Here is a 57,671-nt window from a genome sequence, read left to right on the forward strand (position 1 = left end):
GGCCGGCACCGAGCGAGCGGGTCGCGCAGTCGGAACGGCCTGCGCGAGGACGCCGTTCTCGGTGGTCGTGCCGGTGCACCGGGTGGTGCGGGCCGACGGGTCACTCGGCGAGTACGGCGGACGCCCCGAGATGAAGCGGTTCCTCGTCGAGCTCGAGCGCGGGCGGGCGCTGGCCCCGGCGCCGGCCGGCGCCGACACGGGCGAAGACTCCGGCACCGCGCCGGCGGCACGCAACGCGTCGAAGCCGGCGCGCCGCCGGCCCCGAGAACGGGCGGCGGGCGTGTAGGCCGTCCGCACGCCGGGGGCCGTGGCGGATGCTTCGCCCGGCCCCGATCCCGTTCTGGGCGCGGTGGTAGGGTCGACGCTACGAAAGGGCGGCGAGGACGCCGTCACCCCGAAGGCAGGTAGTCGTGGGCGCGTCCCTTCCCCATCTCGCATCGACCCCGGATCGCACGCGCACGGGCATCGGCCGGGCGGGCGGAGCGAATCCCGAAGCGGCAGGCGATGCCGCGGTGCTGGATCGCGCGGTCGCCGACCTCGTGCGCCGCACGAGATTCCCGGTGGCCTTCGGCGGCCTCGCGCACGAGGATGCCATCCACGTCACCTCCATCCACGGCGCCCGCACGCGCAGCCTCGAGGGTCTGGTCGTGAAGGCGTCCCGCGGGTTGGGCGGACGGGCTCTGGTCGAGAAGCGGCCGCGACTCGCCCTGGACTACGGCGCCTCGCGCAGCATCACCCACGACTACGACAGCGCGGTCCTGGGCGAAGGGATCTCGACGCTGTTCGCCGTCCCCGTGATGGTGGCCGGACGCGCGCGAGGGGTCATCTACTGCGGTTCGTGGGCGGAGACCCCGGTCGGCGATGTCGTCGCGCGGCCCGCGTTCGCGGTCGCGGAGGAGCTCTCCAGCGAACTGCGCATCCGCGAAGAGGTGGAACGCCGCCTCGCCGTCGCACCGGCGCGCACCGAGGCGGCGCCGATGCCGGCGGATGCCCGGGAAGAGCTGCGGGAGACGTACGCCGAGCTGCGCAGCATCGCCGCCGCCGTCGACGATCCCGGGATCCGCGCCCGCCTGGCGCGCGTCGAACGACGTCTGGCCGCGCTCTCGTCCGACTCGCCGGCATCTCGGTTCAACCTCGACGTCCATCTGTCGCCGCGGGAAGTCGACGTGCTGGCGTGCGCCGCGCTGGGCGCGACGAACGCCGAGATCGCCGCGACGCTGAGGCTGCGAGAAGGCACGGTCAAGTCCTATCTGCAGTCCGCGATGGCCAAGCTCGACGCCTCGACGCGTCACGCGGCCGTGGTGACCGCTCGACGCGCCGGCCTTCTTCCCTGAGCCGCGTGCCCTCGCGCCCACGCGGAATGAACCGCCGCGCCGCCGAATTCTCGGCACAACGCTGCGCTGAATTCTGCGGCTTTGAATTCCGGGCATTCGCGAGCATTTCGGTCGCGGCGTATTTCGTGCGCGAAATCGAAGAATAGTCACGGGCTGCGAAGACGCGTATTGTTCCGGTCATGGCCCGCAGAATCGTGCACCAGCTCGTCGACGACATCGACGGCACCGTCCTGGACGTCGGAGAAGGCGAGACCGTCCTCTTCTCGCTGGATGGCGTCGCCTACGAGATCGACCTCACGACCGAGAATGCCACCGCACTCCGTGGCGCGCTCGAGCGCTACACGAAAGCCGCCAGGACTGTCTCGTCGACCCGCAGCACGCCGGCGGCATCCGGCGGACGCCGGCGCCGTCGCAGCGGGCAGCAGGACTACAGCGACGTGCGGGAATGGGCCAAGAAGAACGGCTATCAGGTGTCCGAGCGCGGCCGCGTTCCGGCATCCGTTCTCGAGGCCTACGAGGCGGCGCACTGACACACGCGGCGACCTGAATATCCCCGGGGATATTCAGGTCAGACGCGTGAGAACTGCCCGAGGATCTCTTCCACTTTCTCCTTCGCGTCGCCGAACATCATCTGCGTGTTGTCGCGCCAGAACAGCGGGTTGGGCACGCCGGCATATCCGGATGCCATCGACCGCTTGAAGACGATGACGTTCGCGGCTTCCCATACGCGCAGCACCGGCATGCCGGCGATGGGACTTCCCGGGTCCTCCGCCGCCGCGGGATTGACGGTGTCATTCGCGCCGATGACCAGCACGACATCGGTGCGGGCGAAGTCGTCGTTGATCTCGTCCATCTCGAGCACGATGTCGTAGGGCACTTTCGCCTCTGCCAGGAGCACGTTCATGTGGCCCGGCAAGCGGCCGGCCACCGGGTGGATGCCGAAGCGCACGTTCACGCCGCGCCCCCGCAGTCGTTGCACGAGGTCGGCGACCCCGTGCTGGGCCTGCGCGACGGCCATGCCGTAACCCGGGGTGATGATGACGCTCGAGGCGCCGGCGAGCAGGTCTGCGGCCGCCTCGGCGTCGATCTCGCGGTGCTCGCCCTGCTCCTCCCCCGCTCCCCGGGGCGCCTCGATGCCGAAGCCACCGGCAATGACCGAGAGGAAGGACCGGTTCATCGCCTTGCACATGATGTAGCTGAGGTACGCACCGGACGATCCCACCAGGGCGCCGGTGACGATGAGCAGGTCGTTGTTGAGCAGGAACCCGGCGGCGGCGGCCGCCCACCCGGAGTAGCTGTTGAGCATCGACACCACGACCGGCATGTCGCCACCGCCGATCGAGGCGACCAGGTGCCAGCCCAGCGCGAGCGCGAGTGCGGTGACCAGCACCAGCAGCCACAGTTCCGGTGAGATCACGTACCAGACCGTCAGGACGATGAAGGCGACCAGCGCCCCCACGTTGAGAGCGTTCTTGCCCGGCAGCATCAGCGGCTTGGAGGAGATCCGGGCTGACAGCTTCAGGTAGGCGACGATCGAGCCGGTGAAGGTGACACCGCCGATGAAGACGCCGATGAAGACCTCGGCGTGGTGGATGTCGGCGAGCGTTCCGGTCAGTCCGCTGTCGTAGAGCGCGCCGTTCCAGCCGACGAGCACCGCGGCCAGACCCACGAAGGAGTGCAGCAGGGCGATGAGCTCCGGCATCCCGGTCATCTCGACGACGCGTGCCCGCCACAGGCCGATCGCTGCGCCGATCAGCACGGCCCCGACGAGGAGGACCAGACCGAGCGTCGCTGATCCGTCGGTCGACGCGGTCGCTTCGTCCGTCGCCGCCGTCGGTCCGTCCAGTGCGCCCGCCGCCACGACCCACACGGTGGCGGCGAGCGCGATCGCCATGCCGACGATGCCGTACGTGACCCCGCGGCGGCTCGTCTCGTGCTTGCTGAGGCCCGCGAGGCTCAGGATGAACAGCAGCGCCGCGACGACGTACGCGGCACCGGCCACAGCACCCGCGACCGCGGTCATCGCGCCTGCCCCTTCTGGAACATCGCGAGCATGCGACGCGTGACGGCGAAGCCTCCGAAGATGTTGATGCTCGCCACCAGCACGGCCACGGCGGCGAGGATCTGCACGGTGAGATCGGGCACGGTGATCTGCACCATGGCGCCGACGACGATGATGCCCGAGATCGCGTTGGTGACGCTCATCAGCGGGGTGTGCAGGGCGTGCGCGACCTGACCGATCACGTAGAAGCCGACGACGACGGCGAGGGTCAGCACGAGGAAGTGCTGAGGCAGCGGGGGCGGCGCGAACGCGCAGACGGCGAACAGCGCGGCGATCCCGGCGACGGTGAAAACCGTGCGCGTCGTCCGCGACATGGTCTTCTTCGGCGCCACGGGTGTCGCAGGAGCCGCCTTCTCTTGCGCAGTCGTTGCGGCGGAGACTTGGACCGGCGGCGGTGGCCACGTGACGGTGCCGTCGCGCACCACGGTGACCGTGCGCTGCACGATGTCGTCGAAGTCGACGGAGAGCTCACCGTCCTTGGCCGGTGTCAGCAGTTTGACGAGGTTCACGAGGTTCGTTCCGAACAGCTGGGAGGCCTGCTGCGGGAGACGCCCGGGTAGGTCGGTGTACCCGAGGATGACGACGCCGTTCTCGGTGACGACCCGCTCCCCCGCCACGGACCCTTCGACATTGCCGCCCTGCGCGGCCGCCATGTCGACGACGACGCTGCCGGGGCGCATGGACGCCACATCGGCGGCGGTGATGAGCCGAGGGGCGGGGCGCCCGGGGATGAGCGCCGTCGTGATGATGATGTCGACATCGGCCGCCTGCTCGGAGTAGATCTCGGCCGCGCGCCGGTCGTACGCCTCGCTCGTCGCCTTCGCGTAGCCATCGGCGGAGACCTGCTTCGCCTCCTCCGGCACGACCACCTCGAGGTACTTGCCCCCGATGGAGGCCACCTGGTCGGCCACCTCCGGCCGCGGGTCGGTCGCCCGCACGATGGCGCCGAGGCTGGAGGCGGCGCCGATAGCCGCGAGTCCCGCCACGCCTGCTCCCGCGACGAGCACCTTCGCCGGCGGAACCTTCCCCGCGGCCGTCACCTGCCCGGTGAAGAACCGCCCGAACTCGTGGGCGGCCTCCACGACGGCCCGGTAGCCGGCGATGTTGGCCATCGAGCTCAGCACGTCCATCGACTGTGCCCGCGAGATGCGGGGTACTGCGTCGAGGGCGATCGCCGTGATCCCGCGTGTCGCAAGCGCCTCCAGGAGGTCGGGACGCAGTGCGGGACTGAGCAGCGCGATGAGCGTCGCACCGTCGGCGAGCCGCTCGATCTCCGCCGGCGTCGGCGGGTTGACCTTGAGCACGATCGGGGACGCCCACGCGGTGGGGCCGTCGACGACGGCGGCGCCGGCGGCCGTGTAGGCGGCATCCGGGAAGGAGGAGGCGTCCCCCGCCCCGTTCTCGACGACGACGTCGTAGCCGAGGGCGATCAGCTTCGGGACGGTGGTCGGTGTCGCTGCCACGCGGTTCTCTCCGGGCGGCTCGGCGACGATGCCAATGCGAGTCATGCGTTCCTCTGGATCTGGTGCGAGATCACGTCTGCCGGCACCTTCTTCGGTGCCGGTGATGACGCCTCCACCCTGTCAGACCGTCGCGCCGGGCAGCCAGGTATTGCCGCCGACACGGCGATAAGAACGGCCGAAGTTTGCGATTCCGTACACCGATGGTCCGGTGCGTGGCCTTGCGCTGCGCACGCGAGCTTTCTGGGCGCGGCTTCGGATTCGGGGCGCGAACCGAAATCGTGGGAAGCCCCTCCGAATCGGCAGCGACCGGCCTTTTGCGCTTGCATCGGGCGCCCGATCTCGGAATCGTGGCCCGTCCGGAGCCGCAAACGGAAAGGAAAAGCATGCTCACGCTGACCCAGACCGCCGCCGAGGCCGTCAAGGAGATCGTCGCCCGCGTCCCCCTCGCAGAGGACGGAGGAGTGCGCATCCGCGATGCCGGAGGCTCGTCCGGATTCGAACTGAGTGTCGCCCCCGACCCGCAGCCGCACGACACGATCGTCGTGACCGACGGGGCGCGTGTGTTCCTCGACGAGACGGCAGCCGTGGCGCTCGAGGACCGGGTGCTCGACGCCGAACTGCAGGACGACGGCGCCGTACGCTTCGCCCTCGCAGCCCAAGGCTGACAACTCTGCGAAGGCCCCGGCATCCCTCCTCGATGCCGGGGCCTTCGCCTGCCCGCTCGCTACGCTCGGGACATGAGGGGAATCGAGGTCGATGAGCGCGACATCACGTGGGAGAGCAATGACGCCCGTTATCGCGTCTTCGTGTATTCGGGCGTGGGCTCGCCGGTGAAAGCCGTCGACATCGTGGATGCCTCGCTGCCGGAGGTGCTCGATTCGATCCGGGCGCTCAGCGAGAACGACCGCAGCATATGGTCGCTGGCTCTCGTCGTCGACGAGCCGGTGGCGCAGGGCCGGGGGCTGATCTGGTTGTCGGGCATGGACTATCACGACGCGCCCTCCTCCCCCGTCGAGTGGCGCATGCGGGCCCAGATGCAGGACCGCTATCTGTCGGCGCGGAGCCTGCGCGGCGAGCCCGTCGTGCTCCCCGACGGGCGTCGGGTCATCCGGATGTTCCCGGAGTGGGCCGTGCGATGGCCGCTGTGGGAGTCGTTCACCGACAACTACCCGTTGGATGCCGCAGATCTCCCGATCTCCGGAGCTCTGGCCGCCCAGCTCGCGGCTTGGAACGACGTGTGGCAGGACCGCGGCCTCGACGACCCGGTGGCGGACGGCTGGCACGACGAGGGCTGGGCGCTGTACCGGCGTCTGCAGGCGGAGCTGGAGGGCGTCGCCGAGGTCCGCCCTGAGTTCGGCGGCTGACAGGCCGGCGGGATCGCACCCCGTAGACTGAGACAGCCAGCCTCTGTAGCTCAATGGAAGAGCAGTTCCGTCCTAAGGAAACGGTTGGGGGTTCGAGTCCCTCCAGGGGCACAGTGTCTTTTTGCCTCTGACCAGGAGTTTTTTCTGTGGTCAGACCACAGAGAAGTCGTTTTTGCCCGCTTTTTGCCCGCATTCTGAAAAATTCGGTGGGCCGAAAACGACCGTCCGCAACGGGCTGCGCGCGACGTCTGAGAGCGCCAGAATCGAGCGTTTCGGGCGAAATCTGTGTCGTCGAAAAACTGAGCAATCTGCTCTCGGCGGTCACTGAGGTCGTGCGTAGCGGGTCTGCGGTGCGGAAGGCAGCGCCACGAGCGGCATGTGGTCGTTCAGTCGCGTCGCGACGGCATCCAGATCGTCGTCGAAGAGGTCCGCGTAGGTGTCCAGCGTCATCGCCGCGGACGCGTGCCCGAGCATGCGTTGCACAGCCTTCACGTTCGCGCCGGAGCTGATCGCGAGCGAGGCGGCGGTGTGGCGGAGGTCGTGAGGGGTGAGCCGAGGGATCGATGGATCGAACTGCTGCGCACGCCGGACCGCGTTCGCGAACCATCCCTTGTTGCCCGAGTTGCGCATGTGATTGACGCCGTCGCCGAACAGCAGTCCCTCCGGTCCCTTGCCGGCGCACGCCTGCTCGATCATCGGAGCGAGACGCTCGGGGTAAGGGACCGAGCGCTTCTCATGCGTCTTCGGCGTTCCGACGTGGATCTCGTAAGCGATCATCACCGCGTTCTCTTCGATGACGAAGCGCCGGCGCAGCCGGTTCACGCTGCGCACCCGCAGCCCTGTCGCCTCGCCCCAGCGCAGGCCCGTGTACGCCAGCGTCAGGACGAGCGTCGGGTAGGCGGAGCAGGCCGCAAGCGTTGCGACCTGATCGTGCGAGAGGTAGACGCGACGCTTCCCCGGTCCGTGCCGAGGGAGGTTGCGTACGTTGCGGGCCGGGTTGCTCGCGAGGCGCCGATCGTCGATCGCGACGTCGAGGATGCCGGCGAGGACTCCCAGGGCGCGAAGGACGACGGTCCGTGACTTCTGCGTCGCGAGGTCGGACACCCAATCCTGGACTTCCGAGCGCCGGATGGACGAGATCTCCCGGTCGCCCCAGACCGGCGCGACGTGGTTCTTCCACGCGCGCTCGAGCGTCATGTAGTACGAGGGCTTCGACATCGGCGGCTGCTTCGATCGCAGCCAGCTGTCGGCGAACATCCGGACCGGAACCCGCGAGGTGGACGGGTCGATGTACTCGCCCTTCGACTTCGACATCGTGACCATGGAGAGGTAGAGCTGCGCTTCACGCATCGTCGTGAAGCCGCGCTTCTCCGCCTCGGTGCGGTCCGGCTTGCGATAGCGCACGCGGTAGCGGCGGCCCTTCGCCGATTCGTATGGCGTGATGCTGCCCATCTCGACCTCCGCTCGTGCCGGATTCAGGGTCAGTATCGGGCCAGTGTCGGACACCGCTCGCGCCTCGTCAACGCGGCTGACAGCACATGTGGTCAGATGTCGGAAGACGTCGCCAACTGGCGTTGGGATGGAAGGGCGCTCCCTCCGACGCCGAGAGTGTAGCGATCGTTCGCGCCTCCGTTCTCGCCGCTCACTCCTTGGAGACTCCGCGCTGGCGCGCGTCGCTTAGCAGCGGTTCGACGACGAGCACTGCGCCGCGCCCGAGCGCTGGGGCGGCTGAATGTCGGAGTTAGCGCGCGAGCGCGACTGGTCTTCGTTTCATTCGCCGGCAAACCTCGCGAAGAGCGTTTCGATCGACGCAGGCGAACTATTCGAATTGCCATAGCGGCGCGATGATGCGAACGAGTTCGCGTGCGCTAGGAGCTCGTCGACGTCGTCATCTCGTGCACACTGCTCGCCGGTCAGTCTGCCCCACATCAGAGGGACAGATCGGGTTACCCGTCATCGATGCAGGTTTGGGTCGCCGGTTCCCGCTGCGCTCAATTGCCGGCTAGTCTTCGGCACCTCCGTAGCCAGCGCGAAGACAATCGAGTATGATTCAAAATGAATCAACCGAGGGGAGGGTGCGATGTCCGTCATGACCGATGTTCAAGAACTCGCCTCCAGGGCACTGAGCCTGCTCGATGCCGGAGACCTCGCGGGGGCGAGGTCGCTGCTCGCCGCCGCAGCGGAGCCGAGGCCCTACTACGACCACGAAGTAGGGGCCGCAGATCTCATCCAGAGCGAGCGACTGACGCGATCCGCGGCTACTTGCGCCATGGGGGCAGATCTGTCGGGAGTGTTCGTTTTCAGCCTCGACATTGCAGATGGCCTCCTGCCGTCGGGCGGGATGGTCCCTACGCATCGGGGCGTCGGCGACCAGTCTCGACTCCAGCCCTGGTCGTGGAGTGCGTTCCTCGATACGGGTCCGCTCGCTGAGCTGAAGACGGTCTTCATCAAGCATCCCGAGCGACTCCTTCCCGCGCGCGATTGCCTGACACTCATGGCCGGTATGCCGCAACGGATCGAATCCGGTCCACCCAACGGGGCTGGACGGTTGTTCCGCTCGGTCGAAGACCCCGATTATGACGATGACCAGTCGCACACCACGCGCGATTGGTTGTCGCGGCTGCTGTCCGTCCAGATGGCGCGCCGAAAGGCGGGCGAGCGTGCAACCCGTCGCCTAATGTATTGGGCGGCGAAGGCTGGTGTACCCCAGCGAGAGGTGGCCGACTGGATGGGTAAGCCGCAGACGTATGTCTTCCGGCAGCTAAAGGCGATCGACCAAGAACCCTCGCTTATGGCGCTCACACCGCGCGAGATCTACGATCACCACGTCGCCCAAGAGATTGATCGACCGAGTCTGTTGGCGCTCCTCGCGGCCTACCCGTACGAGCCCGGCTCGTTTCCCGAGGGTGAGCCCTACTGGGGTTATGTTCCTGGGAGCGTGGACGAGCTCACACAGCTAGCTGCCGAGGGGCTCCTCTCGCCCGAGGAGCTTCAGGTCATCCTCGTCGGCATCGAGGCGATGGCGGGTCAGCATGAGTAGGGACCCGATTTCGCACGAGGTAGCGCGGGAACTGGATGCGCTCGCTGAGGGCGGGGCGCACGACGCGGGAGGACCGCATGCCACCCTTCAGCTGTACTCGATGCCCGAGCGAGTTCGCCGCGCGACAGAGGTCATCGCCACATATCTGGAACGCGATCCCAACGTCGTACGAGAGGGTCAGGCAGCGATCGTAACCGCAGGGCCGCCCGGCGCTGGCAAGACGACGGCGCTCGAGAGCGCGGGCCTACTTGCCGGATCGTTTCGGAACATCGACGCGGATGTCGTCAAAGACATCCTGCTCGAACGCGCGCTTCGAGACGGGATCTTCGACGATCTCCTCTCGCGCCGGCTCGCGGACGGGCGACCCGTGCGGCCGAGGGAGCTCGCGGGGCTCGTGCACCACGAGTCCACTTCGATCACCCACAACCTCACGCAGCTCTGCGCTCGTCGAGGCGAGAACATTCTGGTGCAGGGCACGCTCGCCTGGGAACAACAGCCTCGGGCTCTCCTCACGATGCTCGAGGAGAGCGAGTACGCCGCGCTCACCATCGTCGATGTGGAGGTGAACTTGGAGGTGGCGCTCGAGCGTGCTCTGAACCGCTGGTGGCTCGGGCGCATCGATGAGAGCGACGTCTTGGGCGGCCGATTTACGCCTTCGCACGTCATCGAGGGGCTTTACCTGCCTGACGGAAGCACCAAGTGTCACGCCAATGCAGAGTTCATGCTGGCAATGTCAGCACACATTCCCGCGACGCTTCGCGTCCTGTCGACAGACGGCGATGTTTCCACCGAGGTCGTCAAGGTGCGGGCAGGGCGGCTCGACTCCACCGAATGAATGCAGAGGTCGAGCGGAAAGGCATCAACGCCCAAGGCGCCTATGGCGATGCACATCCATTTTCCTCAGCGGTGTGGCTACGGAGTGCCTTAGGGTTTGGAGATGCCGAAGCACCTCCTAGCCGTCCTGCACAGCCCGGCCGAACGCAGCGGGCGGCAGACGCGAGCCAGAGTTGAGCTTGCGCGGCGACTCATCGGTTGTGAGTCAGCTTCCATCGTCAACATCTGGCCAACTGCGCTCAGCAGCGTCACCGACCTCAACCACATCACCGAGAGCCTGCACTGGATGACGGCGCGAAACGAGATCTCCTCCGCACTTAATGCAGGTCCAGTGACAGACATTCTCCTCGCGTACGGCGTCCAAGCGCCGAGCGGAAAGCAGCGAGCACACTACAGGGCGCAAATCGACTGGCTCAACGAACGAATTGGCGATACGGGGGCGATCGTATGGCAAGTCGCTGGCCGGCCATATCACCCGTCTCGGTGGCAGCGTGCGACCAGCCGCGCAGCTGCTGATGCACCGTTTAAGGAGTCTCTTGCGGTTGCTCTCCAGGCGCTGAGCCCCGCTGATCTCGGTCTACGAGCGCAAGCGGCCCTTCCAGCCCGTTCCTGAGGTCGTCCTCGATCAACCGAAGACCTTGATCGATCAGATGCTCCATGAGCCGAACAGGGGTGGATGTTGGAGGATAGACGACTCGGATAACTGCTTGAATCTCACCTGTTGGGTCGAACCCGCCCACAGCCCAGCGTGTCTCCACGTTCGGTGTCTGACCAGCGGCGATTCCACGGCTGATGGCGTATGCCAATGCGAATCGTCCCGCGTCCTGCCCCTCCGCGAACCACTGCAATTCCTGCGTCAGCTTTTCAACAGTCGCCTGTCCGGCGGTCGTAAGTCCGATCTGTTTGCGGTCTTCTTCACCGGCCATCAACAACGCTCACTCTCGTCGACCGACTCGATACACGCTGAAGCTCGTACTCCCGCTTCAAGGCGTGCCCCAGATACCTCCGCACGTCTGGGCGATCGATCTCGTCCTCTTGCACGAACAGGACAACCTGCTCCGCCATAGACGGCAACGTCTGCACAACGTTGGCAGTGTGTTTCGGATCGAGTCGACCGAAAGGCGTGTCCATGACAATCGGTCCACGCAGAGGCGCGTTTGCTTGGAGTGCACCCATCAGGGCTAGTGCAACTACCTGCTCCTGCCCTGCCGAACGCCCCGTCTCGACCGCACCATCAGCGTGGATGATCGACAGCCCGTAGTGGTCGTTAATCGCGAGGCGGGCGTAATCGGTGGGTTCTGTAGTCATGGTCAGGAATAGCTCCGACGCACTTGCCTCTACTCGCTCTCGGAGAGCACTCTTGTACAGTTCAACGGCCATTCTGTACACATCTCGGGCTTCCCTGACGACTGCCAGCCGAGCCTGCAGGTCACCGAACGTGGTCGCGCCGACTGCACTGAGGGCTTTGGTCAGCCCATCGATTGCAGCAACCTGCTCGTCGATTTTCTTTACCGAGGCATCGATGGCCGATTGCAGGATCGCAATCTTTTGCATTGTGGGGCCGTACGCCGCAATGGTGCCCCGTAGGTCATCCTGCGACTGACCTTCGAGCGATTGTTCCGCGTCGGTAATCCGGGAACGGGCATCGATCTCGTCGATTCGAGCGTTGTCCAGCTGATTTGTGATGAATCGGACGTCCGATCGAATATCTACCACGCGGAATCGTTCGATGTCTTCCATGTGGCCGATTGCCTGCAGCGCTGCCGCATTTGCGTCGCCTGTAAGTGCAGTCGCTGGGAGAGACATGGCCACCCGATCACGCGCGTGACCAACAAGATCCTGATCGCAAATCTCACAGTGGTGCGCTTCAACAGCCCGCGACCGCAAGGATGTCGCGAGGTTACTCAGCGCCGAGGCAACGGCCTGGCTCGACCGTGCACGAGCTGTGGCCACGGTTTCCGCGAGCGCAGTTCGCCAAGCGTCCTTCATCGCCGCCTGCAGCTCGGTACGTTTTTCACGCTGCGTCAAGCGCGCATACTCCAGATCGGTTCGAGCCTGGTCGAGTCGATCGATTGCCTTCTGATACAAGTCCTGGCTACGCAACAACGCTTCGAGCGACTCGCGCTCGAGATTCAGACGGTCTAGCTCCTCTCGCTGACCCGCGAGCTCGGCTTCATGAGCCGTTCTCATCTCAATGGCTTGTGTGAGAGCCGTACCTAGCTGTTGGGTCTGCTGGTCCTTTGAGGCTTCGATACCCACCTCACGATCTAGACGTTCAGTCAGCGCACTGAGATGCTCGCGAGCTGTCTTGAGTACAGGAACGCCCAAGATCTGCTCGATCGAAGAAGAGATCCGCCTGCCGATCTCGCTCTCATTGTCAAGCAGCTCGGCGTATTGGTTCAGCAGTTCGCCATCGAACAAGAAGAATCGGGAAATCTCCGGCGGCATCATCCTGAGGAGCAGCTCTTCACGCTCATCAGGACCAGGGATATGGCCACCTCTCCTCAGTCGGACGTCGAGTTCAAAATCTGCATCGCTAGTCGGCGTGAGGACCTGGCGCCTGAGCGACGCGGAGCGAATCAGCTCCCACTCCTCACCGTCCAAACTGACGTCGAATCGAACCTCAAAGCCGTACTGTCCCTGCGCAGCCAATTCACGGTTGCACGCTTCCAGGATCCACGGCTTGCGGATCTCCTGGCCGGAGCTGGAGCTGAGGCCGCCGAGCGGTGAGCCGAGAAGGCCGAACCTGATCGCCTTCATGAGGTGGGTCTTGCCACGGCCGTTGTCTCCGTAAAGAACTGTGACCCCACTGGGGCTGAACTCCAGCTCTGCCGTTTCGGCGTACGGACCGTAACCCCGGATCGCTACCTTGCGAAGTACGAGCACCTACGCATCCCCTTCGGCATGTCTGTCCGCTATCGACTGATCGACAATGGCAATGATTGCGCGATTCACTGCCTCCGGGTCGCGGTTTGTAACGACGGCGTCCAGAATCTGCTCCAGCACCCGAACATTCACGGACGCCTCAGTCATCTGGCGCGCACGACGAACCGCGGCAAGCATCTCTGCGTGTTCAGTCACCGTGTAGGTCCTCCGTTCCAGCGTCTGCCACCGTAGCCCAATCAAGTCCAGAGTCGATGGCGATTATGCGAAGTTGGGCGTCCGCAGAGGGATTCTCCGCCCCCGAAGCGAACTCGATGGCACGGGCTAGTTCTCCAGCGGTTACGGGATCGGGGTTGGCGGCGTCCACCCGGGCCGGGGGGACGACAATTGCGTCATAGATTCGGGCGAGATGCTTGCCCTCAGCTCGGCGGAGCACTCGCCCTCGCCGCTGCACAAACTCTCGGGGGTTCCTCGAGGACGCGAGGATGAGCGCATGAGATACAGCCGGGATGTCGACGCCTTCGTCAAGGCATCGGATTGCGACAACAACGCCACCGTAACGTTCCAGCCATCCGAGAGTTTGAGCTCGGTCACCAGTCATCGCGGAGTGATATGGCATCGTCGTTATGCCGGCTTCGTGTAACGCCGCACTCACGCTATCCAGCTGCTCAACGTCGTCGCAATAGATCAACCAACGGTCGCCGTCGGAGTAGTTGCGGGTGAGAACGTCAACCGCGAGGTCGACCTTAGCCGACGCCTGTTTGACGATTTTTGCGCGTTCGAAGTAGAGCCGCTCGAGACGCTCGGCGCCCCCGGCATGGTCGTCCCTTGGACTGTTGCGGAGACGGACGATCTGCCTTGTTATGTCCCGCCAACTCTCCGCTTCGTTCTCGCTTAGCGACACTGGACTCGGGTAATAGAAGTACTGGGTCAACACTTGATCCTGGATCGCGTTCTGCAAGCTGTATCGGGGCTCGAGGACTCGTCCGAAAAAGCCGAGAATCGCCGCGGTCCCTTCGGGATCACCAGCTCGTTCGGGAGTCGCCGACAAGCCAAGCCTCGCACCGAACCTCGACTCGTCGAGGAGAGCGCGGGCGGCACCGGCGCCAAGGTTGTGAACCTCGTCGGCCACGATAAAGCAGCTCCTGCGCGGGGAAATCCGCCCGAGAAAATCCTCGGATCGCGCAGTCTGAAGTGTGGCGAGGACGATTCGGCGCCCCGGCAACTCCGAAGTCCATGTTCCAAGAATGTCGCGCCAGGCGTTGTTGCCTGCTCCTGCGCGCAGGATCTTGGCGTTGAGGCGCGCGCCCAGATCGGAGAGCTCTTTATCCCACTGGCTAAAGAGAAGTCGGTCCGGGACCACGACCAGGACTACCTCGCCGTGCGTGACGATGGCCTCCGAGATCGCGGTCAGCGCAGTGAATGTCTTGCCTGCGCCAGTGGCAAACGCCAGTACGCCGTGGCGCTGATTCGCGCGCCAAGATTCCAGTCCAGCAAGCTGATGCGGCCGCAGTCGTCGAGTCTCGCTCGGCGATGCGTCTGGTTCGGCGTCATGGTCGTAACTGCGCTGAGAGAGCTTATCCAGCCGTGAGGTCCAGTCGGAGGGCGCGGCAGCGACCAATTCCGCTTTCGCGACGTCCGGAAAGTCGCGGACTTCCAAATCCGGATAAGCATTCCTCCACAGCTCGTCGAAGTACCGAATTTCCTCGTCGACGCGTTCGGCTTCGCGTCCGCCGTTCCAACTACAGAAGACATCAACGGACTCGAGGTTCCCGTCCTCGGATAGCCCACCCCAGGTTTCGTTCATTGATCCCTTGAAAGCGACCGTATCCCCTCGCGAATCCCGCACAAGTCCCACCTTGTCGTGGAAGATTCGGTTGTGTGCGGTCGACTCGTGTCTACGGAGTATCGCAACCTTGAGCTCAACGATGTTCGTCGCCACCAGGGCCGCGAGTATCCGCGTCGGCTCGCTGAGGCGTTCGTCTGCGAGCATGCCGGAGATCTCGTGCCTCATTTGATCCGCCAGTATTGCATCGGCACGCGCTGCGTACCCGGCGTCCAGCGCCTCGACATCGTCATGCGCAAGCACCTGAGAGCACAGGATTCGCATCCTCCCACCGCGGTCGACGAACCCCTTTAGCGCCGGCCACGCGATCACGAGCACCGAGCTTCGAAAGTAGCCGACGGCGCGATCGTATGACGTGGCCGCCTCCATAACCGGGAGGTAGAAATCTCTTGCCAGGTTGTGCCTTCCCTTGCGGTAAGACGTTCGCAGGGCGAGATCTCGAAGCGCCGTCACGGGCGCGCACCCGTGTTCGCGTGCCGATCCACCAGAGTCTCGGCCAAATGTGATGGTCGGCAAGCGAGAACGATCTCGTTGACCCCAGACTTAAGTCGTCGGAGCTGGCGCGCGGTGCCCGTGGCCGCGGCGGTGAATACCGTGTCCGGTCGGACTTGGATGTTCCCCCCATGTTTGAAGCGCTGATGGAGGGACGCGTCCCATAGAACGAAAACATCCAAGGTTGCGCTATATGCCATTAGAAGGACATACCGGCTGTCTGAAAAATCGAACGAGCCATACTCCCCCACGACCTGCCCGGGCACGCGGAGCGTTGCCTTCATATCGCGCCGACCATCGGATCTTCCTTCGACGAGCGTGTATATGTACGCTCGAACTCGAGGCGGGAGCGGCAACGTCAGGTCGACGCTTAGCGGCTTCTCGTCAAGCGCACTGTGCGCCGTAGCGTGAGGCGATAGCGCCGAAATGAATGCCGTGTTAAGTGCGACCGTGGCTGTCATGAGTTAGTCCCCACTAGCGCAGGGCTGGCCGCCACCTACTGGTCGATCTGAGGTCCAGATGACCTCATGAGACCGCATGTCCGCTCGGGTGGTTTTGGTCATCGCAAGGCTCTGGAAAGGGAGCCAGTTCGCGCCCTCCTGTTCACAGACGATGACCTGTCCGGGTCTGCTGCGAGCCCACGAGCCGAGTTCGTCGAAGTCGATCCCGTCAGCTCCGTGGTGATAATGACGACCCTGATTTTGGTAGGGCGGATCGATGAACCACGTCGCTTCGCCGGTCACGGGGAGATCCTCGTAGGAACAGTTGTGGATCTCCCAGTGCCTAATCCGATCAACCTGGCTCGCTACGGTATTTCGGACACGTTCGCCCCAGAAGGATCCAGGCCTAATACCGTCCCGCATCCACGCTGATGGTCCAGTCCGCGGTCTGGCGGCTGCGCGATTGAGCCAGAGACCGACCAGCCACCGTGCCTCCTGCGGCACATCCAGATCAGTTGTCGATTGCCCCTCCGCAAGGTCGGGTATTGCCCTGATTTCGTCTGCGGAGGCATGCAGGAGGTAGTCCCACACGGCAAAGATCACCGGGTCCTTCTCTCCCAGAATCACCCGGCGATCGTAATACCGCACGGAATACCCAGCGGATCCAGCGAACGGTTCCACAATCGTTTCGTAGGCAGGACTGGGGTAGTTCTTTACAGCATCTCTCCACTTGCCGCCGTAAAAGCTGAAGAACGGTCGCATCGCAGCACTGGTCGGCGTCGCAGTCTGGTCACTGGCCCACATGGAAGTCCCCGCGTCGTGGCCCAGCATCGAGTTCGGTGAGCATCGCCTCTTAGCGTATGTGAGGGGGCGGCCATCGTCGTGACGACGCCCAGTGTCGTTCGCGCGGCGATTCGGGTATGGCGTGGATCCGGTGGGAGCGTGCTTGCCTGCGTAGGACCATGACGGTGCTGACCTCTGTGAGCCGGAAGATGACTCCTCACCACGACTTGCCACAGAAGATCAGATCTCAAGTATGGAACGAACGGATGCATTGAGACGATCGCGACTCGATCTGCGGACTCAATTTGCGATGGTCTCAATCCGTGATGCACGCAGGCACCCACGGTGGACGCCGCCGTTTGAAGCCGCGTTGCTACAACTACCTGCAACGCAGAAAAATCCCTGGATAACCGCGAAAACCTAGCCTACTCTGGCGCCATGCGCGGAGGCCTCGAGCGATGGAAGAGAGGCGTCGAGTCCCGCGGGGTTCGGCAGGCGATCTCGTACGCGCTCGAGGGCACGTGCGACGCCCACATGCCCTACCCGACGGGCGCCGAAGCCCTCGAGGCGTATGGCGCAGCATCCGATTCAACCGTCTCTCGGTTCATCGTCGACAACGGCGTCATCACGACTGACCAACTTACGGCCGGCGGCCTGCGCGTCTGGCTCACCGGGCACGACCCGGTCACGGGGGAGGAGCGCGGCCAGCAGCGACTGAGCCCCGACGCTGACCTGCTGCTCGACGGCACGCTCAACCACGCGAAGTCGTACAGCATCGCCGCGCTCCTGCATCCCGAACTCGCAGCCGAGTTCGAAGCCCTCCAAGACCGGTTGCGGGATCGCATCCTGCTCATCTGGCAAACCGAGCTCAACGCACGCCGCGGACACGGCGGACTCATTCGCGAGGCGATCACGCGCGTCGAAGTCGTCGAGCTGCAGCACCGTCGCTCGCGAGCGCTCGATCCGCACATCCACCGGCACATGTGGCTCAACATCAAGGTTCTCGGCGCGGACGGCAAGTGGTCAAACCTCGACTCGCGTGTCGCGATGAAGCTGCACACGGTGGTCAACGCCGAGGGCGAGCTCGCCGCCCGCACCGATCCGCCCTGGATCGCCGCGCTCGCCCGGCACGGCTACACGCTCGACGACGCTGGGGAGATCGCCGAACTGGCCGCAGCCGTCCGGCCCGTCTCGCGCCGGTCGGCGCAGATCGAAGCCAACCGCGCGCGCCTGATCGCGGAGTGGTCGGCGGCGCACGGAGGATCTGCGCCGAGCGTGGAGGTGCTGCAGCAGATCGATCGCCGCGCGTGGGCGCTGTCGCGTCCGAACAAGCCGGCCGATCTCGATGAGGCGTCGTGGGAGGCGCGCGTCCGCGACGAGATCGCAGCAATCGATCCGCGTCTCCCCACCCCTCGCGCACCGAGTCCCGTTGCTGCAACAGACCTCCATACCGTCGAGCTGGATCTGCTCGCTGCCCAGGCTGTCGTCGACGCGGACGAGCGGTCCACCTCATGCGGCGGGAGATTCAGCATCTTCGACATCCGCGCGGGCGCGATACGCGCGCTCTCCCGCGCGGGCGTCGTTGCGGAGCGCGACCGGCTCGATGGCATGATCGCCGAGATCACGGAGCGTGCCACGCGTTCCGTCTATCGGCTCGTCCCGGATGATCCGCCGGCGCACGTCAAGGCGTTCATGGCGACCGAGACCGTACGCGCCAAGGTGCGTCTCGCCGGGCGATTGGACGTGCTCGCCCGACCGGGGCGCTCCCTGCTGCCGGGGGAGTTGCACCGGCTCGCACCGCACGAGGATCTGTCGGCGCTGGATGCGTCCCAACGCGTTGCCGCGTGCGCCATCGCCGGCACGGACGGGCTCGTGACGGTGACCGGCCCCGCCGGCGCGGGCAAGACGACGATGCTGCGCGCTGCGTTCGCGGCGCTCGCGTGGCGGCGGCGGATGCTCGTTGTTACTCCCACGCGAAAAGCGGCATCGGTGGCGTCTCGCGAGGTCGGGGCCGCGGCATCCAGTATTCATGCCCTGCTTTCGGACCATGGCTACCGTTGGGGCACCGACGAGGCCGGCGCGAAGGTGTGGACCAGGCTTCGAGTGGGAGAAGTCGATCCCAGCACGGGCGCCGTATACGGAGGACCAGCCCAGTACGTGTTGCGTTCTCGCGATCGGATCGTCGTCGACGAAGCCGGCATGGTCGACCTGCAGACGGCGAACGCCCTAGTGGAGCTCGCGATCGAGCAGGCTGTCGGGCTGGCGTTCGTGGGTGACACGCATCAGGCGCTGCCGGTCGGACACGCGGGCGCAATGGGTTCTGCGATCCGGCACGCGAACGCTGCGGTCGAGCTCGACACGGTGCACCGGTTCCGCGATCCCGACTACGCGGCGCTCACACTGCGGCTCCGGGATGCGGGTGATCGGGAGCGTGCGCTGGTGGTTGCGGGCGAGCTTGCCGAACGCGGTCACGTCGCTCGGGTCGATCATCACGAAGCGGCGCGTGGGCGGATGATCGACGCGTACTTCGAGTGGCACGCGCGCGGCAAGCGGGTGACGTTGGTTTCCGGTACAAATGCTGAGGCGGATGCGATCAACGACGCGATCCAGCAGCGGCGAGTCGATGGGGGCGAGCTTGACGTCCGCGTCGTCGCGTGGGGAATCGGGCAGCAGCGCATCCTCGTCGGCGACACCGTCCAAACCCGTCGCAACGACCGGCTCACGGGAGTCGAGAATCGCGCGCAGTGGATCGTGCGCGGCATCCACGACGAGTACCTGTCGCTCGTCTCCGTGAGCGACAGCGGCGAGGTGGCGCGTGTGTCCACCGAGTACGCGCGCGAGCACCTGCAGCTTGCCTACGCGTCCACTGTGCACGGCGTGCAGGGCGACACCGCCGACGCGTCGATGGTCGGGCCGGACGTGGATGCCGCGGGCCTCTACGTCGGCCTCACGCGCGGGCGGGTGCGCAACGTCGCGATCGTCGTGGCACCGACGGATGGCGCGGCCTGCGAGTGCCTCGCCGAGTCGATGCAGCGCGGGACTCCGGAGTTGACGATGCAGGATGCTGTGCGCGCGGCCCAGGCGGAGGTGCGGCGCGCGGCGAGGAACCGGGAGGCGGCGATGGCTGCGGGGCCGGTGATGGGGGCGCGGGCCACGGCAGGTGCGGGGCGTGGGACAGGTATATAGGCGTTCGACACGCGGGACGCTCAGCGCGAGAGCCTCCGGTCCGAAGTGCTGGGTTGGATGAAAGTCTCATCTCCTCAGTTACATCTCTTCGCCTGTTCTGGTGAAGGACGGCCTGTCCCGCCACCCAATCGTGGGCAGTACCCGCCCGCGCTCGACAGACTCCTACGTTTGGTGCGCCGCGACGGACCCGTCAGACGAACGGGTCCACCCCAGGCAGACCGGCGCGCTCGGGGCGTGGTCCCGTTCAGAGCATGTCGATCTCTTCATTGAACCGCGCGAGCGCCACCTTGAACTTCTCCGTGAGCATCGTGGCTCGTTCGGCGTGCGCCCTACTTTCTGAAGTGCCCAGCGTCTGGATTGCCAGGTCCGCTTCAGCGCGGGCCAGGTCCAGCAGGTCTTCCCACTCCTTCTTCGCCGCAGCGATTCGGTCGGAGCGGAACTTGCGCCATGCCTCGCGTTCCGCTGAACTCATGCGATCGTGTGCACCGTCTACAACCATGCCTCACCTTCAGGCTCCTTGTCTCCGAGAGCCTAACGGGAACCGCTCGCAGGTAGACGACTCGCGATCGAGCTGGCGCCGGCGCGTCTTAGAAGTCGAGGATTTGGTTCGGCGGCGGCTGATAGATGGCCGACCGGCGCACGCGCCAGGCGCCGCCGTACTTTCGAGACACATCCTCCACTGTGTCTCGAACCCATCCGCCCAGGCGCGGGCTAACGAGCACTTCCTCGATTAGCCGGTCCACGTCACAATCAAGGGTGGCGAACTGAGGAAGTCCGCTCGTATCTCGCTCTCCGTAGTCGGACGCCCGTGCGTCGTGGGCAATCAGCCGGAACTCGTGCTCGTGAACAAACTCGGCTCGTTTCACAAAGAAGTGGTCGGTGAACGTGCGAGGAAATGAGCTGTCATCCTCCGCCTCACCGTAGGAGACCAGTCCATAGAAGACGTCCTCGACGCAGTCAGCGGTGCCTGTCAGCGCCTGCCGCAACGATCGCCACGTCGTCCGGACCACAACCCCCTTGTCGTCCCCGTAGATACGCCAGAGTCCGGCGTTTTCACCCGGGAACGCGTTCCAGCAGGACACATAAGTCCGCTCTCTCCAGAAGAACGAGAGATGCTGCTCCCGATTGGCTGCGGCATTGCGGAGATAGGACTTCTCCCCTCGGTCCTTCGCGGCCCGCAGTGCAGCTCTCGTCGCTCCAGATCCCATCACCCCTTCGAACGGGTCCTCCATCTTGGATGCTCGCGGAAGCTTTAATGCGCGCGACCCCAACAGGTCGAGGAACTTGGGAAAGTCGAGGTAACGCCAAAGGACGAGATCGTCCGATACCTCGTGATCGGGATTCGTCGACCGAAGATTTATGTCCACGGCGGGAGCCTAGCTCGCCGCACCCTCTGGGTAGGCGCACCACGAGCGGAGCGACCAGGCGATCGTGAGACGTCGATGAAAAGGCGACTTGCTTATTCACCTGCATAGAATCCTGATTGGCTCCTCTGCAACAAGCATCCGGCGCCCGGGTTGAACACACCACGCGCGACGCGATCATTCGTTCCGCTCGACTACCTCTCGCTCGTCCGTCGCGAGGGGCGGGCTGTCGCCTTGATCGCCCGTCCTGAGGGTGCGAGCTCAAGAGGCTGCCGGGGTTGTTGCGGCCTCTAGAGGCCTTCTCTCGATTCGATGTGTTGCGCGGCCTCGTGGACGGTCGAGAGTGTTGCCACTGGCAGCTCAACCGCACGAGCAATCATCTCCAGCCAGGGCGCGACGAGTGGCGAGTCGAGCAACTCGTAGTTGAGTCCGTCCGGCTCGATGACTTCAGCTATCAGCGCGAAGGTCTCCCGCGATGCTCTATCGCGCGTTGCGCACCACGCGTACTTCCGGGATGGCATTCGAAGGCGGTCGACTTCTTCAGGATCTTTTAGGAAGTCCAACTGTTGGTCGTGCCACTCGTCGGGATTGAATTCGCGGCTCGAAAAGCTTCCAGTCTGATTGACGTGGGGAACGGCCGGATTGGTAAGGTCGATGTTCTTGAGGTCGCGAAGAACTGAGCGGTCCAACCGAATTCTCAGACGACCTGCCTGTTCGTACAACTCTGAGCCGCTTCGGCGCATCAGCCGATTCATCCAGCCAACGCCGTCCGAGTCGTACTCGATCGCGTAGACGCCGAGTCGCCAAGCGGATCCGCCACGAAATAGGACTTGCCCCAAGGCGTCGAGTATGCGCTCTGGCGAACTGCCTGCAATCAGCTCGCGCGCCTCATTGAGCTTGGCAGCTAGAGAAGAGGCCCGCTGCACTTGCTCCCTGAGCGATCGCCTCGTCAAGTAGGTCGCGATGCCGCTAGCCGCCAGAAGTACGAAGACGACTCCGAGAAGGATCAGGCGCACAGACAACGCGACTACGTCCGTGAAGAGGCCGACAACCGAAACAATGAACATTGCGATGGGTGCGCCGTAGGCTAGATAGCGCGTTACCCGCGTTCGCCGCCTCGACGGACCATCCGGAGTCGTCACGGCCATCACTAGACTTCCGATTCGAAGTCATTGACGTCGTCGGCGTCAGCGAAAGTGTCATCGGCAACGTCTTCCACTTCTCGCACCAGGTCGCCGAGAGCTTCGGCATCGAGAGGACCAGCAGCGCTCAGATCTGTCGACTGAAGGAGAACCTCGGCGCGAAGTCCTTCGTTCAACCACGGAGGAATGGCGCCGGAAGCCGTCCTAACAAGGCGTGCAACGACCGGGTCGAGCTGATTCACGAGCGAACGCACGCCTTGTAGCTCCGATCCGAGGTACACCACTAGGTCACCTTCGGTCGTCCAAGCTCCCTCCGGGATCGCCTGTAGTGCCGCTTCGAGGCGGTCCGATTCCGATGAACCTGCCAGCGAAACAGCGTAGCCAGCGCCCGAATCGTCGGCCGCCTTTGGAAAGCGGCGTAGGAGCAACTCCGCGAAATGGCGAGTCCGCGCGCGGATGTCCTGAGGGAGGAATCTGTCAAGAGCCAACAACGAGTCGTTCAGTCTCAGGCCGGCGCCGGCTAGCTGTCGCCGCCAGGTAAAGAAATTGTCATTCTCGGACTCGTTGACGCCGCGGGCGAGGGTGAGATTCCCTAAAGTCTCGGAGGCAGATAGAGCATCGTCGATGTCGACCCCAGCGTCGCGGAGATCCTGCAACCATTCAACTGAGAGAGGCTGAGGCATGACGTGCACTGCGGAGAAGAACTCACCATCAACGGCCTGACCGTCCCCCATTGACTCTTCAATGAGTTCGAGAATGAATGGGACTTGCCGCTTAGCGCTGATAAACAGTGACTGAGTTAGAACTGCGTTGAGCACGTCACGGTCCGACGGCCAGTAGTAGCCCTTCTGTACGAGGATGGACTTGATAGTCCGATGGACGTCGCTGCCAGCAGATTGCGCCAGCCTTGACGGTATGGGAGTGAGCAGTCGGTTCAGCAGATTGGTCGGGATGCCCGCGAGAGCGCGCCGCAACAGGTACCCCAGTAGCGTGTCGACACTAGCCGTCGCGTCGAGCTGGCTGACCTCTCCGAGCCACACGTGCTTAGCGATCCAAAGCGCGAGAGGCGTGGTGGGTTCAGAGCCCCAACGGCGCAGACGCTCGAATGACCGCCGGAGCTCTGGAGCAAACCCGAGCGCATCGAATTCAGGGCTTAGCGGCTCTCGAGTGAATAAGAACAGAATGTGGTCTGCGTGAATTTCGGCGAGCGTGTCGAGTGCGGCATCGCGACGGCGATTGGTCGATAGGTGCCCCAGCGCCGAGCGAAATCGTCGTTCGAACGCCGAAAACAAGTCCTGACGCGTGACAGTTGGATCCCAGGCCACCTCACGCGACCAGAGGAAGGTCACGAACTGCCGATCGTCGAAGCCAGTGGGGCCTTCGTTGACAAGCGCCGTCTCCATCGGAGTCCAGTACTTGCGGTAAGCGTCTGAACTGGCGTCATCACCAATCTGAAGCAATAGCTCATTCCGGACGAGGTCGGCTGACGTAAGCGGCTTACCGCGCGAGTTGAGGGTATTGAAGATGTTGTTGACGGAGTCACCCGTGGCGGTGGTGATCTCGACGAGGATCATGTGGAGAAGGAGAGTGTTCCCCAGTTTGACTACGTCGACCTCGCCGGATTCCGCCGCGCTGCGGATTCTTTTTATGAAGAAGGTGTACGCCTGCCCAATGCCATCTGTCGGGATGTGTTCACGCACGGTTCGCACGTATGCATCCCGGTCAGGTTCGGTGGGGCGCAACCGGTCCGGATAGTCCGAGTCATATGGGTTCATCAAGTACTTGTCGTTGTACTCACCAGGATTCCACGTCGGATCGAGCTCCGAGCGGACGTCTCGGATCGCAGCCAGCAATACGATGATCGTCGTCAGGCGCTGCTGTCCGTCCACGACGAGATGTCGCATCAGTACTGACGCGGGGCCGCCGGCGGGATGGAGAACAATGCTACCCAGGAAGTGCCCATCAGGATTCTGCGCTTCCGAGCCATGATGGACGTGGTACTCCCGCAAGAGATCATTCCAAAGAACGTGCCATTCCTTCGCCCGCCAGGAATACCGTCGCTGAAAATTTGGGACGAGGAAGACTTTGGAGCCCTGGAGGACTCGCAGGACCGTCGATTCTGCTGCCTTCACAAGCTCTCCTAACGTGAAACGTCACGACCGCGAGTTCGGCACCCGCCGATCGGCGACAGCTTCGGATCGACCGAGCGGGCTCGGCGTGTGTTGAGCGTATCGGGTCGACGCCATTGGGGTGACAAAGAGTGGCGCGGTCGGCCGAGACTCCGTGCAACAGTAGTGCGTGTACTGGTCGACCCGAACGCACAGCCCGGGAAGAGGGATTGTATGGCGAGGTCGAGCTGGACCGTCGGTATTTCCCGCTCTCGATGCCGAGCAAGCCCTCACCCCCGAGATCAGGGGCGCTATCGAGCCATGATGCTCGCCGACCCCGACCGGTAGCTTGAGGCCATGAGCGGTAAGAAGTCCAAGGCTAAGCGTCAGCCTCCACGAGCTACGGCACCGCATCTCGTAAACGCAGCCATCGTGCAGCGCACTGCTCGCGCCGTCCTCTCCGTAGACATGAGCGATGTCGTGCTGCGCGATTTCGTGCCTCAGGTTGTGGTCGGATTGTGCCGCGCCGCAGCCGCGCAGAGCATCGTGGTGGCGGCGTTGACGCGTGCGGGTCAAGCATCGTCTGCGGCGCCGAACCGGCGCCTTGTGCTGGAGTCCGCTATTCGCCTCTTGTGGCTTAGCGGCCTGTCGAAGACAGACCGCCACACCGCCGCATCCGTGATGCTCGATGTGGACCGCAAGGAGACGAACGACACGCTCGCCTACTTGCAGAAGCAAGGGCAGGAGGCGCCGTTCGACCCGACGGAGATGAACCAGTTCGAGTTGGATGCTCCGACGAAGGGACCACTTCAGGAGCAGGCGCGCAAACTACGCGCCGCGGTTCTGGGCAGTGAATCGGAGCCGTGGTCGCTTTACGCGATGTGGCGGGAGGAGACAAAGTATGCGCACCCATCGGGCGCGTTGGCGGGCCAGTACGCCCCGACGCACGACAACTCACACCTGCAGTCCGGGCAGCCGGAACCTATGGACCCCGAGCTCGAAGCGCACCAGCTCGTCCAGTGCCTCATCGTTGCGGCGACGCAGCAAATCCTGAGCGATGAGGGGCTCGCGCCAGACGTTGCGTCTCGCATAACGAACGCCTTCCGCGCGCAATCACCTTTCACATTCGACTGGCCCGAGTGAGACTCGCATGAGTGATGGCACCGGGAACCCCGACGCGTACAACCGCATTCAGGTCGCAAGACATGCTCTTGCGCACTTCGTTCGGGAGGCGTACACGTCACGGCAGTTCGTGATGCCTGAGAGCCAAGCTGCGCATGACAAAGCACGAGCGGGGAGTGACCACATCCCGAACCGCCTGGTCGAAGGCTTCATCGCGTCGACGGCTGACCACCTGAAAGCCTGGCTACGTGCCAGCGAGCCGCCCGCGGGCGAGACCAGCCCGCTCCTTCACCTCTACGCCGATTACACATTGTGGCGAGCCATCCTGGAATCGCTCGCGTCGGGCATATGGCTGCTCGCCCCTTCGCCGTCCGACGAGCGAATTCGGCGCGGCGTGATTCTCGCTCTTTACGAGTGGAAGGCGACCGGACCTGTGGAGCGGCCTGGTCGCCCGGCAGATGAGGCCGCGACTCGGACGCAGACCGAACTGCACGGCATCATCGAACGGGTGTGCAATCGGATGGGGTGGCCGGTCACCGACCTAGACCAGCGGCGGTTCGGACCTACGCAGATCATTCGGGGCGCGCAGCAACACCTTGGCTCCGATGGGCGTGACCTCTTCTACTGGTGGACTATCTGCTCTAGATCCGCACACGCGCAGAGCCTCACGGCGCTACTGCGCGCACGCCGCACACACTTCGATACGCCACACGGTGGAGCGGTAGATGTGGAGACTGACGAAGCGCTCGTCGCCGAGTTGGTGGAGTTCGCGGTGGGAACCCTCAACTCCTTTGCTTCGCTAACCCGCGAGCGAGGGCTCTTGCGCGTGTCGCGAGAGTAGTTGGCCGCTAACCTCGAAATCTGGCTCCTGGTCGCCATAGTCTAAGACCCCAGACTCGAGGCGAGAGGTTCGTACCCGACGGCGACAAGGATGTAGACGTTTTCGACGCGACCCTCGGAGTCGTAGTCCAGTTCCTCCTCGTGGTCGTCGAGATGCAGCAGGGATTACGGTATGCAACCGTGCCCCGCACGCGGGACATTCGGCACGTTTAGACTCAGTTCCGTCCTGCCCCGCGGGCGTGCGGCTCGGCGGACGTGATTCGAGAAGTACAGGCGACTCCCTCTTTGGTTCCCCGGCGTTGAGCGCAGAACTTCGCCGTTCGAATGGCCCGCTCGCTGCCAGAATCTTCGCACCGTACGGACTATGCACACGGTTGGCTCGTGCGTCTCGCAGCCCCGAACCGGCGGAAAGCTTCTACGGAGCCCAATAGTCGTCTTCGCTCGGCATTGCTGCGAGTTCACGTAAGCCGATGCCGGGTGGCCCCGCGTCCACGTACCGCCCGATTGGGGATCATGAACGAACAGATCGGATCCCGTTGCTCGGAATGAAACCGACTCTCAGACGTCGACGCCGAAGGCGCGCAGCAGCGGGACGCGAGGGATCATTCGGCGCGGGCCGAGCTGGATCGTGGGGATGGTCCCGTTCTCGATGCCGAGCTTGATCGTGCGGTAGTCGACGCCGACGAGCTTTGCGGCATCCTTCATTGTCAGTGCCAGAGAATCTTGTGATCGATTCATGGTCCTGCCCTTCTGTGAGCCAGCAGTGTCAGTCTCCCTTCATCGCAAAGTACCACAGGCGTGAGCCAAGATCGACAGTCTTCTTCGCGAATCGTCGATGACCTGGAATAGTGGGCTTCATGGCAGACGTCGAGGCGTATGACTTCAGCGACGAACGCATCAATCTCGGCAGCGGGGTGACGCTGCCGAAGTCGTGGCATGCGCGCGTGTCGGGTGAGCAGGACGTGCCCGGCACGATCACCGTGCGCGTGGAGTGGGATGACACGCTCGGACGCACCGCCGTCGCCTTCGCCGCCCTCGAGCGCGAAGCGGAGGGCGTCGACATCACCAGCCAGGTGCTTCGCGAGGTGCGAACGCACTGGATCATGACGAGATCCGCTCTCGATGTCGTCACCGTCGACGTCGACGCTGAGGACGGCGACCAGGTCGACCGCATCCCGGTGCGCGATTTCCTCATTCGCGTGCGGGCGCAGGAGGAGCGCGAGCCCATGGAGTCCCTCCACGCCGCGATCTCCGTGTATCGCGTCGCGACAGCGATCAGCTATCCGCCACTGAAGCTCGTCGCGGACAGTCTCCAGATCAGCCAGAGCACCGCGACCCGCCTCATGAGTCGCGCGCGCGACTCGGGTCTGGCACCCGAAGTCCGCATCCAGGAGCCGCGGCGCGCGCCGTCGGTAAATCCCTACAACCCGGGCGGGTCCTACGACCCCACGGCGCCCCACTACGGGCCTTCCCAGCCTGGAGGGCCTTCGATGGGCCGATGAGAGACGCGGTGGGGACGCCAGCTGTTCGCGAGATGCCGTCAACGCGCCGCCCCGAGCCGCTTGAACATGTTGCTAAATGAAGATCGATGCCTTCAGCAAAGCGCCCAAAATACGTGGCGCGGGATAGTGCTCGGAGCAGGTCCTCAAACGGCCGCTCGCCGCGTGGCCTGGAATCACGCCTCACGGGGGGAAATTTTTGCCCGCATTTTGCCCGCATCCTTTTCGCGGTTGGCTGTTTTCGGACGTCGCTCGATGCCGTACGATTCCCGAAAATCCGCGTGATTCCGCGGAAGTTGTCGTTTCGTGTCGCTATGCAGAATGCTCAAAACGTGTTCGAGTCCCTCCAGGGGCATCACTCGAGGACCAACACTGTGGCTTGCCCGGTCCGGGGCCCCCACCGTTGATCCGGTCACCTGATGCTTCAGAGGACGGGGGCCAGCTCCTCGCGGATCCAGCTGCCCAGTGAGGTCGGCGTGGTGGTGACGATCGATCGCTCCTGCTCGGGCTGGAAGCCGTCTCGCAGCCCGGTCGACATCCCCAGCATTGCGTCCGCCATGGCGGGCGGCATGCCCGCCTCGAGGTACTGGCCGCGCATCTGCTCGTCGGAGATCCGCTCGACGCGCACCTCTCGACCGAGCTGCTCCGTAAGGATCTCCCCGACCCGAGCCCACGTCAGGTCTTCGGGGCCGTGGACGGCCTGGATGCGGCGTCCGCTCCACTCGCCGTTCAGCAGGGCGAGCGCGGCCACCTCGGCGATGTCCCGCGGGGCGACCCAGCTCATCGCAGCGTCCAGCGGCAGCACAGTCTGCAGCAGCCCCGCCTTCACCGCGGCCACCTCGAACAGCAGGTTGGTGAAGAAGTAGCCGCACCGCAGGTGCGTGACGTTCACGCCGGATTCGTCGAGGGCGACTTCCGTCTGCGCAAGCCCGTCGATCTCACCCGCGCCGTGCCGCTTCTCCGCACCGACGCTGCTCTGGAACACAACCCGCCTGATCTGGTTCGCCTCGACGGCGGCGACGATGGACTCCGTCGCGTGGACATAGTCGGCTATCGGGTCGGAGGACTCAGCGGACGGATCGACCCAGTAGACGGCGTCGACGCCGGCAGTGGCGGAAACAACCTGTGCCGGCTCGCGCAAGTCCGCCGTGACCAGCTCGACGTGCTCGGCGAGCGCGGCGGGGATGTTCTCTGGGTGGCGGGTGAGCAGCAAGGGCCGCACGCCCGCCCGGATGAGCATCCGCGTGAGGTGTCGGCCGACGTTGCCTTGAGGTATGGTGACGGCGATCTTCATCGAGGTCCTCTCTTCCTTCCTCATCCCACGCTAGAAGCAGATGCGGCCTGATACTGGCCTCATCTTTTGCGATCATGGACCCATGGACGCGCCCTCGACACGGTCGCTGGAGCTGCTGGCGCTTCTCCAGTCGGGGCGTGAGTGGACGGTCCACGACCTCGCAGCCCGTTTGCGGGTCAGCCCGCGCACCGCGCGCCGGGACGTGATGCGCCTCCGCGACATGGGGTACGACATCCGTTCCCGCCCCGGCCCGGGTGCTGGCTATGCGCTGCGGCCGAGCATGAAGATCCCGCCGCTTCTCCTGAGCGCCGACGAAGTCTCGACGATCATCACGAGCCTGCTGGTCCTCGAAGCGTGGTCACCCGGCGACGCGACAGCCGCGACGGCGCGCGCGAAGCTCGAACAGGTGCTGCCGGCGAGCCTGCAGCGGCGGGCCACGGCGGTGGCGCTGTCCACACAGATCCTCCGTGAAGCTCCTGCGCCGGTGGACTGGGAGCTCGTCGGCACAATCGCCGACGCCGTCGCAGAAGGTGCGCGGCTCACCTTCGACTACACGGACCAGGACGGCCGCCCTTCGCGGCGCACAGTCGAGCCCTACCGACATCTCCTGCGGCAGCAGCACTGGTACCTCATCGCCTATGACCTCGGGCGCGACGACTGGCGCCTTTTCCGGCTTGACCGGATGCACACCCCCTCAACGTCGCTCGGGCCACATGAGCGCCGCGTCTTCCCCTGCGACTCGATCGATGACTGGCTCACGAGCGACTTCGGACGAGTGACGGACGTTCGCACGCGAGGGCTCTAGAGTCGGTGCCATGACGATTGACCGCGGCGAAGTCCTGTGAGCAGCGCACTGTACGACGAGCTGGACCGGATCTTCGCGAGCCGGGACCGGGACAACATGGGCCCGACCATCGCGGCGCTGCGGCCCCTCGCGGAGCGCCATCCCCGTGACGCACGCGTGCTCTACGAGATGGGCGGCGCCTACGACACGGCGGGCGATGAGGCGACAGCCGTCGAGTTCTATGAGCGGGCGATGGCCGAGGGCCTTGAAGGCGACCTGCGTCGCCGATGCTTCCTGCAGTACGGCAGCACGCTCCGCAACCTCGGGCGGCTCGATGAGTCGATGAGGGTCTTCGCGCTCGCGCGGGAGGAGTTCCCGGATTCCGTCGCGCTGGGAGCTTTCGAGGCGCTGACGTTCCACGCCGCCGGACGCGCGAACACGGCTCTGGGCAGTCTCTTCCTTCTGCTGGCGCAGCACGTCCAGGCGGAAGACCTGGACCGATACAAGCCGGCCTTGCGTGGTAACGCGGAGTACTTGTTCTCGCTCGACGCGACCGGCGACCGCTCCGACACGGCCCGAGTGCGCTGACCGCGTCGCCGCGACGCTCTCGCGAACCCTCTCCCCGATCGAGTCGAATGCCCCAAGACCGGCCCGTGCCATTGGAGGGATGATGAGATCATGAGCACAACCGACACGTCCGCCGTCTTCGACTCCCTCGTCGGGGAGATCGCACAGAACAACGGCCGCGGACGGATCCTCGTCGCGATCGAAGGTGCGGCGGCGAAGAAGACTCAGGAGTTCGCCGACGCTCTCGCGCGCGCCAGCCGTGCCTCCGGTACGGCGACGTTCCGCGCGAGTGCGGAGCGTCCGGAGCGGTACTCCGCCGACGATGACGCCTCTGGCCTGCGCGCGGTGCTGACCGGCTTCCGCGACGGAGCCCTGGAACACGACGGCGAGACCAGTGCCGTCCCCGCCGACGCGGTCCTGATCGTCGACGGCAGGTTCCTGTTGAGCCCTCGGCTGCGGGGCGCATGGCACTTCCGCGTGTGGCTCGAAGGGGACGAGGCGCTGAGCGAGGCCGACTACGAGCAGCAGGTGCGGTACGTCCGCGACGAAGACCCCCGCGGCGCTGCCGACGCGATCTACGACACCTCGCGCGCCGACGTACCGGTGCGAGTGTTCTCCGACTCCTGCTGACCGGGGGCCGATCGAAGTCGGCCACGGCTCCGGCGGCCGGCTCAGGCGTCGCGTGAGCGCCAGAGCAGCCAGACGAAGTACGGCGCACCGATCAGGGCGACCACGAGACCCGCGGGCAGCTGTGCCGGAGCGATCACCGTCCGCCCCAGCACGTCAGCGGCGCCGACGAGGATCGCCCCCAGCAGCACCGCGACCGGGATCACCCGGGTGTGCCGCGCGCCGACCAGGGCCCGGGCGGCGTGGGGCGCCACCAACCCCACGAACCCGATGACACCGACGGCGACGACGCTGAGAGCTGCCAGCACGGCTGCCGCGACCAGGAGCAGCATCCGCGTGCGCTCGAGCCGGATGCCCACGAGCCGTGGCGTGTCCTCATCCATGGCGAGGATGTCGAGGTCGCGTCGGTGCGCGAACACGAACGGCAGGGCGATCGCGAGCACCACGGCGAGCGGAATGACCTGCTCCCAGACGCGCCCGTACGTCGTTCCGGAGAGCCACGTGTAGATCTTGGGGGTGTCCCACGGGTTCGCGCGCAGCAGGACGAAGGTGGTCAGCGCGACGGCGCCGTACGAGACGCCGATGCCGATCAGGATGAATCGGTCGGCGCTGAGCCCGCCCCGCCAGGCCAGTCCGTACACCAGCGCGAAGGCCAGCAGTCCGCCGATCACCGCAGCCAGCAGCATCCCGAAGGTCGTCGCCACCGCGCTGGTCACGACGAGCACCGCACCCAGACCCGCGCCCCCGGTGATGCCGAGCAGGCTCGGGTCGGCCAGCGGGTTGCGGCTCACCGCCTGGGTGACGCTCCCCGCCAGCCCGAGCGCCGCTCCGGCCACGACGGCCGCGATGACCCGGGGCGCTCGCTCGTCGAGGGCGAACGCGATGCGCGGGGATGCGGCATCCTGCAGCCACAGCAGGATGTCGCCGGTGAGCAGGCGCGTGCTGCCCAGCAGCATCCCTGCCAGGACCACAGCCCCGAGAGCGAGCACACCGACGACGAGGACGACGACGAACCGGCGCCCGGTGCGCACGCCGATGCGGATGCCGGGCGGACGCCGCGTCGGCCCCGCATCCCGCAGTCGGCGCGCCATCACCACGAGCACGATGGCGCCGAAGACGGTGGTGGCGACACCCGTCGGCACCGCGATCGCGCCCTCCGGTCCGATGACAGCACGCAGCAGTGCATCGGCGAGGATGACGACGACCGCGCCGAGCAGGCCCGACAGCGGGATCAGCAGCAGGTGGCGGCCGAGCGCGGGGACCACTCGCGTCAGCAGCCGGGCGAGCACCGGGGCGCACAATCCGACGAAGCCGATCGGTCCCGCCAGCGTGACAGCGGTGGCGGTGAGCAGGACCGACAGCAGGATGCCGAAGACCCGGGTGGAGCGGATGGGCACCCCGAGCGACGAAGCGGTGTCGTCGCCGAGGGCGAGCACATCGAAGCGACGGGCCAGCACGAGCGCGAGGACGAGGCAGACCACCACCACGGGCGCCGCCCGCAGGAAGCTCTCGAGCCCGAGCTGCGAGAGGCTGCCACTCCCCCACGCGAGCAGGCCTTTCGTCTCCTCGGAGAACAGGACGAGGAGGGCAGAGGTGCCGGCCTGGAACGCCAGGGCGAGCGCGGAGCCGGCGAGCACGAGACGCGTCGTGGACGTGCCCGCTCCGCCGGCCAGGCCCAGCACCAGCGCGGCGGCGGCGAGGCCCCCGGCGAAGGCGACGAAGCCGGAGGCCCAGATCGGCACGGCGAGGCCGAAGGCGGCGACCGCGGTGACGGCCAGATACGACCCCGCCGTGACCCCGAGCGTATCCGGGGATGCGAGCGCGTTGCGCGACAGCGACTGCATGAGCAAACCCGCCACGCCCAGCGCCATGCCGACCGCGACGCCTGCGGCCAGCCGCGGGACCCGGGAACCCCAGAAGACCTCACCGCCGGCGAAGACGGCACCGCTCGTGCCCTGCGTCAGGTGCCATCCTGCGGCGAGCACCAGCAGCACGAGCAGACCGCCGAGGACCGCCAGCGCGGCACCGGTCGTCGAGCGAGCGGCGGAAGCCGGCACACCAGGGTCACCGGCGGGGCGCGTGGCGTCCGCGCCCGCGGCCGGCTCTCCCGGCAAGAGCGACGTGCGCTCGCTCGACGACCGCGTGCTCACTGCGAGATCGCGGCGACGTACGCGTCGATGATCTGCTGCGCCGACCGCGGCCCGCCGAAGGTCCAGATGCCGCCGGGGAAGGCGGTGATCCGGCCGTCCGCCACCGCCGGGATCGAGGCCCACGCGGGGTTCTCGGCCGCCGCGTCGACGAAGCTCTCGGAGTCGGGGTCGACGGTGCCGGTGTAGAAGAGGCTCGCGTCGCCGACGGTGGTCATCCCCTCGATATCGGTCTGGCCGAGGCCATAGGCCGGGTCGACCTCGCCGGTCCACGCGTTGGTGAGGCCGAGCTCCTCCCCGATCTCGCCGACGAGCGAACCCTGGCCGAACGGGCGCAGCGACACGTTGCCGCCGTCGACCCAGCCATCGAAGTACACGAAGTCGGTGACCGCGGGAGCTGCCCCGGCGATCTCTGCCTTCGCGTCGGCGAGGTGCTGCTCGAACTCGTCCTTGACGACGTCCGCACGCTCGGTGCGTCCGGTCGCCTCGGCGATGAGGTCGAAGGTGTCGAGCATCTGCCCGATCGGGTCCGCGGCGTTCGCGCCCAGCGTCGCCAGCACGGGCACGCCGTACTCCTCCAGCTGGGCGATGATCTCGTCGTCGCGGGTGTACGCCTCGACGATCACGAGGTCGGGTTCCGTGGCGAACAGGGCGTCGAGGTTCGGCTCCTGGCGCGTGCCGACGCTCTCCACGCTCTCGGGCAGTTCCTCGGCCGTGTCCCACGTGCGATAGCCGTCGGCATCCGCGACTGCCACCGGGGTCAGGCACAGCGAGAGCACGTCCTCGATCTGCTGCCATTCGAGCACCGCGACCTTCTCGGCCGGCTGGTCCAGCGACACGGTGCGGCCGAATGCGTCGGTGAGCTCGACCGGGTCGGTCGATGTGGTCGTCGCGTCGTCCGCGCAGCCGGCGCTCGTCGAGGCCGGGGTGTCGGTGTCTGCCGAGGCGGCGACGTCGGTCGTGCCGCAGGCGGTGAGCGCGAGGGCGAGCGCACCCAGAACGGCGAGCGCGGCGAAGGGCTTGGTCATCGGATGGTCTCCAGTGCTGTGTGGGACGGACGGTTCAGGCGGGAACGACTTGGGGTCGGCGGATGCGCTCGTGGTGGCGTCCGCGTGGGATCACGCGGACGCGGCCGGTCGCATCATCGACGGCGGTGTCGATGCGGAACCCGTACACCTCCGTGAGGTTCTCCGCCGTGAGCACCTCGGCAGGGGCACCGGCGGCGTGCACGCGGCCCGCGCGCATGAGCACGACGTCATCGGCGATGGATGCCGCGTGGTCGAGGTCGTGCAGCACCACGCCGACGGCGGTTCCGTGGTCGGCGAGGTCGCACACCAGGTCGAGCGTCTCGACCTGGTACCGCAGGTCGAGGTGGTTGGTGGGCTCGTCGAGCAGCAGGATGCCGGTGCCCTGGGCCAGTGCGGTCGCGAGCCAGACGCGCTGCAGCTCGCCGCCCGACAGCTCGTCGACCGGCCGGTGACGCATGGCGGCGAGGCCGGTGAGAGCGAGCGCGCGCTCGATCGCGTCGCGGTCGGCGTCGGTGAGTCCCGAGAACCGGCTGCGGTGCGGGTGACGACCGAACGCCACGACGTCGCGTACCTCGAGACCCGACGGGTGCGGACGCGACTGCGAGAGCATCGCAACGGTGCGGGCGAACTCCTTCGCGCTGAGCGATGCCGCGTCCCGGCGCCCGGCGGCGTCGTGGACGTGGACCGATCCCGCGTCGATCCGGTGCAGGCGTGCCAGCGCGCGCAGCGCGGTCGACTTTCCGCTCCCGTTCGGACCGATCAGCGCGGTGACGATTCCGGGACGCAGGTGGAGCGAGACCTCGTGGACGACGCGCGTACGGCCGTAGCTCAGAGCGAGCGCGTCGCCTCGCAGTTCGTGCGTGGGCGGTGCGGGGCTGCCATCGGAGGTCACGTTAGGGGAGCCTAACCTACACTCACCTCCAGACTCAAAGTGCGCGCTTCAGGTTTCGCAACATGCGACGGCGCACCGATCGGTTCACTGCCAGTCGTCGTCGGCGGCACTCCACACGTTCACGGGGGCGGTCACCACCCGCTCCTCCCCCGTCTGCGGTCCGGAACCGGACGACGTCCGGCGCACCGGTGTGAGCGAGCGTGGGATCACCAGAGCCACGATCAACCCGAGCAGTCCGAAGGCGGTCAGCATGAGGAACGCCACGGAATAGCCGCCGGCGGTGGGATAGCCGGAGGCGCCAGCAGTGCTCGTGATGATGCCGGTGAAGACCGCTGTTCCGATGGCGCCGCCGATGTTCCGCACGTTCGTGTTGACTCCGGTCGCCACGCCCGTCTGCGAGGGCGGCACAGCCTGCACGATGACGCTGGTCATCGCTGCGTACGCCAGTCCCAGTCCTAGACCGAAGACGGCGCCCGACACGGCGACCTCCCACGCGGCAGCGTTCCACAGCGCGAAGCCGAGCGTTCCGGCGGCCAGCAGTCCCGAGCCCAGGACGAGCTGCATGCGGAATCCGATGGCGTGATGGATCGGACCGCTCACGAGCCCGCCGACGGCCATCGCCGCCAGCAACGGGAGGATCAGCAGACCCGCGACGGTCACGGACGTGCCGAAGCCGTACCCGGTGGCCGTGGGGGTCTGCAGCACCTGCGGCAGGAACGTGATGACCGAGAACATCGCCGCGCCGAACAGGAGCGCCACCGCGTTGGTCGCCCAGACCGCGCGGCGCCGCATCATGCGCATGTCGATGAGTGGGTTGCGCGAGCGGGACTCGTAGACGACCCAGACCACGAGCAGAACGGCGGCGAGCGCGAGCAGCCCGAGCGTCAGAGGCGACGTCCATCCCCACTGCGAGCCCACACTCACCGGGAGCAGCAGGGCGACCAGCCAGGAGGCCAGCAGCACCGAAGCGAGCCAATTGATCCGGCCCCCGGCCGGCACCGGCGATGGCGGTGTGAACCGCCAGCTGAGGAGGGCGACCACGGTGACGACGATCAGCGGGATTCCGAACAGCCAGCGCCAGCCGAGGAACGAGACGATCGGCCCGGCGAGAACCGTGCCGATGCCGCCGCCCACGGCGATCACACTCGACATCGCTCCCACCGCGCTCGGTACCCGCTCGCGCGTGTACTCGTCCCGGATGATGCCGAAGGCGACAGGATAGATCGCCCCGCCCAATCCCTGGATCACCCGCCCCGCGATGAGGACCGCCAAGGAGGGAGCGAGCGCAGCCACCAGGCTGCCCACGGCGATCGCCGCCAGCACGACGAACAGCGTCCGGTCCTTGCCGATGATGTCACCGACCCTGCCCAGGATCGGTGTGGCGACCGAAGCCGACAGCAGCCACGAGATGAGCACCCACGAGATGCCGGCTTGCGTCGCACCGAGATCCTCTTGAATGGTCGGCAGTGCGGGGGTGATGAGCGACTGCAGTGCGGCGAAGGTCGCCGCGGCCACGGCGAGGAGCGCGAAGACGACGCGCGTGCTCCGCGGCGCGGCGATGCGGGGCGATGACATGATGACCTCCTGGGTGGGTTCTGGGGCGATCAGGGGCACTCGGCCGAGCCGGGGCGGAAGCCCGACGCCTCCGGCTCGGCCGGGCCGGTCAGGGAAGCGGAACGATGCCCTGCGTTCCGCGCGGAAAGGTGGCCAGCACATCCACGGGGATGTTCAGGTGCTGGGAGACGAGCTGGGGAGGCAGGTGAGCGAGCCAGTTGGCGAGCGAGACCTCTTCGTAATGGTCGCTGCGGAACGTCTCGAGGTAGACGAGCGGACCGTCGCCGGTGTTCTCGACGTAGTGCCCCAGGTTGCGCCGCACCAGGCCGACGTCGCCGGCGGTGAAGTCCATGGTGTTGGCGTGGGGGCCGGTGTTGAAGACGGTCATCCGGGCGGAGCCCTGCAGGAAGTACTGCCATTCGTCGGCGTTCGGATGCCAGTGGAGCTCACGCATGCCCCCCGGCTCGATGGTCGTGAGCGCCGCCGCGACCGTTCTGCTCGCGGGAAAGTTGCGGCTGTCGGCCACCTGGATCCTGCCCCCGCTGTTCTCGTGGACGGGCGTGGTCTGCGACAGGCGGAAGATCACCGGCTCTGTGCCGCCCCACTGCACGCCCGCGGCGAGCTGATCGGCTTCGAGGTCGCCCGGCACCTCGCCCGGGAAGATCCAGAGATTGTGCAGCGGGATGTCGCGGAAGACCTCCTGCGCCACCTGGAAGTTCTTGGCCAGCACCTCCGGGGGCGTGTGTGCGAACCAATCGGTGAGCAGGAGGGTGTTGCTCTCGGACTGCTCGCCGTCGTCGAACGCGAGCACGAACTCCGCGCCGTCCGGCCCGAGACCCTGCAGCGAATGCGGCAGGCCGGCCGGGAAGAACCAGAGGTCACCCGCGAAGACGTCCTCCACGCTCGGCAGTCCCTCGCGGCTGAGGGTCGTGACGCGGCAACCGCCCCGGGTCATCAACGCCCACTCGGCGGTCTGATGCCAGTGCAGCTCCCGGATGCCGCCGGCTTCGAGGTACATGTTGACCCCGGCGATCTCATCCGAGATGGCGAAGTCCGACTGGGTCACCTCCCGAGCCCAACCTCCGCGCTGGATCCGTCGCGGCGAGATGTTGAAGGACGACCAGAAGAACGGCTGGGTGCTGATGTCGGTCGCCGGCGGCGTGATGGTGCTGGGGAACTGACCCTCGATGGCCGGGTTCCGAGGACCCGTCATGGTCGTGCTCGCCGGATCGCCTTGCGTGTTGCCCACGCCCTCCGGCGGAAGGTCGGGATTTCCGAACTCCGGCGTCTCGTGGTGCGGGGGCGTGACGTCCGTGGTGTCCATGACATTTCCTTTCTGCGTGGCGACGGTGCTCACTCCATGCGACCAGTGGCCGCGCGGCCGTGCATGAGGCGGATGACTCGACCGTCAGTTCCTGAGACGCCGGCCGAACAGCGGGCGGAAGGTCGCGCCGGCCACCAGGGCGCCCACGGTGGGGGCGGCAAGCGACATCCATAGCTGCGCCATCGCGACGCCTCCGCCCCAGACGGCCGTGGCGAACGAGCGGGCGGGGTTGAAGGATCCGTTGGATACCGGGATGGCCACCAGCGCGACCAGCGTCAGCGTGAGGCCGATGGCCAGCGGGGCGAGCGCACCGGGCGCGCCGGGCGACGTGACGCCCAGCACGACCCACACGAAGACGCATGTCGCGGCCACCTCGATGAGCGCGGCCGAGAGCAACGAGAAGTGGCCAGGAGACAGCTCGCCCCATCCGGTGGACGCGAAGCCCGACGCCCGCGCGCCGGCGAGGAGGTCGCCGGGTCCGCCGGCGGCCACCGCCGCCACCAGCGTGGAGGCGGCGAGCCCCCCGCTCAGCTGAGCGATGACGTACCACCCCACGAGCCGCCAGGGGAATCGGCCCGCGACGGCCAGCCCGACGGTGACCGCCGGATTGAAGTGCGCTCCCGACACGTTCGCGAAAGCGAAGGCGCCGACGACGACGCTGAGGCCGAGCGCGAAGGCCACGCCGAGGAATCCGACGTTCAGACCCCCTCGACCGTCGTCGAAGGCGGCTGCCAAGAGCGCCGCCCCCACGACACCGAAGACGAGGACGAACGTGCCTGCCGCCTCGGCGAGCAGCCGCGAGCTCACCGCGGGGCGCGCGTCCGGGGTGCCACCCACGTGAGTGACCGTTGCTCGCTTCATCAGGGGCCTCCTTCTCGAGATCGGGTCTCAGTCTGGGCGCGGGCTCTCCCGCTCGGCTTGCGTCACATGACGCGCCTCCCCCGCGCGCCCCCAGTCGAGTCGTTTGACCCATTCACCGACGCGGCCCGCTGGTCACAGTGGGTCTCGGCGGCGGAGCCCGACCGGTCCGGCGTCCGACCCATCAGACAGACGGTCGATCAGACAGATGCAGAAGGGGCACTCCGATGCCGTACATCACCACCTCCGACGGAACCGAGATCTATTACACGGACCAGGGCAGCGGTCAGCCGATCCTGTTCAGCCACGGCTGGCCGCTCAGCTCCGACGCCTGGCAGGTCGAGCTGAAGCTCTTCGCCGATGCCGGTTACCGCACCATCGCCCACGACCGCCGCGGCCACGGCCGCTCGTCGAAGACGTACGAGGGCAACAACATGGACCAGTACGCGCGCGACCTGGCGGAGCTCGTCGAGCATCTCGACCTGCGCGACCTGATCGTCGTGGGGCACTCCACCGGCGGCGGCGAGGTCGTGCGGTACGCGGCCCAGCACGGCAAGGGCCGCGTGGTGAAGGTGGTGACCGCCGGCGCCGTCCCGCCGATCATGGTGCGGTCCGCCGACAACCCGGAAGGCACGCCGATCGAGGTCTTCGACGGCATCCGCGCCGGTCTGCTCAAGGATGCGTCGCAGTTCTACAAGGATCTGTCCGATTCGTTCTTCGGCGCCAACCGTCCCGGCGCGGACGTGTCGCAGGGCGCGAAGGACGACTTCTGGCGGCAGGGCATGCTGGTCAACCTGGCCGCAGCGTACGACTGTGTGAAGGCGTTCTCCGAGACGGACCAGCGCGACGACCTGCGCGCCATCGACGTGCCCATGCTGATCGCTCAGGGCGACGACGATCAGATCGTCCCGGTCGCCGACGCTGCCGAGAAGTCGATCCAGCTCGTCCGCAACGGGACCCTCAAGATCTACCCCGGCGCGCCGCACGGCATCTACGGCGCATACCGCGAGGCGCTGGACAAGGACATCCTCGCGTTCATCTCGGAGTGACCAAACGGCCCCGAGGCGCGTGCCTCGGGGCCGTTCCGTCTCGACGCCCCCTCGCCGACGTCGATCCACCGAAGGAGAACCCGATGATCCACGACGGGATGCCGCGCACGCGCGTGAACCTGCGGTCGCCCTCTCCGCTCATGGAGCGGCCGGCGGCAGCCTCCCTCCTCGCGGCTGTGGCCGGACTCATGAACGCCTGGACGTTTCAGCACGCCGGGTCGTTCGCGACCGTGCAGTCCGGAAACATCGTGAGCGCGGGCTACTTCGCCGCCGCCGGGGATGGGCGAAGGCTGGGCGCCGTCCTGATGTCGATCGTCGCCTTCGCCGTCGGTGCGGCTGTCTGCGCCGTCGTGGTGGGCCTGCTCGCCCACGCGGGTCGGCCGTACTCGCCCCTGATCCTCGCGGCGGAGGCGGTGCTGGTGGCGGCGCTCGTCCCCCTCTCCCAGGTCGCCCCCGCACTGTGGGTGGCGGTCGCCGTCAGCGCGGTTGCGGGGGTGCAGGGCAACGCCTTTCACCGCGACCGGGGCATGCTGTACGGCAACACGGCGGTCACGTTCGTCCTGCAGTCGACCGCCAGTCTGCTCGGACGGGCGCTCATCGCTCGCACGGCGGGAGATGGGGAGCCTCACCTGCGCCCGGCGGGCGTGTACGCGCTGGTCCTCCTGGCGTTCGCCGGCGGAGGGGCAGGCGGATTCCTCGCCGACAGCGTCTGGCCGGCCGCGTCGCTGGCGGCGGCAGCCACGATCCTGGCGGCGATGGGCCTGCTCACGGCGCTGTGGCGACGCGGGCCGGTCGATCCCTCGCAGAACGCCCCGACACCCTAGCCGCGGGGCTCACTCGCCCGAGTGGTGGTCGTAGCGGGTGAGGGCGTCGCGCAGTGACGCCCGATTCGTGACACCGAGTTTCGGGAACAGTCGGTAGAGGTGCCCGCCGACCGTCCTGACCGAAAGGTGCATCCTCTCCGCGATCTCCTTGTTGGGCAGGCCGGCCGCGGCCAGCCGTGCCACCTCGGACTCCTGCGGGGTCAGCTCCGCCCGAGCGTACGGAGTGCCGCGATGTCTCGTGCGCCCCGTGGCACGCAGCGCTGCTCGTGCCCTCGCGGTCCACGGGACCGCGCCCAGATCCCCGAACAGCTCGACGGCACGCTCGAGATGAGGGCGCGCCAGACGGGCCTCGCGTTCCCGGCGCAGGTGGTCGCCGAAAGCCAGTTCCACCCGTGCCAGGTAGAACGGCCAGCGGTGTCCACCGCGGTCACGCAGCACCTCCTCGAAACGGCTGTCGGCCTGGTCGGGCTCGGCCACGAGCGCGGCGGCGGCGTCGCACAGGAAGCGAAGCCGCTCCGAGATGCGGTCCAGTCCGGCGGCTCGTGCGGCTGAGAGATGCCGACGCGCCTCTTCGTCTCGCCCGGCGCCGAGCAGCGCCTCGACGACGTCCAGGACGTTCCACATCGTGACCTGCTCGTGCGGCGGGAACGCACCGGGCTCGGCGATCCGCGCATACGCCGCGCAGGCGTCGCTGAAGCGCCCTTCGCCGAGAGCGAGAAGCCCGTCGATGTTCGCCGTGAATGTCGACACCGCCCGCGCGCCGCGGGGCATCGCCCAGGACTGCATGCGCTCGTACGCCGCCTCCAGATACGGGCCGTCTCCTCGGCTCGCTGCCACCAGCATCCGCGGATTCATCCCGCCGCACTGGATCGCCCGCAGGTTGTGGTCCTCGCAGACGGCGATGCACTCCTCGGCGAGCGCGGCCGCCTCGTCCCATCGCCCCGCGAAGTACGCGTCGACGGCGAGCAGGATGAGGCCTGTCGCGCTGGTCGCCAGCGCACCACCCGATCGCGCGTCCGCGACCGCGCGCGCGATGGCTTCGCGGGGCATCCGGTCGACATAGTGCCCCGCGATGGCGACCTGCATCACCTCCAGCGGGTGGCTGCCGACGGCGACGGCGTCCGTCAGCCGGTCGAGCTCGGCGAGGTCTTCCGGGGTCGCCCGGGCGGGATCGCCGAAGGTGCGAGCGGCGACCACCAGCGCCCGTGGCAGGCGCGAACCGTACCGCTGGGTGAACGCGTCGAGAGAGACCCACAGCTCATCACGACCGGCGAACGTGCAGATGAACTGCAGTGTGGTCGCCGCCGCCTCGAGAGTCCGGCTGTCGAGCTGATCGGGAGGGGTGGCGTCCAGAGCCGCGGTGAGCATGCGATGTGCGGCGTCCACCCCGCCGTCGCTGTTGGCCAGGTGCGACGCGGCGGCCGTGGCGCTGTGCAGGGTGCTCGCGGCATCCGGATTCGCCAGTCGCGCCCGGTGCAGCATCGCGTGGGCACTGGCCAGCGTGCCGGCGACGTGGGAACCGAGGTATGCCGCTTCGGCGAGGCGTCGCGCGCGCTCCCGGGCATCGAGGGTGAGTTCGGCCGCGCGCACCATGATGGCGGAGGACCGCACGACGTCACCACGCTGCAGGGCCATGAGCGCCGCCGCGTCGAGTTCACGCGCCACCTCGTCGTCGAACCCGAGCACGGCGTCCCCACGGTGCAGCGCGCGGTCGTAGCGGTCGGTGCTCGCATCGGCGAGCAGAGCGTGCGCTGCGCGACGCTCGTCCGCCGAGCTCAACTCGACGATCGCCGCGCGAGTTAGCGGATGGCGGAAGTGCAGCTGCTGACGCGCGCGGTCGAACGTCACCAGCCCGGACGTCTCCGCGTCGGCCAGCGCATCGGCGGCGAGCGCGACCAGCACCCCGAAGGCACCGCCCCTGCCGCTGTCCAGGGCTGCCAGCAGCAGCAGTTCACGGGTTGCCGACGAGAGGCTGCCCACCCGTTCCGCGAAGAGCCCCTGCAGACGTTCCGTCATCGGGATCGCGTCCGGCACGGACTCGGCACCGCTCACCTGTCCCGCCGAGAGGCCCCGCGGCAGCTCGATCAGTGCCAGCGGGTTGCCTCCGGCGAGGTCGATCACGTGGCCGCGGACCGCAGGGTGAAGATCCGGTGACGATGCGACCGACAGGGCATAGGCATCAGGCGGGCTGAGGGGGCCCACGATGAGACGCTCCAGACTCGTGCGACCGAGGACGGCGGCGTCTTCCCGGCGCTCGGAGAGGATGAGACCGGCGCGCGAGGCCTGCAGCCGTCGGGCGAGGATGCTGAGAACGCGGGCGGTCGCGGCATCCGCCCATTGGAAGTCGTCGAAGATCATCATCACCGGCCGTTCCGCGCTGAGCGATTGGACCCACTGGACGAGAGCGGTCGTCAGCATGAGATCGGTGGGCGGATCGCCCGCTCCCATTCCCAGCGCGGTGGCCAGCGCGTCCTGATGTCGCGCGTCGAGCAGGCCGAGCGTGTGGACGGCGGGCAGCATCATCTGGTGAAGGCCACCGAAGCTGAGCTCCGTCTCGAACTCGATGCCGCTGGCTTGCAGGACCACCGCATCGCCCTGATCGGCCAGGCGCGCGGCGAATTCGTCCAGGAGTGCGGTCTTGCCGATCCCCGCGTCGCCCGTGACCTGGATGGCGCCCCCGCTGTGAGCGGTGCGCGCGGCGAACCCCAGCAGCTCGGCCATCTCGTGCTCCCGCCCGATCAGCTCGAGTGGACCGCGCACCGCTCGTCGCGTCGTGATGCGCGCGGCCATCGAAGGCGCGGGAACCGAAGGCGCGGGAGGCGTCGGATCAGCCGGTGCGCGCGTGGACTGGGAGAACAGGGCCGGCAGCGCCGGGTGCGCGTGTCGATCCACAGAGGCGGAGTGGGCCGCCTTCGACATCGATTCCATCGTCGGGCTCCCTCGGGCGGGTTGTGCTGTCGAGCTTGGTCTCGATGGGCCCGCGGCGAATCCGTAGCACCATCCGTAGAACCCCCGGTGGACGCCCGGGGCGAGGTCCCGCCGTCAGCTCGGATCGGCGACGACGCCACCGCGCAGCCCGAGCCCGCGCAGTTGGCGACGGGAGCTGATCTCGAGCTTCATGAAGACCTTCGACAGGTGGTACTCCACCGTCCGCGGACTCAGGAACAGGCGCGCGGCGATCTCGGCGTTGGTCAGCCCCTGTCCTGCCAGGCGGGCGATCTGCGATTCCTGCGGCGTGAGCGTCTGCGGTGTCGCGGGGACCGGGCGCGTCGTCGCTCCCGCGGCGCGCAACTCGGCGAGAGCTCGTGCACCGAAGGCGTCTGCGCCCATCGCGAGGAACGACTCGTGCGCGGTCGACAGGTGCACGCGTGCGTCTGACAGCCGCCTGCGCCGACGCAGCCACTCACCGTAGACGAGTTCGGTCCGCGCCAGATCGAACCGGGCGGCGGTGTCGGCGAGGAGGCTGACCGCTTCGACGAAGAGCGGCTCGGCGGCGTCGTCTTCCGCCACCAGCGCACGCAGGCGGTGGTGGACGCCCTGAGCCCATGCCGTCCCGGAGGCCTGCGCCACAGCGGCGAACCGAGCGGTCACCGCTTCGGCTTCCTCGCGGTCGCCCGAGCGCACGGCCGCCTCCACCAGTTCCGCCATCGCCCACCCGCTGGTCGCGTGCAGCGAATGATGCAGCTGTACGGCGCGCCTCGCGTACTCGGCGGCGCGCCCGTACTGACCGCGACCGTTGTGGATCACGGCCGAGCCCCAGTGCGCGATCGCCACTCCTGTGCCCTCGCTGCGTCGCTGGGCCGCGTCGGCCACCTGCTGGGCGAGCGCGGCCAGCGCCTCCGCGTCGCCGCGCAATGCCGCCAGACCGATCGCACCGTACGGGCTGACCACCTCCCCCGTGGCCGCCGTGATCGTCGCCATCTCCATCACCGCGTCCGAGGCGGCGCCGAGCTGGCCGCTGAAGAGCGACACGAACGTCCGTGAGCTGAGCGCGATGGGCAGCTCGCTGAAGTCGCCCCGTTCTCGCGCCATGTCCACGTGGCGTGCCGAAAGCGCGTCCCAGGTCCCCAGATCCCATGCCGCCGCCGCGGCGACGCACGCGAGCCACAGCCTGTCGGGCGCGTCGCCGAGGGCGGCGGCCCCGCGGTAGCGTGCGAGCGAGTCACTGAGCTCGGCCCACGCCCCCGCGTCGCCGCGATCAATGACGCAGACGAGCGCGCTCATCAGTCGGGAAGGTTCGTCCCCGGCGTCGATACCCGCCGACTGCCACTGGGCGGCGACGTCGCGAAGGCCTGCGTCCGCTGCCAGCACACCGGCGAAGAGCGACGCCGACATGGCGTGGAAGAACGCCTCCTGCGCCGCCGGCACGTCCACGTGCAGCAGATCGCTCGCCGCATCCAGGAACAGGGAGACGGTCGCACCGCCTCGGATGCGGGCGAACTCCACCCGGGCGCCGATGAGCTTGGCCTCCGCGCGCACCCGCTCGTTCACGGGTCTTCCCCGCAGCTCGGTGAGCTCGCGTCTGGCGTTGTCGAACTGACCCGCCAGCAACTCCGCCAGCGCCGTCAGCAGCGCCCACCGGTCTCGCAATTCTGCATCGTCGGTGATCGCCCGCGCCCGTCGCAGCAACTCTGCCGCGGTCGCCGGTCCCCCGCGCGACAGCGTCCGCTCCGCCGCCGATGCCAGCTCGGCCGCTGCCTCCTCGTCGGCGTGCGTCGCTGCGAGCGCACGATGCCAGGCCAGCAGCACGCGGTCTCCGCCGGGATCGTAGGTGGCGGCCAGCGCAGAATGGGCGTCTCGCACCGAGCTCGGCGACGCGCTGCGGTAGACGGCCGCGCGCACCAGCGGATGACGGAAACGCACGCCGCCACCCGGGTCGCACAGTCCGATCTCGGCCGCCGCGAGGGCTGCCTCCGGCGCGACGCCCAGGTGCGCTGCGGCGCGCTCGATGGCGGCGGCGTCGGCGAACGGCTCTGCCGCGGCGACCAGAAGCAGCGTCCGCGTGTCGGATGGCAGTCCCGCCACCTGGCGAGCGAAGTGGGCTTCCAGCTCGCTCGGCCGGGAGGGGCGCGAAGACAGCATGATCCCGGTCGCGATCTCGGCGGGCCGCATGGCACGGGCCGCTTCCACGATCACCAGCGGGTTTCCCTCCGACTCGTCCACGATCCGCTCGAGGGCGCGGGGGTGGACGGTACCGGGGACGAGGGATCGCAGCAGGTCGCGCGCGTCCGAAGTCGCGAAACCGCCGACTCCGAGATGAGACAGCCCGTCGGCCCACGCCAGAGGTTCCTCCGCCCGAGCGGCGAAGACCATCCCGATCGGTTCGGCCTCCAGGCGGCGAGCGACGAATCCCAGAACCTGGGCCGACAGAGCATCCAGCCACTGCGCATCGTCCACGACGCACAGCAACGGTCGTTCCTCGGCGGCCCGTGAGAGCAGGCTCAAGGTCGCCAGGCTCACCAGCAACCTGTCGGGGCTGGGGCCAGGCACCTCGCCGAAGACGGTGCGCAGCGCCTCCCGCTGCGGCACCGGCAGGTCGGAGACGAAGTCCATCAGCGGGCGGCACAGCTGGTGCAGCGCCGCATACGCCAACGTGACCTCGGACTGTATGCCGGTCGTCGAGACGATGTGAAGTCCGTCCGCCCCGTCGGTGAGGTAACGCAGAAGAACCGTCTTGCCGACCCCGGCCGCGCCATTGAGAAGCAGCGTCGAGCTGCGACCGGCGCGAACGTCGCCGAGGAGGTCATCGAGCCGGGCTCGCTCTGAGTGCCTGTCGAGCACGCGACCAGGCTAGCTGGCTGCGCGGGGCGGTCGCGAATCGCCGGGGCTCGCGTCGTGCGCAAAGCGAGTCATCCGACTGATGATCGCGCGTGCGCCTGCGCGGCATCCTGCAGGCAGGAAGGAGAGCGACATGCACATCGGCGAATCGGATCCGCAGGCGCAGCTGTGGGCCGGCCTGCTGTCCGAGTCCGGCAACCCGGTGCTGCGGGTGCCCGAGCTGAGATCCGCACTGCGCTGGTGGCGAGCAGCGACAGGGGCCCGGATCGTGGCGAAGGGAAGACTGGGCGACTTGCGGATCGCGGTGCTGGATCTGGCAGGCGGAACGCTCGCCGTCATGGTCGGCGGGCCCGGCGCGCTGGAGGCACCGCTGTCTCCCACGCAGATCCCGACGGCCTTCGACGACAGACGCACCGTCGGCGATCCGTGGGGGAACACCGTCGTGGTCCAGCCGTCGCGCCAGCCGGCAGGTGCCGCGGCATGAGCGCAGCGCCGCGGCACGCCGCCGTGCGCCCCCGACTCGTGCTCCTCATCTGCTGTCTGGCGCTGCTGCTGGTGTCGATCGACAACACGATCGTGAACGTCGCGCTCCCCGACATCGCGATCCGGCTGGGCGCTTCGGTGCAGAGCCTGCAATGGATCGTGGGCGCCTACGTTCTCACGCTCGGCAGTCTGCTGCTGCTGGCGGGGTCTCTTGCCGACCGGTTCGGGCGGAAGCGTGTCTTCACCATCGGACTCCTCACCTTCACGACCGCCTCCGCCGGAGCGGGGCTCGCCGCGGACGAGGGGATGCTGATCGCGCTGCGCGCCGTGCAGGGCGCAGGCGGCGCGATGATGACGCCCGTGGCTCTGGCGATCATCAGCGCCGTGTTCACGGAACCCGGGCGACGTGCCCGCGCGATCGGCTGGTGGGGGGCGGTCAGCGGGATCGGGATTGCACTGGGTCCGCTCATCGGCGGACCGCTCGTGGATGCTCTCGGGTGGCGGTCGGTGTTCTGGGTCAATGTGCCGCTGGGCGTCTCGGCGGTCGCACTGACGGCGCTGTTCGTCCCCGAATCCCGTCGGGCACATCCCAGAGCCCTGGATCCGGTGGCGCAGCTGCTGGTCATGGGCTTCCTGGGCCCGATCGCCTTCGCGGTGATCCGCGTGCCGGTGGACGGTGTGACCGGCTCCACCCTCATCGCGGCGGCGATCGGTCTGCTGTGCGGGGTCGCGCTCGTCGCGTGGGAGCTCCGACGCGATGAGCCTCTTGTGGACATCCACGTGTTCGGCGACCGGGTCTTCAGCGCCTCGTTCGGCGCGGCCTTCCTCTCCTTCTTCGCCTTCGCGGGGCTGCTGTTCGCGAATACGACGTTCGTGCAGTCGGTTCGCGGCCTGAGCGCCACCGAGGCCGGGTTCGTCACTCTTCCCCTGGCCGTCGCGGTCATCGTGGCCGGCCCGCTGTCGGGACGACTCGTGGCAGCAGGCCGCACCCGCGGCGCCGTGGCCGCCGCCGGGTGGGCGATCGCCGCGGCCGGAGTGCTCTTCTCGCTCGTCGACGGCCTGCCGGTGTGGTTCGTCACCGTGCCCCTCGCGCTGTTCGGCGTGGGCTTCGGCCTTCTCAACGATCCCGTCAACGTCGCCGCGGTGTCCGAGCTGCCGGCGGCTCGTGCCGCGTCCGGCGCCGCCATGATGTCCTCCGCGAAACAGATCGGGCAGCTGTTCGGCGTCAGCGTCGTCGGCGCGGCGATCAGCCTCCTCGCGACACAGAATCGCCTCGGGGTCGGGGCGGTCACGCCCATCGTCGTCTGCGGCGCACTCTCCGTCGCCGGCGTGGGGGTGCTGCTCGCCTCGCCGCTGATGACCCGACGCAGGCTCGGGAGGCGGCCGCAGGCGCACTCGGCGTCAGACTCCCCCCTCTCCCCCGGACGGAAGGAAACCTTCTCATGAGCACCTCCTACGATGCTGTCGCTTCCGGCATCCGGCGCCTGGAGCTCGAGCTGGTCGTGCGTGACCTCATCACGGTCCTCAATGAGGGGTGCGTGCGGGATCTCGTCCCGTTCCTCGACGAGGCTCTGATCTACCGTGCCAGCGCCAGCCACACGGTGAAGGGGCTGCGAGCCGTGCTGGCGATGATCGCCGACATCAACTCGACCTTCGTCGTCCGTCACACCACCGTGGACTGGTTGGCGGTGGACGATTCGACGGTGCTCGCGCAGCAGACGATCGCGCTCGCCTTGCGGGGGTCGCCCACGCAGACGGTGCTCGGGTTCGCAAGCTACCGCTTTCGCGGCCTGCAGGTGGTCGAGTGGACCCAGACCCACTCGTGATGCCGATGTGACTCCACGAACGCCCGCGCGCCCGCCGCACGAGATGTACGGCCCGCGCCGGACTCAGTCGACTGCGGAGGATGCACCTGCCGCGGGGTACTCCCCGGGGTAGGGCTGATCGTAGTCCGCGGAGCGGCTGACGGACGCCCACAGGCTGTCCGAGTTCAGCAGCCGGCGGTCCTGCGCGATCGCGAACTCCGAGGCGTTGACTCCGAGGGGCAGGTTGTCGGGGATGTCGTCTCGCGCAGCCACTTGAACGAGGATCTCCGCCGCGCGCTCAGGGTCGCCCGCCGGACCCGACGCCGTGTTCCGAACCCGCGTGTGCATCGCGCCGACGGTCTGCTGGTACGCCTCCGGGACGTCGAAGACCGTCATGGATGCTCCCGCCCAGTCGGTGCGGAACCCGGAAGGCTCCACGACCAGCACCTTGACGCCGAACGGCGCAGCCTCCACTCGAAGGACGCGGCTGAACCCGTCGATGGCGAACTTCGCGGCCTGGTACGAGCCGATGCCGGGGGAACCGCCGACGCGTCCGCCGATCGATGACACTTGGATGAAGAGCCCGCGGCCTTGCAGACGCAGGATGGGCAGCGCCGCCTTCGAGACGTTGTAGACCCCCCAGAAATTCGTCTCGAACTGCTCCCGCACATCGGCGTCATCGGCCGTCTCGATGGGCGCCACATTGGCATACCCCGCGTTGTTCACGATGACATCGAGCCCGCCGAGGGCGGCGGCCGCCTCCTGGACAGTCCGGCGCGCATCTGCGGCATCGGTCACGTCGAGTCGCAGCGGGAGGATGCGCTCGCCCCACCGTGTCACGAGATCATCCAGTTGCTCCGGACGCCGGGCCGTCGCGGCGACGCGGTTTCCCGCGCGCAGCGCGGCGACCGTGAGGGCCCGCCCGAGCCCGCGGGAGGAACCCGTGATGAACCATGTCTGAGTCATGCCGTCAGCATGCGTGCGCGGGCTGCCGACTGCATGAGTCAATTCACCCGACCGGCGATGCCGGCCGACCGGCGCCCCTCGTCGAGTCGTTCCACGGACGCTGCTGCGCCCGATCCGCGGCATCCTGCGTCCAGAGAGGGAGCCCGCGATGTCAACGATCCGCCGACCAGGCCTTCCTCGCGTGTCGCCGCTGGAACTGTTCTACGACCTGGTCTTCGTCGTCGTCATCCAGCAGCTGTCGGTGCGGGTGGAATCCGGCGCGGCGGTCGCCGACTATCTGGCCGTGGCCGGCCTGACCGTCGCGATCTGGCTGTGCTGGCTCAACCAGCTGCTGCTCATGAACCAGCTGGCTGCGCGCAATGGCATGGAGGTCACGCTGGTGCTGATCGCGATGGCGGGGCTCGGTGTCATCGCGATCTCCTTCGGCGACCCCGCGGTTTGGGATCCGCGACTCTTCGTGATCGGCTACGTCGCGGCACGAACCGCACTGTGGCCGTTGTGGTCGCGGACGCCCGTGCGGCGGACGCTCTGGACGCCGTTCGTCTTCGGGCCGGTTCTGGCACTGCTGTGGCTGGTGACACTCGCGCTGCCACCTGTCCTCATGCCGGCCGCGTGGGTGATCCTGGTCGCCGTCGAGGTGTCCATCGTGGTGACCGGCCTTCCCTCCGTCGCCCACAACGCCGGCCACTTGACGGAGCGGGCCGGGCTGTTCGTGCTCATCCTGCTGGGCGACTGCATCGCTGAGACGGTGACCGCGCTGGAGCCGGCGAGCCCCGCGCCGGTGTGGTTCGCGGCCGCGGCGGCGTTCGTGACGACATGTGTGGTCTGGGTGAACTACTTCATGCTCGGCCCATACGCAGCGCGACGCTCGACCTCCCGCGCGGCCCCCGAGTACGTGCGCGACGTCATCCTCCTGGCCCACCTGCTCCTGGTCCTCGGGCTGCTGCTGCTGGCCGCCGGTTTCAACTCGGCCATCGACCACGCCACGACGGCTCCGGCCCCAGCGGCCGCACGGATCGGGATCTGCAGCGGCCTGCTGCTGATCCTGTGCGGCCAGGCACTCATGTCGGTCAGAAGTGGCGTGCCCCTGCGCCGAACCGCCTCCTGGTTCCTCCCCCTCGCCCTGATCGTCGCTGTGCCTCTGATTGCGGCACCCGTCGTCGACCAGCTGCCTTCGTACGCTGTCGGATGCCTCGCGGTCGGCGCACAGGCCGCCGTTGCGGTGGCCGGGGTACGGGAACGCCGACTCAGCGCAGGCCGGGTGTCATGAACGGACCCGTGAGATCCGGACCGGATGAACGGCAGTACTCTGGTGCCGTGCTCGACAGGCACAAGGAGCGGAGTCGACTCGACGACCTGATCGAACGACTGCGTGAAGGTGGGAGCTCGACCCTTCTCCTCAACGGTGGCGCCGGCGTCGGGAAGACGACCGTGCTCACCCATCTCACCTCCCGCAGCGCCGGAATGCAGGTGCTGACGGTGACAGGTGTCCAGTCCGAGATGCGCCTGCCGTACTCGGCGCTGCACCAGCTGTGCCGTCCCCTGATGCCGGCCCTTCCGTCCCTGCCCGCGCCGCAGCGCGCGGCCCTCGAGATCATGTTCGGCATGCGAGAGGGCGCGTTCCCCGACAGGTTCCTCCTGGGACTGGCCACCCTGAGCCTCCTCGGCGAAGCGTCACGGACCCAGCCGGTCCTGTGCGTCATCGACGACGCGCAATGGTTGGATGAGGGCTCGGCCCACGTCCTCGGTTTCGTCGCACGCCGGCTTCGGGTCGAGTCCGTCGGGATGGTCTTCGCCGTGCGCACGCCCGGCGACACCTCCGCATTCGACGGTCTTCCGCGGCTCGCGGTCGCGGGTCTGGGACGCGCCGATGCCGAGGCCCTTCTCACGTCGCTCGTACCCGGCCCCATCGATCCTCGCGCGTTGAACCGCATCCTCGATGAAGCCGACGGCAACCCGCTCTCGCTGGTGGAAGCGGCACGGGTCCTGGCCCGCGCAGAGATCTCGACCGGCCTCATCCTCCGTCACGGCTCGGTCAAGCCGCACCAGCTGGAGGAGCGGTTCCGCGCCAGGGTGGCTGTTCTGCCCGCCGAGACCCGCCGTCTGCTCCTCGTCGCCGCCGCCGACCCGACCGCCGACCCTCAGTTGATCGGCGAAGCGAGCGACCGCCTGGCGATCGACCCCGATGCGATCCTGCCGGCGGCCGAGGCGGGATTGTGCGCCCCCGGCTTGCCCGTGCGGTTCCGGCATCCGCTCATCCGCTCTGCGGTGTACCGGGCAGCCGACCCGGATGCGGTGCGGTCCACGCACGCGGCGCTCGCGGAGGTCAGTGCCGGCCGGGGCGACCCCGACCTGCTGTCGTGGCACCGGGCGCAGTCTGCCGCCGGCATCGACGAGGCTGCGGCGATCGGATTGGCCGAGGCAGGAGAACGGGCCCGTGCCCGTGGCGGAGGGATCGCCGCTGCGGCGTTTCTGCGCGAAGCGCTCACCCTCACCGCCGACTCGCGAAGGCGCGCACGGTGGCAGTTGCGCCTCGCACAGACGGAGCTTGCCAGTGGTCGCTACCGACTGGCCGCGGACGAGGTCGAGAACGCACTCCACGGCGACCTCGATGAGGCTCTCGCCGCCGAGGCCACGTTGACGCGCGCACGCGTCGAGTTCGCGAGGGAGCGGGGCGGACTGGCCGTGCCGCTCCTGCTCGACGCCGCACGCCGGCTGCGGCCCCGCGCCCCGGACGCGGCGCGCGAGGCGTACTTCGAAGCCCTCTCGGCCGCCATGTTCGGATCGTCGCTGTCGGAGACAGACGTCCGGCTGGTCAGCCGGGAATGGCTCGCGTCAGGACTCGTCGGCGATCCCCGTGTGCCGTATGCGCTGCTGGATGCCATGGCGTCCGTTCTCCGCGACGAGACCCCTGGCGCCCTGCACACGCTGCAACGGGCGGTGGGTGCTTTTGGGGTGCCGGTGCCCGGTGAGCGGGAACACCTCCCTTGGCTCTGGCACGCCACGATCGCGGCCCTCGCGGTGTGGGACATGGAGACTTGGGATGCCGTCTCCGCCCGGCATCTGGAACTGGCGCGTGCGGCGGGAGACTATGCCGAGCTGCCGATCGCACTGACCACGCGCACCTATCTGCATCTGTTCGCCGGCAACATGCCGGCCGCTCTGGCCGCGGTACGGGAGATGGAGGTCATCACCGCTGCCACACGGGGCGGGATGAATCCGTCCGGGGCCGTCGGGGCTGCCGCGCTGCAGGGTGAGGACGCGCGACTGCGGAAGCTCGTGGAGTCCACCATCGCCGACGCGCACGGCCGTGCGGACGGCAGTGGTGTGGCTGTGGCGCATTGGGCGGCGGCGTTGCTGCACAACAGCAGGGGGCGGTACCGGGACGCGCGCGAGTGGGCGAGCAGGGCGAGCGAGCTGCACAACCCGCTTCACTCCGCCACGAACTGGGCGCTCGTCGAGTCCGTCGAGGCCGCCAGCCGGCTTCCCGACGTCGACCCCGGCGAAGATCTCGAGCGGCTGCGGGCGGCGACGGTCGCCAGCGGCAGCGATTGGGGTACCGGTGTCTATGAGCGCTCTCTGGCCCTGACGAGCGCCGATGATTCCGCGGAGGATCACTATGTGGCGGCGCTGGAATCACTCGAACGCTCCGGCAGCAGGCTCGACGGTGCGCGTGCGTCACTGGTCTACGGCGAATGGCTCCGCCGCAGGCGGCGACAGTCTCAGGCGCGCGAGCACCTGCAACGGGCCTACCGGGCATTCACCGATATGGGGATGTCGGGATTCGGCGCGCGCGCACGGGCGGAGCTCGAAGCCAGCGGAGAGCGAGCACGCAAGGAGTGGGCCGGAGACCGCGCGCTCCTGACGGGTCAGGAGACCCAGATCGCCCAGCTGGCCGTGGAGGGCCTCACCAACGGCGAGATCGCGACGCGTCTGTTCCTGAGCTCGCGCACGGTGGAGCACCACCTGGCGAAGGTCTTCGGAAAGCTGCACATCACATCGCGCCAGCAGCTCGCGGTCACTCCGACCGGCGAGATCGTCGCCATCCACGGAGAGGATCCCTGACGCCCTCAGAAGGCCGGGTTGAGTCCCTCGTTGCCAGGATCGGCGCGATGCGCCGCGACCAGGGCGCCAGGCCAGGAACCCGCTGGCGCCTTCGCCGGCCGGTGCAGTGCCTGGTTCACGACGAGGGTGCTCAGGGTCCGCTCGACGTCCAGCCGGGGGTACTCCGCTTCGACGGCGGCCGCATACCCTGGTTCCGCCAAGGAGGCGGTGCCGAAGTCGACCCGCACCCCGAGTCGCGTATAGCGGGCGATCGGACCGCGACGTTCGGCGATGCCGGGCGAGGTGTGCAGTGCGATCGCCTCCCAGACCGCATCCATCCGGGCGCGCTCCCAGCCGTACTGCCGGAGGAAGGCCACCGCGGCGTCCGCCCCTTCTACCTCGAACCGCTGGCTTCCGTCGTGGCGGGTGGCGGTTCCGGCGTCATGGAACAGGCAGGCCACGAAAAGCGCCTCGAGGTCGATCTCCTCCTCAGCGGCAGCGGCGGCCGAGGCGCGGGCGTAGAGGAATGTGCGAACACTGTGGTTGAAGATCGGCTCCGCCTCGATCGCGCGGACGTGCCTCATCGCCGACTGGGTCAGGGCCGATTGCGGCAGCGCGTCGCTCACCATCCCAGTACATCGCACCTGCCCGGTGCTCGCCAGGCGGTAGCGGACGAATATCGTCCGTTTCGGGAATAGACACTCTAAGCGGACGGTTATCGTCCACATGGCCGCGCAGGACGGCTTATGAAAGAGGAGAAGGACATGGACCAGCTCGAAGATCTCACCCGGCGTCTGGAAGCGCTGGAGGCGATCGAGGAGATCAAGGCTCTCAAGGCGCGGTACTTCCGCTTCGTCGACGAGAAGAAGCACGATGACCTCGCCGCGTTGTTCACGCCCGATTCCACGCTCGTCACCGACGGGATCACGTGGGAGTCGCCGCAGCACTTCGCGTACACGATCCGCGACCTCACGGGCGCCGCTCCGTCCGTGCACCACGGGCACATGCCGGAGATCGAGATCACCGGTCCCGACACGGCGTCCGGCATCTGGGCGATGGAGGACCTGCTGACCTTTCCCGCCGGACCCGATGCTCCCGAAGGGCACAACGGCTACGGCCAGTATCGCGAGACGTATCGGAAGGTCGACGGCAGGTGGCTGATCGACACGCTGGAGCTGACGCGGTTCCGGATGGACCCGCTGGACAACTGGACCGCGGATGAATGACACCACCGGCGGGTCGCGCGCTGACGCGCGCGAGAATCGGCGGCGACTGCTGAGCGCCGCGACGACGGCCGTGGCCGAACGCGGCCTGGACATCTCGGCGCTGGACATCGCCCAAGCAGCGGGCGTCGGCGTCGGCACCCTGTATCGCCGGTTCGGCACGAAAGAGGCTCTGCTGGACGACGTCGTGCTGGCGCTGTATGACGAAGTGCTGGATGCCGCCGACGAATGCCGCGCGATCCCCGATGCGTGGGAGGCGCTGTCGTCGTTCGTCTTCGAACTGGCGAAGGCGCATCGCGACAGCCGCGGGCTCGCCGAGGTGACGGCGGCCTGCGACCGTCCCGTGAACGCCGAGATCCAGCGGCGGACCCAGGCTCTGCAGGAAGCCGTGCGGCAGATGACGGACGCCGCCCACGCCGCCGGCGAGCTGCGCCCGGATGTCACGTGGCAGGACGTCATCCTGTCCACACGGGCCGCGCTCGAGACGGACCACTGCCTGGGAGTGGACGCCGGCCCCGACGGCTGGCGCCGAGTGATCGGCCTCCTGCTGGACGGCATGCGTGTTCCCGCCCGCCGGCTTGAGCCGCCGACCCCCGCTGTCGTGGACGATGAAAGAACCCCTGAGCGATGAAGGACCTCCCCCGCATCACGGTGGAGATATGGTCGGACATCTCGTGCCCCTGGTGTTACATCGGCAAGGCGAGGTTCGCCCGCACCCTGGCCGCGTTCCCGCAGCGCTCCCAGGTCGACGTCATCCACCGGTCGTTCGAACTGGATCCCGGCTTGAGCCACACCGCAGCCACGACCTCACCCGAGCACGCGCAGAAGTACGGCATGACGCCTGCCCAGGCGCGGGCCGCCGAGGAGAACCTCGCCGCGCTCGCGCGGGAGGAAGGGCTCGCGTACGCGGTCGAGGGACGCGATCACGGGAACACCTTCGATCTGCACCGACTGCTGCACCTCGCCGGCGCGCACGGACGCCGTGACGAACTGCTCGATGCGCTCTACGCGGCGAACTTCGCAACGGAGAGCAGCGTCTACGACGCAGCCCGTCAAGCGGCGCTGGCCATTGGGGTGGGGCTCGATGCCGACGAGGTGCAGGCCGTCCTCGCCGATCCCACGGCGTACGCCGACGACGTGCGCGCAGAAGAGGCCGACGCTGCTGCCCTGGGCATCACCGGCGTCCCCTTCTTCGTCGTGGACCGGACCTACGGAATCTCCGGTGCTCAGCCCACCGAGGTGTTCTCCGAGGCGCTCATGCGGTCATGGACCGACAAGGCGCCGAAGCTCACCGCCTTGGGGGACTCCGCCGACGGGGCATGCGGTCCGGACGGCGCGTGCGAGCTCCCCGGCTCGGGCCCCGCAGCGGCCTGACAGCGCCCCGCGTCAGAAGCGCAGCACCTGTCGACCCCGCAGCCCACCGGCCTCCAGTCGCCGATGGGCTGCGGGCGCCTCGGCGGCGGGAAGCTCGTCCGCGACGCGCAACGTGAGAGCCCCGGCCTCCGCGAGATCCCGAAGACCTTGCAGCATCGGCGCAGGCGCGGGCGCGAGGTCCACCCGAACCGGAACCACACGGATGCCGTTCGCCTGTGCCCGAGCGAGCTGAGCGCCCTCCCCCGCTCCGATCGCGGTCGCCACCACACCGCCCCGCTTCACCGCCGACACGGCAAGGTCGGACCCCGCGGCGACGGCGACCCCGTCGACCTGTCCGCCCGCGGCACGAAGGATCTGGGCACCCGCGTCCCGGCCCCGTGGGAAGACGACGTCTGCGCCGAGCGAACGTACGAGCTCCTCGTCGCCTGCCGCCGCGTCGGCGATCACGGTGTGACCGACCGCACGGGCCAGCTGGATGACGTAGCCGCCGACCGCTCCGGCGGCGCCGATGACGGCCAGGACGCCACCCGGCGGCAGGCGGAGCGCCTCGACGAGGAGCCACGCCGTCATACCGTTCATCGGCAGGGTGGCGGATTCGGCGTCGGACGCCCCGCTCGGCGCCGGGATCACACGGTCCGCGGAGGCGACGGCGAACTCCCCGTAGGCTGCGCCGCGCGGATCCACCGGGTTGACGTGCGCGATGACGCGGTCTCCGACCGAGAACCGCTCCGACGCGAGCGGGCCGACGGCCTCGACGATCCCCGCCGCCTCCATTCCCACCATCCACGGCGGGGCGTGCCGGAGGGAGGGGACGTGTCCCTTGCGCTGATACACATCGCCGGGGTTCACCGTCGCTGCGGTGACGCGGATGCGCACCTCGTCCGGCGTCGGCTCGGGCACGGGGTGCACGATCTCCCGCAGCACCTCGGGACCGCCGAACCTCTCGAACCCGATCGCTCGCATTCCGTCCATGACATCCACCTCTCTCGACGCGCCTGCTCAGCCGAGCAGCGACGCGCACCACATTCCGATCGCGGCGGCCACCAGCGAACCGGCGAACATGCCGCCGCTGTACAACGCGGCCGCTCCGTGCCTGCCTTCTGCCACGAGGTCCGACGTCTGCGCGCTGGCGGTGCTGAACGTCGTGTACCCCGCGAGAAACCCGGACGCGGCGATCGTCTGCGCCGGCGGGGGCAGCAGGCCCTCCGCGGCGATCATCGCGATGATCCCGAGGGCGAACGAGCCCGT

At 67.5% G+C, this 57,671-nt stretch carries 49 protein-coding genes and 1 tRNA gene (2 of these 50 cut by a window edge); 25 read left to right on the top strand and 25 right to left on the bottom strand.

The window, feature by feature from the left end:
* The 3 genes from C9992_RS05495 to C9992_RS05505 form a co-directional block, all read left to right on the top strand.
* Positions 1-286 carry the 3' end of a methylated-DNA--[protein]-cysteine S-methyltransferase gene (locus C9992_RS05495; RefSeq protein WP_106814492.1) on the top strand. Its footprint begins 380 nt before the window's first position, so only the last 286 of its 666 coding nucleotides appear in the window; its start codon lies off the left edge, out of view; its stop codon occupies positions 284-286.
* Between the two features lie 178 nt (positions 287-464).
* Positions 465-1,334: a helix-turn-helix transcriptional regulator gene (locus tag C9992_RS05500; RefSeq protein WP_235008039.1), complete on the top strand. Its 870-nt coding sequence runs from the start codon at positions 465-467 to the stop codon at positions 1,332-1,334.
* A gap of 179 nt (positions 1,335-1,513) precedes the next feature.
* Positions 1,514-1,864: a histone-like nucleoid-structuring protein Lsr2 gene (locus C9992_RS05505; protein WP_106814494.1), complete on the top strand. Its 351-nt coding sequence runs from the start codon at positions 1,514-1,516 to the stop codon at positions 1,862-1,864.
* Between the two features lie 38 nt (positions 1,865-1,902).
* Here the strand turns inward: C9992_RS05505 and pntB are convergent, their stop codons facing one another.
* Both pntB and C9992_RS05515 read right to left on the bottom strand, forming a co-directional pair.
* The gene (pntB, locus tag C9992_RS05510) at positions 1,903-3,357 is read right to left on the bottom strand and encodes a Re/Si-specific NAD(P)(+) transhydrogenase subunit beta (RefSeq protein WP_106814495.1); all 1,455 of its coding nucleotides are present in this window, start codon (positions 3,355-3,357) and stop codon (positions 1,903-1,905) included.
* On the bottom strand, positions 3,354-4,904 hold the full coding sequence (locus C9992_RS05515; RefSeq protein ID WP_106814496.1) for a Re/Si-specific NAD(P)(+) transhydrogenase subunit alpha: 1,551 nt from the start codon (positions 4,902-4,904) through the stop codon (positions 3,354-3,356). The genes pntB and C9992_RS05515 overlap by 4 nt, the downstream gene beginning before the upstream one ends.
* A 338-nt stretch (positions 4,905-5,242) precedes the next feature.
* On the opposite strand from C9992_RS05515, the gene C9992_RS05520 reads away from it, so the two are divergent.
* The 3 genes from C9992_RS05520 (at position 5,243) to C9992_RS05530 (ending at position 6,334) form a co-directional block, all read left to right on the top strand.
* Entirely contained in the window at positions 5,243-5,524 is a 282-nt protein-coding gene (locus tag C9992_RS05520; protein WP_106814497.1) for a Fe-S cluster assembly protein HesB, read from the top strand.
* Between the two features lie 72 nt (positions 5,525-5,596).
* Positions 5,597-6,223 (top strand): hypothetical protein, encoded by a 627-nt coding sequence (locus C9992_RS05525; protein WP_106814498.1) that lies wholly within the window; start codon positions 5,597-5,599, stop codon positions 6,221-6,223.
* Positions 6,224-6,262: 39 nt separating this feature from the next.
* A tRNA-Arg gene (locus tag C9992_RS05530) sits at positions 6,263-6,334 on the top strand.
* Positions 6,335-6,544: 210 nt separating this feature from the next.
* On the opposite strand, the gene C9992_RS05535 is transcribed toward C9992_RS05530, so the two are convergent.
* Positions 6,545-7,675 (bottom strand): site-specific integrase, encoded by a 1,131-nt coding sequence (locus tag C9992_RS05535; protein WP_106814499.1) that lies wholly within the window; start codon positions 7,673-7,675, stop codon positions 6,545-6,547.
* 628 nt (positions 7,676-8,303) lie between these two features.
* Here C9992_RS05535 and C9992_RS05545 point away from each other — a divergent pair.
* A complete protein-coding gene (locus tag C9992_RS05545) occupies positions 8,304-9,263 on the top strand; it encodes a hypothetical protein (RefSeq protein ID WP_106814500.1) in 960 nt (319 codons plus the stop codon).
* Positions 9,256-10,098: a zeta toxin family protein gene (locus C9992_RS05550; RefSeq protein ID WP_146145295.1), complete on the top strand. Its 843-nt coding sequence runs from the start codon at positions 9,256-9,258 to the stop codon at positions 10,096-10,098. Before C9992_RS05545 ends, C9992_RS05550 begins: the two co-directional genes overlap by 8 nt.
* Before the next feature lie 914 nt (positions 10,099-11,012).
* Here the strand turns inward: C9992_RS05550 and C9992_RS05555 are convergent.
* From C9992_RS05555 to C9992_RS18555, 4 genes are read right to left on the bottom strand one after another with little or no spacing between them, the layout of a single operon-like run.
* Positions 11,013-12,983 carry an AAA family ATPase gene (locus C9992_RS05555; RefSeq protein ID WP_106814502.1) on the bottom strand — a complete coding sequence of 657 codons (1,971 nt, stop codon included), beginning with the start codon at positions 12,981-12,983 and terminating at the stop codon, positions 11,013-11,015.
* Positions 12,984-13,178 carry a hypothetical protein gene (locus C9992_RS17925; protein WP_146145296.1) on the bottom strand — a complete coding sequence of 65 codons (195 nt, stop codon included), beginning with the start codon at positions 13,176-13,178 and terminating at the stop codon, positions 12,984-12,986.
* Positions 13,171-15,279 (bottom strand): DEAD/DEAH box helicase family protein, encoded by a 2,109-nt coding sequence (locus tag C9992_RS05560; RefSeq protein WP_146145297.1) that lies wholly within the window; start codon positions 15,277-15,279, stop codon positions 13,171-13,173. The genes C9992_RS17925 and C9992_RS05560 overlap by 8 nt, the downstream gene beginning before the upstream one ends.
* Positions 15,276-15,779 (bottom strand): hypothetical protein, encoded by a 504-nt coding sequence (locus tag C9992_RS18555; RefSeq protein WP_407662213.1) that lies wholly within the window; start codon positions 15,777-15,779, stop codon positions 15,276-15,278. Before C9992_RS18555 ends, C9992_RS05560 begins: the two co-directional genes overlap by 4 nt.
* A 1,200-nt stretch (positions 15,780-16,979) precedes the next feature.
* On the opposite strand from C9992_RS18555, the gene C9992_RS05565 reads away from it, so the two are divergent.
* Positions 16,980-19,727, top strand: a complete 2,748-nt coding sequence (locus C9992_RS05565) for an AAA family ATPase (protein ID WP_106814504.1) — start codon at positions 16,980-16,982, stop codon at positions 19,725-19,727.
* A gap of 244 nt (positions 19,728-19,971) precedes the next feature.
* Here the strand turns inward: C9992_RS05565 and C9992_RS05570 are convergent, their stop codons facing one another.
* The 4 genes from C9992_RS05570 to C9992_RS05585 all read right to left on the bottom strand — a co-directional run bounded on the left by C9992_RS05570 (position 19,972) and on the right by C9992_RS05585 (position 24,365).
* Positions 19,972-20,199, bottom strand: a complete 228-nt coding sequence (locus C9992_RS05570; protein ID WP_106814505.1) for a hypothetical protein — start codon at positions 20,197-20,199, stop codon at positions 19,972-19,974.
* A 115-nt stretch (positions 20,200-20,314) separates the two neighbouring features.
* Positions 20,315-21,094: a DUF2971 domain-containing protein gene (locus C9992_RS17930; protein ID WP_146145298.1), complete on the bottom strand. Its 780-nt coding sequence runs from the start codon at positions 21,092-21,094 to the stop codon at positions 20,315-20,317.
* A 287-nt stretch (positions 21,095-21,381) separates the two neighbouring features.
* Positions 21,382-22,233: a hypothetical protein gene (locus tag C9992_RS05580; protein WP_146145299.1), complete on the bottom strand. Its 852-nt coding sequence runs from the start codon at positions 22,231-22,233 to the stop codon at positions 21,382-21,384.
* A gap of 8 nt (positions 22,234-22,241) precedes the next feature.
* A complete protein-coding gene (locus C9992_RS05585) occupies positions 22,242-24,365 on the bottom strand; it encodes a DUF262 domain-containing protein (RefSeq protein WP_106814508.1) in 2,124 nt (707 codons plus the stop codon).
* A gap of 333 nt (positions 24,366-24,698) precedes the next feature.
* On the opposite strand from C9992_RS05585, the gene C9992_RS05590 reads away from it, so the two are divergent.
* Positions 24,699-25,484 (top strand): hypothetical protein, encoded by a 786-nt coding sequence (locus C9992_RS05590; protein ID WP_146145300.1) that lies wholly within the window; start codon positions 24,699-24,701, stop codon positions 25,482-25,484.
* Positions 25,485-25,491: 7 nt separating this feature from the next.
* On the top strand, positions 25,492-26,304 hold the full coding sequence (locus C9992_RS05595) for a mediator of RNA polymerase II transcription subunit 4 (protein ID WP_106814510.1): 813 nt from the start codon (positions 25,492-25,494) through the stop codon (positions 26,302-26,304).
* 557 nt (positions 26,305-26,861) lie between these two features.
* Here the strand turns inward: C9992_RS05595 and C9992_RS05600 are convergent.
* On the bottom strand, positions 26,862-27,008 hold the full coding sequence (locus C9992_RS05600; protein ID WP_106814511.1) for a MerR family transcriptional regulator: 147 nt from the start codon (positions 27,006-27,008) through the stop codon (positions 26,862-26,864).
* Between the two features lie 152 nt (positions 27,009-27,160).
* On the opposite strand from C9992_RS05600, the gene C9992_RS05605 reads away from it, so the two are divergent.
* Positions 27,161-27,805: a hypothetical protein gene (locus tag C9992_RS05605; RefSeq protein WP_235008002.1), complete on the top strand. Its 645-nt coding sequence runs from the start codon at positions 27,161-27,163 to the stop codon at positions 27,803-27,805.
* A 421-nt stretch (positions 27,806-28,226) separates the two neighbouring features.
* On the opposite strand, the gene C9992_RS05610 is transcribed toward C9992_RS05605, so the two are convergent.
* A complete protein-coding gene (locus C9992_RS05610) occupies positions 28,227-29,096 on the bottom strand; it encodes an NAD(P)H-binding protein (protein WP_106814513.1) in 870 nt (289 codons plus the stop codon).
* 82 nt (positions 29,097-29,178) lie between these two features.
* On the opposite strand from C9992_RS05610, the gene C9992_RS05615 reads away from it, so the two are divergent.
* The 3 genes from C9992_RS05615 to C9992_RS05625 all read left to right on the top strand — a co-directional run bounded on the left by C9992_RS05615 (position 29,179) and on the right by C9992_RS05625 (position 31,077).
* Positions 29,179-29,901, top strand: coding sequence for a helix-turn-helix transcriptional regulator (locus C9992_RS05615; protein WP_106814514.1), 723 nt, complete (start codon positions 29,179-29,181; stop codon positions 29,899-29,901).
* A gap of 36 nt (positions 29,902-29,937) precedes the next feature.
* Positions 29,938-30,468 carry a tetratricopeptide repeat protein gene (locus C9992_RS05620; protein WP_106814515.1) on the top strand — a complete coding sequence of 177 codons (531 nt, stop codon included), beginning with the start codon at positions 29,938-29,940 and terminating at the stop codon, positions 30,466-30,468.
* Positions 30,469-30,558: 90 nt separating this feature from the next.
* Positions 30,559-31,077: a nucleoside/nucleotide kinase family protein gene (locus C9992_RS05625; RefSeq protein ID WP_106814516.1), complete on the top strand. Its 519-nt coding sequence runs from the start codon at positions 30,559-30,561 to the stop codon at positions 31,075-31,077.
* Positions 31,078-31,118: 41 nt separating this feature from the next.
* Here the strand turns inward: C9992_RS05625 and C9992_RS05630 are convergent, their stop codons facing one another.
* From C9992_RS05630 to C9992_RS05655, 6 genes are all read right to left on the bottom strand, one after another.
* Positions 31,119-33,224, bottom strand: a complete 2,106-nt coding sequence (locus C9992_RS05630; RefSeq protein WP_327316947.1) for an iron ABC transporter permease — start codon at positions 33,222-33,224, stop codon at positions 31,119-31,121.
* A complete protein-coding gene (locus C9992_RS05635) occupies positions 33,221-34,249 on the bottom strand; it encodes an iron-siderophore ABC transporter substrate-binding protein (protein WP_106814517.1) in 1,029 nt (342 codons plus the stop codon). Before C9992_RS05635 ends, C9992_RS05630 begins: the two co-directional genes overlap by 4 nt.
* Positions 34,250-34,283: 34 nt before the next feature.
* Positions 34,284-35,141: an ABC transporter ATP-binding protein gene (locus C9992_RS05640; RefSeq protein WP_106814518.1), complete on the bottom strand. Its 858-nt coding sequence runs from the start codon at positions 35,139-35,141 to the stop codon at positions 34,284-34,286.
* Positions 35,142-35,225: 84 nt separating this feature from the next.
* On the bottom strand, positions 35,226-36,716 hold the full coding sequence (locus C9992_RS05645) for an MFS transporter (protein WP_106814519.1): 1,491 nt from the start codon (positions 36,714-36,716) through the stop codon (positions 35,226-35,228).
* Positions 36,717-36,804: 88 nt separating this feature from the next.
* Complete coding sequence (locus C9992_RS05650) at positions 36,805-38,019, bottom strand: cupin domain-containing protein (protein WP_106814520.1); 1,215 nt, start codon at positions 38,017-38,019, stop codon at positions 36,805-36,807.
* Between the two features lie 84 nt (positions 38,020-38,103).
* Complete coding sequence (locus tag C9992_RS05655) at positions 38,104-38,880, bottom strand: aquaporin (protein WP_106814521.1); 777 nt, start codon at positions 38,878-38,880, stop codon at positions 38,104-38,106.
* 224 nt (positions 38,881-39,104) lie between these two features.
* Here C9992_RS05655 and C9992_RS05660 point away from each other — a divergent pair, with 224 nt between their 5' ends.
* Complete coding sequence (locus C9992_RS05660) at positions 39,105-39,926, top strand: alpha/beta fold hydrolase (protein WP_106814522.1); 822 nt, start codon at positions 39,105-39,107, stop codon at positions 39,924-39,926.
* A gap of 83 nt (positions 39,927-40,009) precedes the next feature.
* Positions 40,010-40,750 carry a DUF1275 family protein gene (locus C9992_RS05665; RefSeq protein ID WP_106814523.1) on the top strand — a complete coding sequence of 247 codons (741 nt, stop codon included), beginning with the start codon at positions 40,010-40,012 and terminating at the stop codon, positions 40,748-40,750.
* Between the two features lie 9 nt (positions 40,751-40,759).
* Here C9992_RS05665 and C9992_RS05670 read toward each other — a convergent pair whose 3' ends face one another.
* Positions 40,760-43,678 carry an ATP-binding protein gene (locus C9992_RS05670; RefSeq protein ID WP_106814524.1) on the bottom strand — a complete coding sequence of 973 codons (2,919 nt, stop codon included), beginning with the start codon at positions 43,676-43,678 and terminating at the stop codon, positions 40,760-40,762.
* Between the two features lie 114 nt (positions 43,679-43,792).
* Complete coding sequence (locus tag C9992_RS05675; protein ID WP_106814525.1) at positions 43,793-46,531, bottom strand: helix-turn-helix transcriptional regulator; 2,739 nt, start codon at positions 46,529-46,531, stop codon at positions 43,793-43,795.
* A 130-nt stretch (positions 46,532-46,661) separates the two neighbouring features.
* On the opposite strand from C9992_RS05675, the gene C9992_RS05680 reads away from it, so the two are divergent.
* The 3 genes from C9992_RS05680 to C9992_RS05690 are packed head-to-tail and all read left to right on the top strand — an operon-like array spanning position 46,662 to position 48,837.
* Entirely contained in the window at positions 46,662-47,012 is a 351-nt protein-coding gene (locus tag C9992_RS05680) for a hypothetical protein (RefSeq protein WP_106814526.1), read from the top strand.
* Entirely contained in the window at positions 47,009-48,457 is a 1,449-nt protein-coding gene (locus tag C9992_RS05685; RefSeq protein WP_106814527.1) for an MFS transporter, read from the top strand. Before C9992_RS05680 ends, C9992_RS05685 begins: the two co-directional genes overlap by 4 nt.
* Entirely contained in the window at positions 48,454-48,837 is a 384-nt protein-coding gene (locus C9992_RS05690; protein WP_106814528.1) for a nuclear transport factor 2 family protein, read from the top strand. The genes C9992_RS05685 and C9992_RS05690 overlap by 4 nt, the downstream gene beginning before the upstream one ends.
* Positions 48,838-48,900: 63 nt before the next feature.
* Here the strand turns inward: C9992_RS05690 and C9992_RS05695 are convergent, their stop codons facing one another.
* Positions 48,901-49,782 carry an SDR family NAD(P)-dependent oxidoreductase gene (locus C9992_RS05695; RefSeq protein ID WP_106814529.1) on the bottom strand — a complete coding sequence of 294 codons (882 nt, stop codon included), beginning with the start codon at positions 49,780-49,782 and terminating at the stop codon, positions 48,901-48,903.
* 148 nt (positions 49,783-49,930) lie between these two features.
* On the opposite strand from C9992_RS05695, the gene C9992_RS05700 reads away from it, so the two are divergent.
* The gene (locus tag C9992_RS05700) at positions 49,931-51,052 is read left to right on the top strand and encodes a low temperature requirement protein A (RefSeq protein ID WP_106814530.1); all 1,122 of its coding nucleotides are present in this window, start codon (positions 49,931-49,933) and stop codon (positions 51,050-51,052) included.
* A gap of 47 nt (positions 51,053-51,099) precedes the next feature.
* Positions 51,100-53,847, top strand: a complete 2,748-nt coding sequence (locus C9992_RS05705) for an ATP-binding protein (protein ID WP_160150828.1) — start codon at positions 51,100-51,102, stop codon at positions 53,845-53,847.
* Positions 53,848-53,852: 5 nt separating this feature from the next.
* Here the strand turns inward: C9992_RS05705 and C9992_RS05710 are convergent, their stop codons facing one another.
* Positions 53,853-54,452, bottom strand: coding sequence for an HD domain-containing protein (locus C9992_RS05710; protein WP_200826221.1), 600 nt, complete (start codon positions 54,450-54,452; stop codon positions 53,853-53,855).
* Between the two features lie 138 nt (positions 54,453-54,590).
* On the opposite strand from C9992_RS05710, the gene C9992_RS05715 reads away from it, so the two are divergent.
* The 3 genes from C9992_RS05715 to C9992_RS05725 are packed head-to-tail and all read left to right on the top strand — an operon-like array spanning position 54,591 to position 56,423.
* Positions 54,591-55,052, top strand: coding sequence for a nuclear transport factor 2 family protein (locus C9992_RS05715; RefSeq protein WP_106814532.1), 462 nt, complete (start codon positions 54,591-54,593; stop codon positions 55,050-55,052).
* Positions 55,045-55,680, top strand: coding sequence for a TetR/AcrR family transcriptional regulator (locus C9992_RS05720; protein ID WP_106814533.1), 636 nt, complete (start codon positions 55,045-55,047; stop codon positions 55,678-55,680). The genes C9992_RS05715 and C9992_RS05720 overlap by 8 nt, the downstream gene beginning before the upstream one ends.
* Complete coding sequence (locus tag C9992_RS05725) at positions 55,677-56,423, top strand: DsbA family oxidoreductase (RefSeq protein ID WP_235008004.1); 747 nt, start codon at positions 55,677-55,679, stop codon at positions 56,421-56,423. The genes C9992_RS05720 and C9992_RS05725 overlap by 4 nt, the downstream gene beginning before the upstream one ends.
* A gap of 12 nt (positions 56,424-56,435) precedes the next feature.
* On the opposite strand, the gene C9992_RS05730 is transcribed toward C9992_RS05725, so the two are convergent.
* Entirely contained in the window at positions 56,436-57,395 is a 960-nt protein-coding gene (locus C9992_RS05730; protein WP_200826222.1) for an NADP-dependent oxidoreductase, read from the bottom strand.
* Positions 57,396-57,422: 27 nt separating this feature from the next.
* Positions 57,423-57,671, bottom strand: partial view of a fluoride efflux transporter FluC gene (locus C9992_RS05735; RefSeq protein ID WP_106814534.1) — the 3' portion only. It continues 129 nt past the right edge of the window; the window shows 249 of its 378 coding nt (coding positions 130-378); the start codon falls outside the window, past its right edge; its stop codon occupies positions 57,423-57,425.

This window comes from Microbacterium timonense, from assembly GCF_900292075.1.
Classification (GTDB): domain Bacteria; phylum Actinomycetota; class Actinomycetes; order Actinomycetales; family Microbacteriaceae; genus Microbacterium; species Microbacterium timonense.

What these genes read in the sequence shown, in the direction of transcription:
- C9992_RS05570 (WP_106814505.1), bottom strand. Translation starts at nt 20,199, where the DNA reads ATGAGTTCAGCGGAACGCGAGGCATGGCGCAAGTTCCGCTCCGACCGA.
- C9992_RS05685 (WP_106814527.1), top strand. Translation starts at nt 47,009, where the DNA reads ATGAGCGCAGCGCCGCGGCACGCCGCCGTGCGCCCCCGACTCGTGCTC.
- C9992_RS05725 (WP_235008004.1), top strand. Translation starts at nt 55,677, where the DNA reads ATGAAGGACCTCCCCCGCATCACGGTGGAGATATGGTCGGACATCTCG.
- C9992_RS05525 (WP_106814498.1), top strand. Translation starts at nt 5,597, where the DNA reads ATGAGGGGAATCGAGGTCGATGAGCGCGACATCACGTGGGAGAGCAAT.
- C9992_RS05680 (WP_106814526.1), top strand. Translation starts at nt 46,662, where the DNA reads ATGCACATCGGCGAATCGGATCCGCAGGCGCAGCTGTGGGCCGGCCTG.
- C9992_RS05600 (WP_106814511.1), bottom strand. Translation starts at nt 27,008, where the DNA reads ATGAAGGATGCCGCAAAGCTCGTCGGCGTCGACTACCGCACGATCAAG.
- C9992_RS05650 (WP_106814520.1), bottom strand. Translation starts at nt 38,019, where the DNA reads ATGGACACCACGGACGTCACGCCCCCGCACCACGAGACGCCGGAGTTC.
- C9992_RS05635 (WP_106814517.1), bottom strand. Translation starts at nt 34,249, where the DNA reads ATGACCAAGCCCTTCGCCGCGCTCGCCGTTCTGGGTGCGCTCGCCCTC.
- C9992_RS05660 (WP_106814522.1), top strand. Translation starts at nt 39,105, where the DNA reads ATGCCGTACATCACCACCTCCGACGGAACCGAGATCTATTACACGGAC.
- C9992_RS05610 (WP_106814513.1), bottom strand. Translation starts at nt 29,096, where the DNA reads ATGAAGATCGCCGTCACCATACCTCAAGGCAACGTCGGCCGACACCTC.
- C9992_RS05720 (WP_106814533.1), top strand. Translation starts at nt 55,045, where the DNA reads ATGAATGACACCACCGGCGGGTCGCGCGCTGACGCGCGCGAGAATCGG.
- C9992_RS05595 (WP_106814510.1), top strand. Translation starts at nt 25,492, where the DNA reads ATGAGTGATGGCACCGGGAACCCCGACGCGTACAACCGCATTCAGGTC.
- C9992_RS05690 (WP_106814528.1), top strand. Translation starts at nt 48,454, where the DNA reads ATGAGCACCTCCTACGATGCTGTCGCTTCCGGCATCCGGCGCCTGGAG.
- C9992_RS05730 (WP_200826222.1), bottom strand. Translation starts at nt 57,395, where the DNA reads ATGGACGGAATGCGAGCGATCGGGTTCGAGAGGTTCGGCGGTCCCGAG.
- pntB (WP_106814495.1), bottom strand. Translation starts at nt 3,357, where the DNA reads ATGACCGCGGTCGCGGGTGCTGTGGCCGGTGCCGCGTACGTCGTCGCG.
- C9992_RS05545 (WP_106814500.1), top strand. Translation starts at nt 8,304, where the DNA reads ATGTCCGTCATGACCGATGTTCAAGAACTCGCCTCCAGGGCACTGAGC.
- C9992_RS05590 (WP_146145300.1), top strand. Translation starts at nt 24,699, where the DNA reads ATGAGCGGTAAGAAGTCCAAGGCTAAGCGTCAGCCTCCACGAGCTACG.
- C9992_RS05665 (WP_106814523.1), top strand. Translation starts at nt 40,010, where the DNA reads ATGATCCACGACGGGATGCCGCGCACGCGCGTGAACCTGCGGTCGCCC.
- C9992_RS05535 (WP_106814499.1), bottom strand. Translation starts at nt 7,675, where the DNA reads ATGGGCAGCATCACGCCATACGAATCGGCGAAGGGCCGCCGCTACCGC.
- C9992_RS05695 (WP_106814529.1), bottom strand. Translation starts at nt 49,782, where the DNA reads ATGACTCAGACATGGTTCATCACGGGTTCCTCCCGCGGGCTCGGGCGG.
- C9992_RS18555 (WP_407662213.1), bottom strand. Translation starts at nt 15,779, where the DNA reads ATGACAGCCACGGTCGCACTTAACACGGCATTCATTTCGGCGCTATCG.
- C9992_RS05670 (WP_106814524.1), bottom strand. Translation starts at nt 43,678, where the DNA reads ATGGAATCGATGTCGAAGGCGGCCCACTCCGCCTCTGTGGATCGACAC.
- C9992_RS05700 (WP_106814530.1), top strand. Translation starts at nt 49,931, where the DNA reads ATGTCAACGATCCGCCGACCAGGCCTTCCTCGCGTGTCGCCGCTGGAA.
- C9992_RS05505 (WP_106814494.1), top strand. Translation starts at nt 1,514, where the DNA reads ATGGCCCGCAGAATCGTGCACCAGCTCGTCGACGACATCGACGGCACC.
- C9992_RS05715 (WP_106814532.1), top strand. Translation starts at nt 54,591, where the DNA reads ATGGACCAGCTCGAAGATCTCACCCGGCGTCTGGAAGCGCTGGAGGCG.
- C9992_RS05550 (WP_146145295.1), top strand. Translation starts at nt 9,256, where the DNA reads ATGAGTAGGGACCCGATTTCGCACGAGGTAGCGCGGGAACTGGATGCG.
- C9992_RS05565 (WP_106814504.1), top strand. Translation starts at nt 16,980, where the DNA reads ATGCGCGGAGGCCTCGAGCGATGGAAGAGAGGCGTCGAGTCCCGCGGG.
- C9992_RS05520 (WP_106814497.1), top strand. Translation starts at nt 5,243, where the DNA reads ATGCTCACGCTGACCCAGACCGCCGCCGAGGCCGTCAAGGAGATCGTC.
- C9992_RS05605 (WP_235008002.1), top strand. Translation starts at nt 27,161, where the DNA reads ATGGCAGACGTCGAGGCGTATGACTTCAGCGACGAACGCATCAATCTC.
- C9992_RS05615 (WP_106814514.1), top strand. Translation starts at nt 29,179, where the DNA reads ATGGACGCGCCCTCGACACGGTCGCTGGAGCTGCTGGCGCTTCTCCAG.
- C9992_RS05655 (WP_106814521.1), bottom strand. Translation starts at nt 38,880, where the DNA reads ATGAAGCGAGCAACGGTCACTCACGTGGGTGGCACCCCGGACGCGCGC.
- C9992_RS05515 (WP_106814496.1), bottom strand. Translation starts at nt 4,904, where the DNA reads ATGACTCGCATTGGCATCGTCGCCGAGCCGCCCGGAGAGAACCGCGTG.
- C9992_RS05625 (WP_106814516.1), top strand. Translation starts at nt 30,559, where the DNA reads ATGAGCACAACCGACACGTCCGCCGTCTTCGACTCCCTCGTCGGGGAG.
- C9992_RS05645 (WP_106814519.1), bottom strand. Translation starts at nt 36,716, where the DNA reads ATGTCATCGCCCCGCATCGCCGCGCCGCGGAGCACGCGCGTCGTCTTC.